The sequence below is a fragment of the Holophagales bacterium genome (assembly GCA_016719485.1).
In the GTDB taxonomy this organism is placed as follows: domain Bacteria; phylum Acidobacteriota; class Thermoanaerobaculia; order UBA5066; family UBA5066; genus UBA5066.
Map to the genome: position 1 here is coordinate 1 of JADJZB010000011.1, position 54825 is coordinate 54825.

Annotated in this window: 61 protein-coding genes, 1 tRNA gene and 2 pseudogenes (1 of these 64 only partly in view); 33 read left to right on the plus strand and 31 right to left on the minus strand. The window is 69.4% G+C overall.

Features of this window, described 5'->3' with window-relative positions:
- Window positions 1-218 precede the first annotated feature (218 nt).
- From IPN03_08775 to IPN03_08815, 9 genes and pseudogenes are all read right to left on the minus strand, one after another.
- Window positions 219-3199 (minus strand): annotated as a pseudogene (locus IPN03_08775) (DEAD/DEAH box helicase family protein).
- Window positions 3199-4260 carry a virulence RhuM family protein gene (locus IPN03_08780; GenBank protein ID MBK9373806.1) on the minus strand — a complete coding sequence of 354 codons (1062 nt, stop codon included), beginning with the start codon at window positions 4258-4260 and terminating at the stop codon, window positions 3199-3201. The pseudogene IPN03_08775 and the gene IPN03_08780 overlap by 1 nt, the downstream one beginning before the upstream one ends.
- A 21-nt stretch (window positions 4261-4281) precedes the next feature.
- A complete protein-coding gene (locus IPN03_08785) occupies window positions 4282-5568 on the minus strand; it encodes a hypothetical protein (protein ID MBK9373807.1) in 1287 nt (428 codons plus the stop codon).
- Window positions 5535-6290 (minus strand): site-specific DNA-methyltransferase, encoded by a 756-nt coding sequence (locus IPN03_08790; protein MBK9373808.1) that lies wholly within the window; start codon window positions 6288-6290, stop codon window positions 5535-5537. The genes IPN03_08785 and IPN03_08790 overlap by 34 nt, the downstream gene beginning before the upstream one ends.
- Before the next feature lie 11 nt (window positions 6291-6301).
- Entirely contained in the window at window positions 6302-7057 is a 756-nt protein-coding gene (locus IPN03_08795) for a DUF4391 domain-containing protein (protein MBK9373809.1), read from the minus strand.
- Window positions 7054-10269, minus strand: a pseudogene (locus tag IPN03_08800) (DEAD/DEAH box helicase family protein). Before IPN03_08800 ends, IPN03_08795 begins: the two are co-directional and overlap by 4 nt.
- 158 nt (window positions 10270-10427) lie before the next feature.
- Complete coding sequence (locus tag IPN03_08805; GenBank protein MBK9373810.1) at window positions 10428-10742, minus strand: hypothetical protein; 315 nt, start codon at window positions 10740-10742, stop codon at window positions 10428-10430.
- Between the two features lie 12 nt (window positions 10743-10754).
- A complete protein-coding gene (locus tag IPN03_08810) occupies window positions 10755-12077 on the minus strand; it encodes an AAA family ATPase (protein ID MBK9373811.1) in 1323 nt (440 codons plus the stop codon).
- Window positions 12040-12507, minus strand: a complete 468-nt coding sequence (locus tag IPN03_08815) for an AAA family ATPase (protein MBK9373812.1) — start codon at window positions 12505-12507, stop codon at window positions 12040-12042. Before IPN03_08815 ends, IPN03_08810 begins: the two co-directional genes overlap by 38 nt.
- Window positions 12508-13456: 949 nt before the next feature.
- Between IPN03_08815 and IPN03_08820 the strand changes: the two genes are divergently transcribed.
- From IPN03_08820 to IPN03_08865, 10 genes are all read left to right on the plus strand, one after another.
- Window positions 13457-13948 (plus strand): hypothetical protein, encoded by a 492-nt coding sequence (locus IPN03_08820; protein MBK9373813.1) that lies wholly within the window; start codon window positions 13457-13459, stop codon window positions 13946-13948.
- Between the two features lie 1031 nt (window positions 13949-14979).
- A complete protein-coding gene (locus IPN03_08825; protein MBK9373814.1) occupies window positions 14980-15210 on the plus strand; it encodes a hypothetical protein in 231 nt (76 codons plus the stop codon).
- On the plus strand, window positions 15171-16880 hold the full coding sequence (locus tag IPN03_08830) for an AAA family ATPase (protein MBK9373815.1): 1710 nt from the start codon (window positions 15171-15173) through the stop codon (window positions 16878-16880). The genes IPN03_08825 and IPN03_08830 overlap by 40 nt, the downstream gene beginning before the upstream one ends.
- Before the next feature lie 730 nt (window positions 16881-17610).
- Complete coding sequence (locus IPN03_08835; protein MBK9373816.1) at window positions 17611-19011, plus strand: AAA family ATPase; 1401 nt, start codon at window positions 17611-17613, stop codon at window positions 19009-19011.
- The gene (locus tag IPN03_08840; protein MBK9373817.1) at window positions 19008-19385 is read left to right on the plus strand and encodes a hypothetical protein; all 378 of its coding nucleotides are present in this window, start codon (window positions 19008-19010) and stop codon (window positions 19383-19385) included. Before IPN03_08835 ends, IPN03_08840 begins: the two co-directional genes overlap by 4 nt.
- Complete coding sequence (locus tag IPN03_08845; protein ID MBK9373818.1) at window positions 19382-21220, plus strand: hypothetical protein; 1839 nt, start codon at window positions 19382-19384, stop codon at window positions 21218-21220. Before IPN03_08840 ends, IPN03_08845 begins: the two co-directional genes overlap by 4 nt.
- Window positions 21217-21759, plus strand: a complete 543-nt coding sequence (locus IPN03_08850; GenBank protein ID MBK9373819.1) for a methionine adenosyltransferase domain-containing protein — start codon at window positions 21217-21219, stop codon at window positions 21757-21759. The genes IPN03_08845 and IPN03_08850 overlap by 4 nt, the downstream gene beginning before the upstream one ends.
- Window positions 21760-21959: 200 nt before the next feature.
- Entirely contained in the window at window positions 21960-22406 is a 447-nt protein-coding gene (locus tag IPN03_08855) for an ATP-binding domain-containing protein (GenBank protein ID MBK9373820.1), read from the plus strand.
- A gap of 11 nt (window positions 22407-22417) precedes the next feature.
- Entirely contained in the window at window positions 22418-23023 is a 606-nt protein-coding gene (locus IPN03_08860; GenBank protein MBK9373821.1) for a nucleotidyltransferase domain-containing protein, read from the plus strand.
- Entirely contained in the window at window positions 23010-23441 is a 432-nt protein-coding gene (locus IPN03_08865) for a hypothetical protein (GenBank protein ID MBK9373822.1), read from the plus strand. The genes IPN03_08860 and IPN03_08865 overlap by 14 nt, the downstream gene beginning before the upstream one ends.
- Here IPN03_08865 and IPN03_08870 read toward each other — a convergent pair.
- Window positions 23431-23610: a hypothetical protein gene (locus IPN03_08870; GenBank protein MBK9373823.1), complete on the minus strand. Its 180-nt coding sequence runs from the start codon at window positions 23608-23610 to the stop codon at window positions 23431-23433. The two genes, IPN03_08865 and IPN03_08870, sit on opposite strands and share 11 nt — an antisense overlap.
- 65 nt (window positions 23611-23675) lie before the next feature.
- Between IPN03_08870 and IPN03_08875 the strand changes: the two genes are divergently transcribed.
- Together IPN03_08875 and IPN03_08880 are read left to right on the plus strand one after the other, a co-directional pair.
- Window positions 23676-23933, plus strand: coding sequence for a hypothetical protein (locus tag IPN03_08875; protein ID MBK9373824.1), 258 nt, complete (start codon window positions 23676-23678; stop codon window positions 23931-23933).
- A gap of 14 nt (window positions 23934-23947) precedes the next feature.
- The gene (locus tag IPN03_08880; protein ID MBK9373825.1) at window positions 23948-24094 is read left to right on the plus strand and encodes a hypothetical protein; all 147 of its coding nucleotides are present in this window, start codon (window positions 23948-23950) and stop codon (window positions 24092-24094) included.
- Here the strand turns inward: IPN03_08880 and IPN03_08885 are convergent.
- The 10 genes from IPN03_08885 to IPN03_08930 all read right to left on the minus strand — a co-directional run bounded on the left by IPN03_08885 (window position 24079) and on the right by IPN03_08930 (window position 28743).
- Window positions 24079-24297, minus strand: a complete 219-nt coding sequence (locus IPN03_08885) for a type II toxin-antitoxin system HicB family antitoxin (protein ID MBK9373826.1) — start codon at window positions 24295-24297, stop codon at window positions 24079-24081. The two genes, IPN03_08880 and IPN03_08885, sit on opposite strands and share 16 nt — an antisense overlap.
- Window positions 24294-24548 carry a type II toxin-antitoxin system HicA family toxin gene (locus tag IPN03_08890; GenBank protein MBK9373827.1) on the minus strand — a complete coding sequence of 85 codons (255 nt, stop codon included), beginning with the start codon at window positions 24546-24548 and terminating at the stop codon, window positions 24294-24296. Before IPN03_08890 ends, IPN03_08885 begins: the two co-directional genes overlap by 4 nt.
- Window positions 24549-24595: 47 nt before the next feature.
- Window positions 24596-24823, minus strand: a complete 228-nt coding sequence (locus IPN03_08895) for a type II toxin-antitoxin system HicB family antitoxin (protein MBK9373828.1) — start codon at window positions 24821-24823, stop codon at window positions 24596-24598.
- Between the two features lie 43 nt (window positions 24824-24866).
- Window positions 24867-25109 carry a hypothetical protein gene (locus IPN03_08900; protein MBK9373829.1) on the minus strand — a complete coding sequence of 81 codons (243 nt, stop codon included), beginning with the start codon at window positions 25107-25109 and terminating at the stop codon, window positions 24867-24869.
- Between the two features lie 107 nt (window positions 25110-25216).
- Window positions 25217-25474, minus strand: coding sequence for a hypothetical protein (locus IPN03_08905; protein ID MBK9373830.1), 258 nt, complete (start codon window positions 25472-25474; stop codon window positions 25217-25219).
- A 348-nt stretch (window positions 25475-25822) separates the two neighbouring features.
- Entirely contained in the window at window positions 25823-26932 is a 1110-nt protein-coding gene (locus IPN03_08910) for a Fic family protein (GenBank protein MBK9373831.1), read from the minus strand.
- A gap of 139 nt (window positions 26933-27071) precedes the next feature.
- Window positions 27072-27434, minus strand: coding sequence for a type II toxin-antitoxin system PemK/MazF family toxin (locus IPN03_08915; GenBank protein MBK9373832.1), 363 nt, complete (start codon window positions 27432-27434; stop codon window positions 27072-27074).
- A gap of 2 nt (window positions 27435-27436) precedes the next feature.
- Window positions 27437-27736 (minus strand): hypothetical protein, encoded by a 300-nt coding sequence (locus tag IPN03_08920; GenBank protein ID MBK9373833.1) that lies wholly within the window; start codon window positions 27734-27736, stop codon window positions 27437-27439.
- A 134-nt stretch (window positions 27737-27870) separates the two neighbouring features.
- A complete protein-coding gene (locus tag IPN03_08925) occupies window positions 27871-28143 on the minus strand; it encodes a hypothetical protein (GenBank protein ID MBK9373834.1) in 273 nt (90 codons plus the stop codon).
- A 240-nt stretch (window positions 28144-28383) separates the two neighbouring features.
- Window positions 28384-28743, minus strand: a complete 360-nt coding sequence (locus IPN03_08930; protein MBK9373835.1) for an antibiotic biosynthesis monooxygenase — start codon at window positions 28741-28743, stop codon at window positions 28384-28386.
- A 180-nt stretch (window positions 28744-28923) separates the two neighbouring features.
- Here IPN03_08930 and IPN03_08935 point away from each other — a divergent pair, with 180 nt between their 5' ends.
- From IPN03_08935 to IPN03_08945, 3 genes are all read left to right on the plus strand, one after another.
- Window positions 28924-29145: a hypothetical protein gene (locus IPN03_08935; GenBank protein MBK9373836.1), complete on the plus strand. Its 222-nt coding sequence runs from the start codon at window positions 28924-28926 to the stop codon at window positions 29143-29145.
- Window positions 29142-29543 carry a type II toxin-antitoxin system VapC family toxin gene (locus IPN03_08940; GenBank protein MBK9373837.1) on the plus strand — a complete coding sequence of 134 codons (402 nt, stop codon included), beginning with the start codon at window positions 29142-29144 and terminating at the stop codon, window positions 29541-29543. The genes IPN03_08935 and IPN03_08940 overlap by 4 nt, the downstream gene beginning before the upstream one ends.
- Window positions 29544-29968: 425 nt before the next feature.
- On the plus strand, window positions 29969-30139 hold the full coding sequence (locus IPN03_08945; protein ID MBK9373838.1) for a hypothetical protein: 171 nt from the start codon (window positions 29969-29971) through the stop codon (window positions 30137-30139).
- A 58-nt stretch (window positions 30140-30197) separates the two neighbouring features.
- Here the strand turns inward: IPN03_08945 and IPN03_08950 are convergent, their stop codons facing one another.
- Together IPN03_08950 and IPN03_08955 are read right to left on the minus strand one after the other, a co-directional pair.
- Complete coding sequence (locus IPN03_08950; GenBank protein ID MBK9373839.1) at window positions 30198-30542, minus strand: type II toxin-antitoxin system PemK/MazF family toxin; 345 nt, start codon at window positions 30540-30542, stop codon at window positions 30198-30200.
- A complete protein-coding gene (locus IPN03_08955) occupies window positions 30542-30823 on the minus strand; it encodes a toxin-antitoxin system protein (GenBank protein ID MBK9373840.1) in 282 nt (93 codons plus the stop codon). Before IPN03_08955 ends, IPN03_08950 begins: the two co-directional genes overlap by 1 nt.
- A 75-nt stretch (window positions 30824-30898) precedes the next feature.
- Between IPN03_08955 and IPN03_08960 the strand changes: the two genes are divergently transcribed.
- The 3 genes from IPN03_08960 to IPN03_08970 all read left to right on the plus strand — a co-directional run bounded on the left by IPN03_08960 (window position 30899) and on the right by IPN03_08970 (window position 32641).
- Window positions 30899-31147 carry an AbrB/MazE/SpoVT family DNA-binding domain-containing protein gene (locus IPN03_08960; GenBank protein MBK9373841.1) on the plus strand — a complete coding sequence of 83 codons (249 nt, stop codon included), beginning with the start codon at window positions 30899-30901 and terminating at the stop codon, window positions 31145-31147.
- Window positions 31140-31523, plus strand: coding sequence for a type II toxin-antitoxin system VapC family toxin (locus IPN03_08965; GenBank protein ID MBK9373842.1), 384 nt, complete (start codon window positions 31140-31142; stop codon window positions 31521-31523). The genes IPN03_08960 and IPN03_08965 overlap by 8 nt, the downstream gene beginning before the upstream one ends.
- 128 nt (window positions 31524-31651) lie before the next feature.
- Entirely contained in the window at window positions 31652-32641 is a 990-nt protein-coding gene (locus IPN03_08970) for a hypothetical protein (protein ID MBK9373843.1), read from the plus strand.
- 24 nt (window positions 32642-32665) lie between these two features.
- On the opposite strand, the gene IPN03_08975 is transcribed toward IPN03_08970, so the two are convergent.
- Both IPN03_08975 and IPN03_08980 read right to left on the minus strand, forming a co-directional pair.
- Window positions 32666-33910: a type IV pilus twitching motility protein PilT gene (locus IPN03_08975; GenBank protein ID MBK9373844.1), complete on the minus strand. Its 1245-nt coding sequence runs from the start codon at window positions 33908-33910 to the stop codon at window positions 32666-32668.
- 301 nt (window positions 33911-34211) lie between these two features.
- The gene (locus IPN03_08980) at window positions 34212-34676 is read right to left on the minus strand and encodes a hypothetical protein (GenBank protein MBK9373845.1); all 465 of its coding nucleotides are present in this window, start codon (window positions 34674-34676) and stop codon (window positions 34212-34214) included.
- A gap of 108 nt (window positions 34677-34784) precedes the next feature.
- On the opposite strand from IPN03_08980, the gene IPN03_08985 reads away from it, so the two are divergent.
- Genes IPN03_08985 through rph form a run of 4 tightly spaced genes read left to right on the plus strand, consistent with a single transcriptional unit; the run spans window position 34785 to window position 38812 of the window.
- Complete coding sequence (locus IPN03_08985; GenBank protein ID MBK9373846.1) at window positions 34785-36347, plus strand: N-acetylmuramoyl-L-alanine amidase; 1563 nt, start codon at window positions 34785-34787, stop codon at window positions 36345-36347.
- Window positions 36348-36357: 10 nt separating this feature from the next.
- Entirely contained in the window at window positions 36358-37215 is an 858-nt protein-coding gene (locus tag IPN03_08990) for a GerMN domain-containing protein (GenBank protein ID MBK9373847.1), read from the plus strand.
- Complete coding sequence (locus IPN03_08995) at window positions 37212-38033, plus strand: glutamate racemase (protein MBK9373848.1); 822 nt, start codon at window positions 37212-37214, stop codon at window positions 38031-38033. Before IPN03_08990 ends, IPN03_08995 begins: the two co-directional genes overlap by 4 nt.
- Window positions 38034-38044: 11 nt before the next feature.
- Entirely contained in the window at window positions 38045-38812 is a 768-nt protein-coding gene (rph, locus tag IPN03_09000) for a ribonuclease PH (GenBank protein ID MBK9373849.1), read from the plus strand.
- An 8-nt stretch (window positions 38813-38820) separates the two neighbouring features.
- On the opposite strand, the gene IPN03_09005 is transcribed toward rph, so the two are convergent.
- The gene (locus tag IPN03_09005; GenBank protein ID MBK9373850.1) at window positions 38821-39576 is read right to left on the minus strand and encodes an alpha/beta fold hydrolase; all 756 of its coding nucleotides are present in this window, start codon (window positions 39574-39576) and stop codon (window positions 38821-38823) included.
- 70 nt (window positions 39577-39646) lie between these two features.
- On the opposite strand from IPN03_09005, the gene IPN03_09010 reads away from it, so the two are divergent.
- A tRNA-Pro gene (locus IPN03_09010) sits at window positions 39647-39721 on the plus strand.
- A gap of 169 nt (window positions 39722-39890) precedes the next feature.
- Here IPN03_09010 and IPN03_09015 read toward each other — a convergent pair.
- Window positions 39891-40493: a c-type cytochrome gene (locus IPN03_09015; GenBank protein ID MBK9373851.1), complete on the minus strand. Its 603-nt coding sequence runs from the start codon at window positions 40491-40493 to the stop codon at window positions 39891-39893.
- 126 nt (window positions 40494-40619) lie between these two features.
- Here IPN03_09015 and IPN03_09020 point away from each other — a divergent pair, with 126 nt between their 5' ends.
- Together IPN03_09020 and IPN03_09025 are read left to right on the plus strand one after the other, a co-directional pair.
- Window positions 40620-41096, plus strand: coding sequence for a pyridoxamine 5'-phosphate oxidase family protein (locus IPN03_09020; protein MBK9373852.1), 477 nt, complete (start codon window positions 40620-40622; stop codon window positions 41094-41096).
- Window positions 41096-42469, plus strand: coding sequence for a GAF domain-containing protein (locus tag IPN03_09025; GenBank protein MBK9373853.1), 1374 nt, complete (start codon window positions 41096-41098; stop codon window positions 42467-42469). Before IPN03_09020 ends, IPN03_09025 begins: the two co-directional genes overlap by 1 nt.
- A gap of 78 nt (window positions 42470-42547) precedes the next feature.
- On the opposite strand, the gene IPN03_09030 is transcribed toward IPN03_09025, so the two are convergent.
- The gene (locus tag IPN03_09030; GenBank protein ID MBK9373854.1) at window positions 42548-43321 is read right to left on the minus strand and encodes a glycerophosphodiester phosphodiesterase; all 774 of its coding nucleotides are present in this window, start codon (window positions 43319-43321) and stop codon (window positions 42548-42550) included.
- 159 nt (window positions 43322-43480) lie between these two features.
- Between IPN03_09030 and IPN03_09035 the strand changes: the two genes are divergently transcribed.
- The 6 genes from IPN03_09035 to IPN03_09060 all read left to right on the plus strand — a co-directional run bounded on the left by IPN03_09035 (window position 43481) and on the right by IPN03_09060 (window position 49963).
- The gene (locus IPN03_09035) at window positions 43481-44353 is read left to right on the plus strand and encodes a hypothetical protein (protein ID MBK9373855.1); all 873 of its coding nucleotides are present in this window, start codon (window positions 43481-43483) and stop codon (window positions 44351-44353) included.
- Window positions 44326-45285: a hypothetical protein gene (locus IPN03_09040; protein MBK9373856.1), complete on the plus strand. Its 960-nt coding sequence runs from the start codon at window positions 44326-44328 to the stop codon at window positions 45283-45285. The genes IPN03_09035 and IPN03_09040 overlap by 28 nt, the downstream gene beginning before the upstream one ends.
- Complete coding sequence (locus IPN03_09045; GenBank protein ID MBK9373857.1) at window positions 45282-45935, plus strand: hypothetical protein; 654 nt, start codon at window positions 45282-45284, stop codon at window positions 45933-45935. Before IPN03_09040 ends, IPN03_09045 begins: the two co-directional genes overlap by 4 nt.
- Window positions 45936-46037: 102 nt before the next feature.
- Window positions 46038-46922, plus strand: coding sequence for a hypothetical protein (locus IPN03_09050; GenBank protein MBK9373858.1), 885 nt, complete (start codon window positions 46038-46040; stop codon window positions 46920-46922).
- 52 nt (window positions 46923-46974) lie between these two features.
- Complete coding sequence (gene dusB / locus IPN03_09055) at window positions 46975-48039, plus strand: tRNA dihydrouridine synthase DusB (GenBank protein ID MBK9373859.1); 1065 nt, start codon at window positions 46975-46977, stop codon at window positions 48037-48039.
- Window positions 48032-49963, plus strand: a complete 1932-nt coding sequence (locus tag IPN03_09060; GenBank protein ID MBK9373860.1) for a VWA domain-containing protein — start codon at window positions 48032-48034, stop codon at window positions 49961-49963. Before dusB ends, IPN03_09060 begins: the two co-directional genes overlap by 8 nt.
- Here IPN03_09060 and IPN03_09065 read toward each other — a convergent pair.
- Both IPN03_09065 and IPN03_09070 read right to left on the minus strand, forming a co-directional pair.
- Window positions 49951-50871, minus strand: a complete 921-nt coding sequence (locus tag IPN03_09065) for a homocysteine S-methyltransferase family protein (GenBank protein MBK9373861.1) — start codon at window positions 50869-50871, stop codon at window positions 49951-49953. The genes IPN03_09060 and IPN03_09065 overlap by 13 nt on opposite strands.
- The gene (locus IPN03_09070) at window positions 50868-51620 is read right to left on the minus strand and encodes a hypothetical protein (protein MBK9373862.1); all 753 of its coding nucleotides are present in this window, start codon (window positions 51618-51620) and stop codon (window positions 50868-50870) included. The genes IPN03_09065 and IPN03_09070 overlap by 4 nt, the downstream gene beginning before the upstream one ends.
- 58 nt (window positions 51621-51678) lie before the next feature.
- On the opposite strand from IPN03_09070, the gene IPN03_09075 reads away from it, so the two are divergent.
- Both IPN03_09075 and IPN03_09080 read left to right on the plus strand, forming a co-directional pair.
- Window positions 51679-52479, plus strand: a complete 801-nt coding sequence (locus IPN03_09075) for an SDR family oxidoreductase (protein MBK9373863.1) — start codon at window positions 51679-51681, stop codon at window positions 52477-52479.
- Entirely contained in the window at window positions 52479-53285 is an 807-nt protein-coding gene (locus IPN03_09080) for an SDR family oxidoreductase (protein MBK9373864.1), read from the plus strand. Before IPN03_09075 ends, IPN03_09080 begins: the two co-directional genes overlap by 1 nt.
- Before the next feature lie 104 nt (window positions 53286-53389).
- Here IPN03_09080 and IPN03_09085 read toward each other — a convergent pair whose 3' ends face one another.
- Window positions 53390-54289 carry a hypothetical protein gene (locus IPN03_09085; protein MBK9373865.1) on the minus strand — a complete coding sequence of 300 codons (900 nt, stop codon included), beginning with the start codon at window positions 54287-54289 and terminating at the stop codon, window positions 53390-53392.
- A protein-coding gene (gene ftsE / locus IPN03_09090) for a cell division ATP-binding protein FtsE (protein ID MBK9373866.1) crosses the window boundary here: on the minus strand, window positions 54286-54825 show its 3' portion. The gene runs 198 nt beyond the window's last position; only the last 540 of its 738 coding nucleotides appear in the window; its start codon lies off the right edge, out of view; it ends in the stop codon at window positions 54286-54288. The genes IPN03_09085 and ftsE overlap by 4 nt, the downstream gene beginning before the upstream one ends.

The window sequence follows — 54825 nt, forward strand, 5'->3', positions numbered from 1 at the left end:
TCGCTCTTCGTCTGAAGCTCCAGCACACCACGGGCCTCCGCGGACTTGCCGGATCGCATCAGCTCTTCGGCCCGCCGCGATGCGCTCGGAGCACACGCCGTTACGACACATGGTCGAACACCGCGCACATCTGCGTGCTCTTCACCGCTTCTCTCCTCGTCCGTGGTCGCAAGAGGCGCCCCACGTCGGACTGCTCTACCGACGCCTCGTCCGTACGTTCACACCAGATTCATCAAGTCACTGAGCGATGTCACCACTTCATACCGCGCCGGGTTCTGGCCAACGGCCAGCGCCTCGAAGTGCGCCTTGCCGCACCGGATCTTGGCGTCTTCTTTCCCACGAAGGTCCCCCGCGAAGAGGCTCCCCTTCGTCTCGACGACGAAGTAGAGGCGCTCCGCGCCATCCTTCTCGACGAGAACGGCCCAGTCCGGGTTGTAGGTGCCGAGGGGCGTCGGCACCGTGAACTTTCCGGGCAGTTTCGCGTAGACCTTCACGGCCTCGTTTCGCTCCAGGTCCTCTGCGAAGCTCCGCTCAACGCCGGCCGAGTCGTAGACCACGTGCTCGAAGACCGACTTCTTCGCCTCGAGCATGTTTTTCAAGTAGCCGGTCAGCTCGTCGTTCGTGAAGAGCTCCTGCGCGTAGTAGAACTCGTCACCGAGCCGCTGGTACTTGATGCCGTCGACCAGTGCGAGCTGCTTGGCCCGGTTGATGGACTCGGCCGCCCGCTCGATGAACTGCTGGGGGTTCTGCACGAAGTCGTTCAGCCGCCCGCTGCTCGTCAGGATCCGCTGGATGCTTCGCCGGGTTAGCTGGGTCTTGTCTTGAAGATCCGTCAGGATGTCGGGGCAGTACGACGTCCCGCTCTTCCAAGTTGACCGAAAGGGACTCTGAGATCATCGATGCCTCGACTCCTGCCTGGCTTATCGAAATCCCGGCCTTACGAAAGATCAGCCGAGTTCGAGCGATGGCGGGCGCATCGCGAAGAGCCACGATGCACGTCTCGATGAGCTTCTCGTTGTCGAACTGAACCCTGTATGTCGTCTGGTGCTTGATTCGGTCCCAGAGCGCCTTGAACTCTTCGCTCTCGAGAACGGCCTGGCGCGTTCGGACCTGCTTCCGCTCGTCCGCGTTCTTGATGTCGAGGCGGCCGGCGAGTTTGCGAAGGATCTCCTTCACCTGCGCAGTCCGGCCCGCGAACGGCTCGGGGAGCGTGAAGGTGTCTGCCTTCAGCGCCCCGCGGAGGGAGTCCTGAATCGCTCCTCTCGGATCGACATAGCCGGCATCCCGCAGGACCTGCCACAGGGCCTTTGCCTTCTCCATGCCTAATGCGACCGGCGGGCCGTAGGCATCGGTCACGATGAGGCGGCGGTGACGAGGGCTCCACAATGCCGAAGCGAATGCCGGTGTCCTTCTCGATCTCCTTCTGGAGGTTCTCGGCGAACTGCTCGTAGCTCTCGGTCGCTACGACCGTGAGGGTATTCACCTCGAACCCGCGAAGACGTTCCCCCTGCTGGTTCACGCAGAGGCGTAGGCCACGGCCGATCGTCTGCCGACGCGCCCGCTCCGTACCCATCTCCCGCAACGCACAGATCTGGAAGACGTTCGGACTGTCCCAGCCCTCTCTGAGCGCCGAGTGGGAGAAGATGAACTTAAGCGGAGTCTCGAAGCTCAGCAGCCGCTCCTTGTCGCGCATGATGAGGTTATAGGCACGCCCTGCTGCCTCCCGACTCGTCTCGTTCTTGATCTCCCCTTTGGCATCGATGTCCGGCTCCGCCCAGCGCCCCTTCCGGTCGATTGAGAAGTACCCATCGTGGGCCTCCTCTGCTGCCGTCGTCAGATCCACTCCCTTGAAGAGGTTCTCGTAGTCCGGGTGCTTCGCGAGGCTGCGGTGCTCCTCCTCGAAGATCGTGGCGTCCTCCCCTTTGAGCGCCACGCCCTCATCGTCGTACTTCCGATAGTGCTCGACGCTATCGACGAAGAAGAGGCTGAGGATCTTGATCCCCTTGCGGCCGGAGGCGTTTCTCCTTGTCGAGGTGCTCCTTGATCGTGCGCCGGATCATCTGGCGCTGGAGGGCAGAGTGCCTCGAGATCGCCGTGAGCCTCCCCGATCTTCAGGTAGAGCTCCTCGCCAGGAACCCGTAGTTCCATGAACTGACGCCCGCTTTCGACGCGAATCTCGCCGACCCGGCAATCGTGGTAGACCGCCCGGCGGGTCTGCTGTTCGAGGTCGTCCCTATCGAACGTCGATCCCCTGCCGCCGTACGCCTGTCGCGGTCTCGACGTCGACCTCCACCTTGGCAGTGATGACACCTCGTCGGCCGCTTACCGAGATGAGGCGCACGAAGGGTTTGTTGTGGGCGCCTTCCACGGAGGCTCCGGCAACCTCGATCTGCTTCACGAGTTTCCGTTCATAGGCATCTACCGCGTCGAGCCGATAGACCATGTGGTATTCGTTCAAGTGAGTGGCGGAATAGCGGAGCGTGCAGAGCGGGTTCATCGCCCCGAGGGCTTCCTTCCCCCGGCCCTCGAGGCCGCCGTCGACGCTCTGAGGCTCGTCGACGATCAGGATCGGCCGCGTCGCCTTGATCAGGTCGATGGGCTTCTCGCCGCCCGTCTTCTCGCTGTCCTTGTAGAGGTTGTTGACGTCCTTCTTGTTGATGGCGCCGACGGTGACCACCATGATCTGGATGTTTGAGCTGGTGGCGAAGTTGCGCACCTGGCCGAGCTTCGCCGAGTCGTAGAGGAAGGACTCGAACGGCGTATTCGCGTAGAGGCCCCGGAAGTGCCCCTCCGTGATCTGGATCGTCTTGTAGACGCCTTCCTTGATGGCGACGGACGGAACGACGATCACGAACTTCGTGAAGCCGTACCGCCGGTTCAGCTCGAAGATCGTCCGGAGGTAGACGTAGGTCTTCCCCGTCCCCGTCTCCATCTCGACCGTGAAGTCGCCAGACGCGAGGGCTTCCGTCGGGGCGAGGCCATTCCGGAGCTGGATGTCGTTCAGGTTCGCGAGGAGCTCCTCGTCCAGAAGCTGAAGACGGTTCCCGATACCTAGATCCTCCATCCCGAAGAGGTTTCCTCGAGGGGCGAACGTGACCGTGAACTCCGTTCGGCAGGTCTCCTGCCCGCGGAAGAGGTCGCAGACCGCCTCGATGGCCTGGAGCTGGTAGTCAAGATTCGGTTCGAAGTGGAGTTTCATCACTTCTTGGGGCTCCGGGCTCTCGGCTTCTTCGGGCCGGGGAGCGCCTTGGCGGCTTCCTCGAGCGAGTCGATGGCAGCACGCTGGCCCTCGGCTTCGAGGAGTGCCCGCCTCTGCGACGCGAACTTGGCGTATTCGGCCTCCGCCTGCTCGTGGGCGGTAGCGGCGCTGACCGAACCGGCGTTCGTCAGAACCGAGCGGTCGTTGAACCGCAGGAAGTCGTTGAGACGCGTCTCCCAGTCCTTGAGGAAGACCTGCTTCCGGCGCCGAGCCTGGTCCTCTGCGAAGTCGAGCCACATCGTCACGATGCGGTTCAGGTCGGAGATCTCGAGCTCGCGAAGGTAGTTCTTCGCCACGGTCACGTCCGTCTTCCGGACGCCGTCCCCCTTCCAGCTCGTGAGGCCCATGGTCGGGAGGGTATGGTCGGCTCGCTCGGCGATCAGCTCCGGGGCGGTCTTTCCGGTGGCGGCGAAGTGGAGCTTGTTCTGGATCACCTTGAAGAACTCGACCGTGTCCTTCCGGGCGGCGTCGTAGTCGGCAGCCAGGGCGAAGATCTCCCGGACCCGGAGGTACATTCGGCGTTCGCTGGCCCGGATGTCCCGGATCCGTTCGAGGAGTTCGTCGAAGTAGTCCGGGACGCCGGAGCCATTGACGGGCGGGTTCTTCAGCCGCTCGTCGTCCATCGTGAAGCCCTTCACGAGGTACTCGCGGAGCCGATCCGTCGCCCAGCGCCGGAACTGAACCCCGCGGCGAGAACGCACGCGGTAGCCGACAGCGAGGATTGCATCCAGGCTGTAGTGCTCGACCTCCCGCGCGACTTCTCTGGCCCCCTCGCGGCGAACTATCCGGAATTTCCGGATAGTTGCCGTCGACTCGAGCTCCCCCTCCGCAAAGAGATTCTGGAGGTGTTCGTTGATCGTCCGGACGTCCTTCTGAAAGAGCTCCGCCATCAGGGCCTGGCTTAGCCAGACGGTCTCCCCGGCGAAACGGCATTCCACGCGCGTCTGGCCGTCATCGGTCCGGTACAGGATGATCTCGCCCGTCGGGGGCTGCTGCTCCAGGTGACATGGCGTGGCCGGGTCCTACAGGCTTCGCACGTTCTCGAGGCCGTGCTGCTGGAGAATGGCGGTCAGGTTCGACTTCGCGACGTCGTCGGCAAAGGCGCTGTCGCGGAAGACGACCGTACTCTCGCCAGCGGGGCGCTGGGCCTTGTGCCACTCGGCGATCCCGAGGGCAAGGGGTTCGACATCCTTCGCGGCGACGCTCTCGGCGAGGCAGACGACGAGGGTCCCGGCGCCGACGCTGTGGACGTCCTTCCCGGCGATCGTCTTCTTCTCGATCGGGACGGTGAGGTCCAGACCGAGCTTAAGAAGCACTTCGAAGAGAATGTCCTGTTCCGTCCGATCCGTCTTCAGATGGTCGACTGCTTCTTCGAGCGGCTTCGCCAGGTTCTCGCGATCAGGCTCCCACGCCTGGATGTTGCTGGAGGCCAGCCTGAAGACCCGGAAGCCGAGGGCGCCCGGGAACATCGGTGACTGGCCCGCAATCTCTTTCCCACAAAGGCGAAGGCGCTCCTTTGTGATCTCTGCGATAGTGCGAGGTCTCCTCAGGGCATCGCAGACCCCCGCCGCCACCTTCTGATCTCTGACTTCTGGGTCGAGTTGTTCCGGCAATTGAACCATGATGAACCGTCGAGGCGTGGCGACGGTGCGATTCGCGAGCCACACCGCGTGCGCCGTAGTCCCAGACCCTGCGAAGAAGTCGAGAACTATCTCGCCAGGCCCGGAGAGATATGCCACCAGTCTTTCCATATCGAGATAGCTCTTCGGATTGTCGAATACCTTCTTCCCACCAAAGATGCGGGTGAAGTCCTGACTCGCTTTCTGTGCATAGCTGAAGGTCACGCTACGCATTAGTTGCTCATCTTTTTCGAAGAGGTTCCGACGTACCGACGGGATCGTCGTCTCATCCGATCCAAAGACGATATTCCCCTTCTCGATCTCCTCCTTCATTCGCTCAGCCGTCGGCCAGCGCCATCCTCCTCCGGGCTTCTTGCATACTTTCCCTGTCAGAGGATGAAGAACATCGTACTCGGGCCCGCCGCCTCCCGGCCAGCTCGGGTCCCCGTCCGTCCGAAACGGTCCGCGCTCGTCCACCTTGGTATATCGAGCGAGGGGAGCCCGGGGGTCATCCTCGCCGAATGCTGAATAGAATTCGCGCAGGCCCCTGCCCACGGCAGCCCAGTCATTCTCATGAAGCTTGCTGAGCCGCTCGAACTCCACTCGTACGTCTTCGACGCCCTCTTTCGGCGAACGAAGTCGGGTATTCAGTTCAGTCAGCAGGGCCTTATCGCGCGCGTAGACGACCACGTACTCGTGCCCGACAGAGAAGAACCGCGCATGGTTCTTTCTGTTTGTGCCGACACCAAGACCGCGATGAAGTTCTCCTCGCCCATCACTTCGTTCAGAGCCGTACGAAGGTTGCTAAGTTCGCTATCGTCAATACTGACGAGGAGAAAGCCATCCAGGGCAAGCAACGTCCTCGCCAGTTTCAGGCGCGGGAACATCATGTTCAGCCAGTCGGTGTGGAAGCGCCCGGAAGCCTCTGTATTCGAAGAGAGCTTCTTCCCCTCGCCGTCCACCTGACCGGTCAGCTCGAGGTAGTTCTTGATGTTGTCCTGGAAGTTGTCCGGATAGACGAAGTCCTTACCCGTGTTGTAAGGCGGGTCGATATAGATGAGCTTCACCTTGCCGGCGTAGCTCTTCTGGAGGAGCTTCAGGACCTCGAGGTTGTCCCCCTCGATCATCAGGTTCTGCGTCGTGTCCCAGTCAACGCTCTCCTCCGGGCACGGGCGAAGGGTCCCGGTCGACGGGGTCAGGGCGATCTGCCGGGCCCGTCGCTTGCCGTGCCAGTTCAGGCCGTACTTCTCCTCCCGCTCTTCGACGGTGCCGCCGAGGAGCTGCTTGAGGACCTCGAAGTCGATCTTTCCCTCGATGAAGGCCTCGGGGAGGAGCGCCTGAAGCGCAGCAACGTTCTCCGCGAGGACGTCGGCGCTCTTGGTCTCTGGATCACTCGGCGTCAGTGGCTTCATATTCCCTCAGGTTAGAGCGTTCTCAGCAGTTCGGCGAGGGCGGCATCGATTCGCTTCAGCTCGAGATTGAGGTCGACCCGGCGACTGATCTGTTTCTCGACAACTGCCTGCGCCCGGAGGGAGGCGGCTTCGCGCTGGAGGCGCGCGTACTCATCGAGCGCTGTCCGCCGCTGGGCGGCCCGGGCCGAAGAATCAGGGAGTGCAAAGACTCCGGTGATGCGAGCGGCTTCCAACGCCGCGACCCGGTCGAGCCAGCCCTGATACACCGTTAGAAGGTCCCGGGCAGGCTGATGGGCTATCGCGAGGCTCGCCAGAAACGACGCTTCTTCGCTCGTGGGAATCGAAGAGACAGGTCCGTTCGTGACGACACCATCCACGACAACCTGGCTGCGGTCGGTCTGAGAGAACCTCTTTTGCGCCAGGGTGAACGCCGTGGTCCCTGCCTGCGTCGCCACGAGAACGAGCGGGTAGGGGATGGCGCGATGGATGAGCTCCACGAGACGGGGTGCCTTCGCCTCGGGTCGAAGGACCACCGTCAGGACGGCGATCTCCAGATACTCCCGGACGGCATCCCGGTAGGCAGGCACGCCCACGTTCGAGGGCTTGAGCGCGGCCACCCAGAGGAGCTCATCGATGCCAGCCTGGATGTGGCGCTTGTCGGCGGCGGTCGGCGCTCCCTGTTCGAGGAGAACCTTTTTCGGAACCCGGTGGCCCACCCGCGCGTCCGCGGGAATGGCCAGCGCCTCGACAAAGGCCGTGGCGCTCATGCGGGCGACGCGGACTCCCCGCCGGGAAGGACGACGAGGAATGCGACGACCTCGAAGTCGTTGATTCCCTGGAACTCCCCCTTCAGGGCGTGAGTGCCTCCGGTCGAGAAGAGGCTTGCGACGGCGCGCTCCTCCTTCTTCCCGACGATTGAGGCCACAGCCTTCGCGAGGAGCTTCTGGACTGTGGACATCTCCTGGCCACCCCGCGTCGTCTTTTCGAAGCAGGAAGAGGCCTCAGCGTCGGGCAGGTCGCGTCCAAGAGCGAGTCTCTTGAGACGGTCGAGGGCCTGCTTCGCTTGGGTGAACGGCAGGAGGACCGCGCCGTCGTCGCCGACGTGGACGAGATAGTGGGGTGCGAGAGGGTATCCAGGTTCGATCCCTTTGAGGGCCGCTTCCCCGGCAGCGCGGAGACAGAAGATGACCCCTGGCGGGAGAGCCGATTCGCCCGTAATCGGCGCCGTCGTGACGGCAGCCGTTCCAAGGGGAGTCGCTCGAGGTGGCCGGGGTGCTCCCGGAGATATCCCGCGAGATCGATCCGGAAGTCGTTCAGGGTCAGGTCCGCGATCGAGACGCCGCTGGAGAGGTCCTCGAGGTCGATGACGGCGTTCTGGAGCTGCTCGAGCTGCTTGCGCCGGTACTCCAGGTCGTTCATCTGGTTGCCGGACTGGTACTCGATGATGTTCTCCTCGCCCGTGGCAGAGATGTCGAGGAGGACCATCCGCCCGCTGACCCGCTGCTCGAGGTTGATGTACTCCTCCAGCTCGATGTTCGGCCAGAAGTTGACGAGCTGGACGCAGCTGTTCGGCGACCCGATCCGGTCGATCCGGCCGAAGCGCTGGATGATCCGGACCGGGTTCCAGTGGATGTCGTAGTTGACGAGGTAGTCGCAGTCCTGGAGGTTCTGCCCCTCGGAGATGCAGTCCGTCGCGATGAGGAGGTCGATCTCCCCCTCGGTCGCGAACTCCTCGCCCCGCTCCTTCGAGCGCGGCGAGAAGGTCGTGAGGATGCTGCCGAGGTCGAGGCGGAGATCCGGGAGGGTCGTCTTGTTCCGACCGGCACCGGTGACGAGCGCGGAGTGGACGCCGAGGGTCTTCTTCGCCCACGGGGCGAGCTGCTCGTAGAGGTACTGAGCCGTATCGGCGAACGCGGTGAAGACGAGGACCTTCCTGTTCCCTGGGTTGAGGGGCTCACGGCACTTGCCCTCGATGATGCCGCGGAGAGCCTCGAGCTTGGCGTCCCGAGGGGCCTCGATCTGGCGCGCCGCGGAGAGGAGCGTCGCGAGGCGGTTCCGGTCCTCGGTCAGATCCTGGAGCCAGCGGACGCGGTCGACGTCTTGCAGGAGGACCTTCACCTTGCGCCCGACGAGGAGTGGCTCGAAGGCGGGGTCGTCGACATCGACGTCCTCGATCGAGAGTTCTTCCACCGCCTCCTCGTGCGCTTCGATTCGGGCGAGGAGCCCTTCGACGTCGGCCAGCTGCCGCTCGAGGGTCAGCGCGAACGAGGTGACGGAGCTTTCCATGCGCTTGAGGACGTTGACTCGGAGAAGGTGGACGAGGCTCTCCTCACGATCGACCTGTCGGAAGAAGCTCTCGCCTCCTCGAATCCGGGTGCTGTACTTCTCGTCGTAGGACCGCTGCTTGTGCGCGAGAACGTAGCGGAGAGGCGCGTAGGCCGCCAGGTTCAAACGGCGGATCTCGTTGTTGATCTCGCGGATGGGCCGGAACTCCGCGGCGAGGTCGACATCGGACTTGATGTTGATGGGCTTGAGACGTTCGGGGAACTTCCCGGTCTCACTCGTGCCGTAGTACTTCTCGATGTGTTTACGCGACCGCGCGATGGTCAGGAGGTCGAGCAGCTTGAAGTAGTCGAACCCGAGCATGTCCATGAGCCGCGCCGGGCGGCGATCGGCTTCCTCGAGCGTTAGCCAGCGATTGAACTGGGTCTGGGCCTGACGGACCGTCGCCTCGACGCTGGGAATGCCGGAGGTGGCGAGTGCGTCGTCCTTCCTTCGGTCACGAAGGCGATCTGGTTCTTGAGGTCGGCAAGCCGGTTGTTGACCGGCGTGGCGGAGAGCATCAGCACGCGGGTCTTGACGCCCTCCTGGATGATCCGCTTCATCAGCCGGTCGTAGCGGGTATCGCGATCCTTGTGCGTCGCCTTGTTCCGGAAGTTGTGGGACTCGTCGATCACGACGAGGTCGTAGTTTCCCCAGTTCACGTGCGAGAGGTCGATATCGCCCGAGAGGCCGCCATCACGGGAGAGGTCGGTGTGGTTCAGGACGTCGTAGTTGAGGCGATCGGGCGCGAGGATGTTCCGGCGGTCGTTCGCCCTGTAGAGCGTCCAGTTGTCGCGGAGGCGCTTCGGGACGAGCACGAGGACCCGGTCGTTCCTCAGCTCGTAGTACTTGATGATCGCCAGCGCCTCGAACGTCTTCCCGAGGCCGACGCTGTCCGCAATGATGCAGCCGCCGTGGCGCTCGAGCTTGTCGATGGCGCCGATGACGCCGTCGCGCTGGAACTTGAAGAGCTTCTTCCAGACGATTGTGTTGCGGATGCCCGTCGCCGACTTGACGATCCGCTCCTCGTCCAGCTCGTCTCCGAGGTCCTTGAAGAGGTGGTAGAGGGTCAGGAAGTAGATGAGCGACGGGGCCTTCGGTTCTGCCAGCTCCAGGAGGCGCGCGACGAAGGCGGCCTTGTGGGAGTCGGTCGCGGACAGGGAGTTCCAGAGTCCCGTAAACCACGTGCTCAGGAGCGCGGACTCATCGGGCTTCTCCGAGCACTGGATCAGGCTGAACTGGTTCCCTGGGGTCGTCCCGAGGCCCTCGGTCGTGAACGGGCAGTTGCCGGTGATGACCCTGTGACGCTCCGTGCCCGGCTGACCGGCGCTGAGAATCGACTGCGGAAGAGTGGACGGCGCACCGCGCAGCTCGACCTTCGTCTGAATCCATTTGGCGCACTCGCGGGCGAGCCACGGGACCTGGAGGGTGTTGCGGGAGGCGCGGTCGGCTTCCGTGCCGGTCAGGCCGAGGTCGATCCCGGTCGCCGAGGGGAGGACGAGGCGGCAGGCGTCGAGTTTCGAGAGGAGGTCCCGCAGGTCGGCGAAGGCGAACAGGGAGAAGGCCGGGAAGCGACGTCGAGGGATGCCGGCGGCGCGAGCGCCTGCCGAAGCTCGTCGACGACCCGGTCAGCACCCGTGTTCTTGATGAGCTTCATACGGGCGCTAGGAAGAACGCCGGGCCGGGAAGGGTGGGTCGGGCCGCGGCGTCAGACGCGGACTTGGAACGAAAAGCGCTTCCAAACGGCTTCGTGAATGAGAATCCGCAGTCGCCAGAAGTGCTTTCACTGCTTTAGGTTAGCACTTGCCGGAACCCCTATGGGGCGAGCGGCGCTGGCGACGCAATGGGCCCAGGCGGGTGGGCATTCACGGCCTTGGCGAATCCCGAGATCCGTTCGACGAGCTTCTCGATGTTAGGGAGCGTCTTGCCAGCGCTGTAAACCTCGTGAACGAAACACTCCCCACCCCTACCGCTCTTCAGGAGCTCGCCGACCGGCCATCCGATGTCCTTGGCAACCAGCGCCGCGAACCGGTCGTAGTCCTCATCTCCGAGAGCAAGACGGCACGAGTCCTCGAGTCGACCTGCAAAGCACGCGAAAGCATCGGTCGCTGTCTCTCTCGGGGAAGCCATCGAAGGAATCACCTACCGAAACGCCACCGAGTCGGAGAAGCCCTTCTGTGTTGCCTTCGCCTGGTGCTCGTTACAGCTCTTTCCTTTGCCCTTCAGGTGCTGGTCACCGTCGAAAATGAAGTACGTCGGGATGCCCAGGGCGCGAAAGATCAGGATTGGCGCCGCCAGATTCTCCTTCCCGTCGACGGCGAGAACCGTTACGCCCTGAGCGACCCACTCCGCCTTTTTCTCCTCTGCGACCGCCGTCAGGACGCCGACGTCCCCGATTCCCTCGACGAGCACAACGACATCGGCGAAGAAGCCCTCGCTCACGGAATCGGTCATCGTCCTGAGCAGACGAGCGAGAAGGCTTCCGACCGTGACATCCTGCGGATCTCGCCCACAGATGTCGGCCCAGGCGACTCGGAACTCCTCGACCGTATGAGATGAGAGGCTCGTGCACGTTAGGCCGAACGCGTCCCTCGCATCCTTCCGAACAAGGCGGACGTTCTCGAAATGCTCGAGGGAGACGAAGTAGGGAGAGTGCGTCGTGAAGAGAATCTGCGTGTTCGACCCGTCCTCTCCTTGTTCAGCCGCGAGGTGCCGGAGGACCGAGGCGAAGTGACGGCAGCGGTTCGGATGCTGGTAGAGCTCGGGCTCCTCGATCCCGATGATGTAGTCAGGCCCCCTTCTGACCGCAGGAGGCAGATCACGGGCCGGCCCCCCGAGCACATCACTCTGCGGTGCCATTTCTCCGGGCTCCGTTCGTGCGGTACGAACGCGCGCCAGGTGGGAGAGGAGGGCGAGAATCAGCGCCCGCTGGAGGCCGTGCCCTTTCCGCGAAATCTCCCCGGAAAAGGCGTCTTCCGTGAGAGAGGGAAGGATCTTCGGAGCCTCGTAGGTGACACTCGGCTCGCCGCTCCATCGAAGGGAGAGGGATTCGGTGGGGACGAAAGGCTGGAGGACGGCGTTGATGTCCTTCTCGAGCGTTGTGAGGCTTCCTCGTACCTCCTCGGGTTCAAAGGTCTCCGTCACGATCTTCCGGAGTTGCTGAAGAAGACCTGCGACTTGTGGCAAGGCGTTCACCCGCCGCAAAACCGCCAGATCGAGAAGTTGGGAGAAGCTCGTCCCCTTACTACCGGTTTCCTGCTGTGCGTCTCGTACCGCCGGCACATAGACGAACTGCGTGAAGGTATCGAGCTTGCCACCCCCGACGTTCCTTTCGCCGAAGAACTGATAGGTGTCCTCCTGAAGCTCAAGCAAGGCCTGATGGCTTTCTTCGAATGCCGCCATGAAGGTATCGGCGTCGGCCTCCGATCTAATGGACGGGACCTCCGTGATCAGGCCCTCCGCCAAGAGGAGCCTCGCTAGCTCGGAGGATTTCGTTGATCTTCTTCCTCGCTGACTGGGCCCTGGCGGAACTGAACCTGCCGTAGACGCGGCGCGCCGCGAAATACTGCCCTCCAGCGGTACTGCCTTGGCTGGTCGGCTGAAAGCGCTTCGTTACGGACAGCACGTTGCCGTGAACGTATGCGCGGAATGCCTCTGTCTCGTCGGGGTGAAGATCCTCGAAGGTCACCCGAATTGCTATCGGAGCATCTGTCCTACGGTGAAAGAAGTCCTCGGAGGTCACTGTCGCGTTCGGCCGATAGAAGAGGTCGAGGGCATGCAGAAATGTGCTCTTCCCAGCTCCGTTTCGCCCCACAAGCGCCGTCAGAGCGCCGCAGTGGAGCGTGGCGCACTGCACGCCCCGGAAGTTCTCGACGTGTACCTCAGTGATTCGCATCGCCGAGAATGGTAAACGTGAGCGTTCGATCCGGGGGGGCTGGTTTCCAGCTGTGGCGGCGACGCGGGCCTTCTGGAACGAGACGTTGGGCGTCCTCCTCCTCGAGGCCGCGCAGAAGCCGGGAGAGCGGTTCGACGCGCTGGTGGACGAGGTGCAGGACTTTCTGACCGAGTGGTGAGCCGTCCTCGAGGCGCCGCTGAGGAAGGGCGACCGGGCGCCGGTGCGGGACGCTCGTCACCGACCCCGGCCAGGACCTCTTGCGGCGCGGGTCGGAGTTTCCCGAGGGGCTCCCCCCAACTTCCGCTCCGGTCGAGCTGGCGGATCACGCCGGCTGCGGCTCACCCCGTTTTTAGTCCAGTTGTTCTGCGACTTTTCGGGCTTCTGCGGCTCACCCCGTTTTTAGTCCAGTTGTTCTGCGACTTTTTCGGGAGGAGGAAAGCCCACACCCCACCACACCACACACCCCAACCCCAAACCCCCAACCCACCCCCCCCCCCCCCCCCCACCACCACCACCCCACAACCCCCCCCCCACCCCCACCCTTCCACCCCAACCCCAACCCCCCCCCCCACCCCCCCCCCCCCCCACCCCACCCCCACCCACCCCCCCCCCCCCCCCCCCCCCCCCCAACCTTTCCTTTATACCCCTCCCCCCCACAACCACCCCCACCCACGCGCCCCCCGCGGGGTCCCTCGGCGCGCAGACTGGGGGCCTGAGCCGCGGGTAGTGCCGCAGGGCACCTGCGGCACCCTGACATTTCGCCACCTCGAGACCTATCTTTCTTGGCCCTAGTCGGGTCGCCCCGGACAACGCCCTGAGGGAACCAATACGGAAAGGAGCCAGATAATGGCCAACATTTTGACGACCCACATTGCGCCGGAGAACCTCAGAGTTCCCGGCGTTCCTGTTTCTACCTCCATTTCTCCGATACCCGTAAGGGGGCCGTGCCATGGCTGACCTCGCCGAATCCCTGAAGAAGCTTGCTCTACCGCGCCGCGCGCTCAACCAGACCACCGACGCCGTCAACGCGCCCTTTCGCAAGGCCGAAGAGTACCTGGAAGGCACCTGCATCGGCCTTGAAGCGCGGGTGCCCGTCTGCGAACTCATGTCATACGACTCGACGGTGAAGAACGGATCCGCGGACGATCACATCGTGCAGGTCGGGGAACACCTTAGCCTCTCATACACTCGGATTGCGGGCAGGTTCCGGCTCGCTCTCGAGCAGTGGAACACCACCCTCGGAGGAGAGGAAGGGGACACGCAAGTTCTCAGCGAAGGGAAGGCTTGGGACCAGGCGAGGGCCTGGAAACTGGCCGGCATCGTTGCGCTCCCCCGCCTGGTCGAGGAAATTGTCCGGAAGGCCGAGAAGTTGGTCAACGAAGCCGATGCTGCGCAGAGCGCCCTGACAGCGGTCCTCGCCGATCTCTCGAAGATCAAGTAGAGCCGACACGCCTCAGCTGCACGGCTACGGGAGGGCCCCGGCCCATACCGGGGTCCCTCTTCTTCGCCGCGACACACCGGTGGCGCGGCGAAAGTAGCCGAGCGATCGAAACGGGCGGTAGTACAGGTGAGTGACATCGGGGCGCGTTCGCCCGTCCGCGTCTTGGATCGGCCGGCTGGCATGCGTCCTTCGTCATACGAATGCCTCGCGGCACTTGGCCCAGGTGTACTCACGGGCCTCGTCCGAGTCTGTCCGCACGAAGACATCCCGACCATAGTAGGAGGGCGAATCAATGTCTAGATTCATGGGGCACGTTTGGTGGCGTTTCGAGAACACCTACGTGGAGAAATGTGCTGCCTGTGGCGCCGAACGCCACCGCATCGCCATAGGGCAGCGCATCTGGCACTACATGATCGTTGATGGACGGCGCGCTCAGCCCTTCCCCTGTGCCGAGACTGCAGAGGGGCGAGCGACCGCAGCGAAGCTTGACAGGAGGTCTCCCCTTCGAGCCAAGCAGCGAGGCTGCCAGTGCGTCCGGAAGCGCCGCTACGCAACCCTGGAGCAAGCGATCATCGTGAAGAGCGCTGCAGAGCAGGAGCGAGGCATCACATTGCGTACCTACAGTTGCGAGTACTGCGGTGGATTCCACCTGACACACCACAGTGAACCCCATGGCTCCCTACGCCTGACAGGGAGTTCAATCAATCGGATCACGCTTACATCAGCGACCATGTCGGGCGCGCCAAGCGGGGGTTCGGCCATGGCGACGCCGTGAAGATCCTTCCAGGGTCGGGCGGTACCGGCCCACGCTCGGCAACTCAGCCACCCGGTTAGTCAACCGCCTGGCTCCCGACCATCGCGCCGTTTCCAGGCATGCAGTTCTTCAGGATGAGAATCCACCGCCGGATGGCGGGCCGCATCCGCCTGCCTGTGGTCATAGACCAAGCGAATTCGCACTTCAGACACCCCTCGAACTTGGACTTCATCGAACTTCGGACTCGCTCTTGCCCGAGAATGCCCGCGAGCCCCCCATGCCCACCCTAATCCCCTCCCTCCCCATCCCCCCCACCCCCGCCGCCTCCGCGGCCGGCGAGGCGAAGGTCCTCCTCGCGTTCCAGTCCCTCCGCGACGACTTCCGCATCTACCACCGCAAGAGCTGGTACTCGTTCGACGGCCCCGACGGCTCGCGCGAGGAGTCTGCGAGGGCGAGGCGGACTTCCTGGTGCTGCACCCCGACCTGGGGATGCTGGTGCTGGAGATGAAAGGGGGCCGGATCGCGTTCGACGGGCGGACGGGGGCGTGGACGTCGACGGCGCGCGACGGGAGGGTGCACTCGATCAAGGACCCGTTCATCCAGGCGCAGCGGAGCGTCAAGGCGATCGTCGCGAAGGCGGCGGCGCTGAGCTTCGAGGGGCAGGCGATGCCGGAGGTCGTCCACGGGCACGCGGTCGTCTTCCCCGACTGCGACTGCACGAGCGGGGGCGGCGGGGTGAGCGCGCCGCGCGAGCGGGTGATCGACGCGGCGCACCTCGCGCGGGACGCGGCGGGGCGGCTGATGGAGATCTTCCGGCTGTGGGGCGTGCGGCGCGCGGCGGCACCCCTGACGAAGAAGTGGGTCAAGAGGCTGGGGCAGCACGTCCTGGCGCCGCACTTCTCGCTGGGGCTGGCGCTCGGGTCGGCGCTCGGGTGGGAGGAGAAGGCGCTGGCGCTGCTCCACGAGGAGCAGGACATCTGCCTCGACTTCCTTCACCTGAACCCGCGCGCCGTGGTGCGCGGCGGGGCGGGGACGGGAAAGACGGTGGTGGCGGTGGAACGCGCGCGGCGGCTGGCCGCGGACGGGAAGGACGTCCTGCTGCTCTGCTTCAACCGGCCGCTCGCGTTCTACCTGCGGGGAATCTGCGCGTCGTGGGACGCGCTGCCGGGGCGGGTGTGGGCCGGCTCGTACCACGAGCTGGGCCGTGAGCTGTGCGGGCGGGCCGGGGTGGCGTGGAACGAGCCGCCCGAGGACGACGTGGCGGCGACGCAGGCCTTCTGGAACGAGACGTCGGGCGTCCTCCTCCTCGAGGCCGCGCAGAAGCTGGGAGAGCGGTTCGACGCGCTGGTGGTGGACGAGGCGCAGGACTTCCTGACCGAGTGGTGGGCCGTCCTCGAGGCGCTGCTGAAGGAGGGCGACCGGGCGCCGGTGACGCTCGTCGCCGACCCCGACCAGGACCTCTGGCAGCGCGAGTCGCGGTTCCCCGCGGGGCTCCCCGTCTTCCCGCTCCGGACGAACTGCCGGAACACGTCGGCCATCGCGGAGTACCTCGGCGAGCTGACGGGGTCACACCCGCGCGTGTCGCCGTGGACGGTGCGGGGGGAGGAGCCGAAGGTCCACCGCTGGCGCAACGCGGCCGACGAACGCGAGAAGGCGGGGGCGCTGGTCGCGCAGCTCCTCCTGAAGGACGGGGTCGGTCTCGAGAGGGTGGCGATCGTCGGGATGCGGCGCCTCGCGAACTCGTGCCTGGCGGGGGTGGCCGAGCTGGCGGGCTTCCCGGTGGTGCCGATCGGCGACGACGGGACGGCCGGCGTGCCCGGCGCGCTGCGCTACGCGACGCCGCACCGGTTCAAGGGGCTGGAGGCCGACGTGGTGCTCCTCCTCGACGTGGACGGCAGCCGCTGGTCGCTCGAGCCGCGCAACCTCTACGTCGCGGCGTCGCGCGCGCGGCTGCGGCTGCACGTGTTCGTGAAGGAGGGGGTGGTGGTGCCGGGGGGAGCCTCCGGCGCTCAGACCTCCGGGAGGCGCGACCAGGCCGGGTCGGGCGGAAGGCCGTCGAGCATCCAGGAGTACTTCGCGATGGTCCCGAGCGGGGTGCCGGCCAGACGCTCGGCCTCGAGATCGACTCCGATCTCCATCGAGAGCTGCCACTGGTTCTCGAGCCAGCGGAGCATGTAGACGGAGAAGGCCTCCGGGGAAAAGTGAACGCCGGAGAGGAAATCGTCGAAGCCGCAGCGAATCTCGCCCAGGCTCAGTTCCGTGCCGCGGCGGGAGTCCCAGTAGAGGATGCGGCCGACGAGCATCTCGGGCCGCTCCGACCAGGCGCGGATACGGACGACGTCGAGGTCGTCGGGGCGCATGACCTCCCAGAGGCAGTCCGCGGGAGGGGCCTGCGGGAGCGAGAAGTTCCGCCGGCCCCCGATCTTGGCGAGCTCCGCCTCCCCGACGATGAGCGGGCCGTCGAGGTCACCCTCCTCGAGGGCGGCCAGGATGCGCCTGGCCTTCCGCGCGTCGAGGACGGGCGGCGCCTTTGGCGGGGCAGCCGGGGCGTTCGTTCCTTCCGGGTGTGCCTTCACGTTCGGGACTCCCTTCCGGCTCGCAGCCAAAGAGCAAGATAGGCAGGGACACGGACAGACAGTGTCCTCGAGCTCAGGAACTGGACGATGGGGTTTTCCGCACCGGGAAGTGAGATAATGACCGTCGCGCCGGGTCCCCCGTTCCGGCGCCGTTCTTTGAACCAAGGCAGCCCTCCGCTTCGGGCTGCCGGCATGAAGAGATGCGGAGAGAGCACCGGCTCGACGACCCGCACGCCACCCGTAGTCCTACACGGTGGCAAAGCCGGCCCGGCCGAAAGGCAAGGGACCCATGTGCGATCGAGGCGGGAACGCTTTTCGTCGAAAGGGCTCCCATGACCGCATCTCCCCCTCGAACGTTCTTCCTTCGCGCGCTCGGCCTCGCCGGGTGGGACGCGCTCGACCCGGTGGTCCTCGCCGCCGTGGCCTCCGAGGCGCCGCTCCTCCTGATCGGGCCGCACGGCTCGGCCAAGACGATGGTGCTCAACCGCCTCGCCGAGGCGCTGGGGCTCGAGCACCGCCACTACAACGCGTCGCTCCTCTCGTTCGACGACCTCGTCGGCTTCCCGGTGCCGCAGGAGGGGCGCGTCGTCTACCTGCAGACGCCGGCGACGGTGTGGGACGCCGAGTCGGTGCTCATCGACGAGGTGTCGCGCTGCCGGCCCGAGGTGCAGAACAAGCTCTTCCCGCTGGTGCACGAGCGGGTGCTGCAGGGGATGCCGCTGCCGAGGCTGCGTCACCGCTGGGGCGCCATGAACCCGCCCGCCTCGCTCGAGGGGGACGACGCGGGGTACGCGGGCGCCGAGCCGCTCGACGTGGCGCTGGCCGACCGGTTCGCGTTCGTGGTGACGGTGCCCGCGCTCGCGGAGCTTGCGGTGGAGGAGCAGCGGCGCGTCCTGCGACCCGCGCGGTGGAGCGCGAAGGAAGCTCGGGCGGAGGCGGTGCGGCTCGTGGAGGAGGCGCGTGCCGGGTTGCCCGACGCCGAGCGGAACGACGCGGCCGCGGCGACGGAGTACGCGATCCTCCTCGCGGCGCAGCTCGCCCGGGCCGGGCACCCGCTCTCGACGCGGCGGGCCGCGCAGCTCGTGCGAAACGTGATCGCGGTGCGCGCCGCCGCGCGGGCGCTCGGCGACGGGGACGACCCCGAGGCGGCGTTCCTCGTCGCCTCCCGCAGCTCGGTGCCCGACGCGGCGTGGGGCCGCCCCGTCCCGTACGAGAAGCTCCTCGCGGCGCACCGGTCGGCCTGGGCCGCGGCCGGGATGGCCGAGGGCTCGGCGCGGCGGCGGCTCCTCTCGGAAAGGGAGCCGTTCGGGCGGCTCGCCATCGCGCTCGAGGGGACGCTTCCTGCGCACGAGGCGGCCGAGGTGCTTTCCGACGCCTACTCGGCGCTGCCTCTGCCGGAGAGGCTCATCGCGGCGGCGCTCGTGATGCCGAGGCTGACGAAGCGGCGCGACCTGCCGGCCGCCGCGCTGGAGCCGATCTGCAACGACTGGGCGGAGGTGGGAAAGCCCGGCGCGGCCTCCGTCACCTCTGGGCCGGGGACGCGCTGGGTGCGCCCGCTCCTGACGACCGAGCTGCCGAAGCTCGACAGGAAGACGGAGAAGGGGCGCGTCCTGAGTGCCGTGGCCGCGCGCCTTCTCTTCCAGAAGCACGAGTTCCGGCTGGAGGAGCTTCTCGCTGCGTGGGAGCGGGCCGTCGCGGCCCTGCGGCCGGCCGGCCGGAAGGTGGCGGCGTGAGCGGGCCCGCCCTCCTCCACAACATGTCCGTCCCGCCCGTCTCGACGATCCTCGTGAGCACCCCGGGGCTCGCGGGGCGGACCTTCTGCACGACGTGGCCCCGGCAGTGGAAGGGATACGACGCGAAGAACCTGCCCGCGCCCGAAGAGCTGGAGGCCGCGTTCGCCGGGCTCGGAATCCCCGACCTCGTCGGTGTCTTCACGCTGACCGGCGGCGACCGCGAGCCCGAGGCGCGCTTCGACTACCCGCTCGCTCTCGCGATCCTGGCGCGGCGCTCGGGGCACCTCTACCTGCCGTGGCGGCCGGTCTACCCGGCCCTCGTCCCGAAGGACCCGCTCTTTCTCGTCTTTCCGGAAGAAGGAGAGTGCGCGTGAACGAGACCCTCGCCCTGCGCCTCCTGAACGCGCTCCCCGCAGGGGCCTACGAGGTGACGGCGCTCCTCGGCCTCCTGCGGATCGAGGAGAGTCGCGACGTGCCGACGGCCGCCGTCACCTGCGAGCGCCGCCCGGTGCTGAAGCTGAACCCCGACTTCCTCGGGGAGCACTGCGCGAGCGACGAGCACCTCTTCATGCTCGTGATGCATGAGCTTCACCACGTGCTTCTCGGGCACACGCGCCTCTTCCCGCGGGCGACGCCCCTCCACAATTTGGCGTTCGACGCGGTGATCAACGCCCTCCTCTGCGCCCGCTTTCCACAGCCTGCCCACACGTCCTTCTTTCTCGGCTACTACGGCGGGCAGGAGGGCGCGCTGCGGCTCCTGGCGCCCCCGGCCGGCAGCCCGCTGAAGGACGCGGCGCTCAGGCAGCTGCACGAGACGCTCTACTCGGCCTCGGGCGACGTGACGTGCCTGGAGGTGTTCGAGAGGCTCGTCTCCGCACTCGGGGAAAGGGGGCTCGCCCCCGGCGAGGCGGAGGGTCTCCTCGGCGACCACTGCAGGGAGGGAGACGACGACTACGGAACGAGCGGGCCGCTCCCCGCCGAGGTGGTGGCGGCGATCCGGCGGATCGTCGAGAAGTGGCCGCCGCCACCGGATGCGATGCGGGGCCGGAGCCTCGCCGACGTCCTGGAGGAGCATGTGAATCGGCCTGCGAGGCCCGGCGAGCGCGTGCTGGCCGCGCTGCGCCGCGCGCTGGACGACTCGGCGGCGGGCAGGCCGCGCCCGTGCGGCGTCCGGCGGTCGGGCCTCGTCCCGGCGCTCGTCCCGCTCCCCTCTCCGCGCGACCGGCGGGCCGCGGTGGCGCGCATGGCGGGAACGCCGCCGCTCCTCTACGCGGGCGAGGTCGAGTGGCCGCGGGCCCGCGCCTCCGGCCGGGCCCACGTCTACCTCGACGTGAGCGGGAGCATGGATCCGTACCTGCCGTTTCTCTACGGCGCGCTCGTTCGCCTCGGCGAGCGGATCGACCCGCGCGTGCGGCTCTTCTCGACCGAGGTCGTCACCGTGCGGCTCGAGGCGCTCGCCCGCGGGAAGGTGCCGACGACCGGCGGGACCGAGGGAGCGTGCGTCTTCGAGCACGCCCTCGCCGAGGGGGTGCGGAGGATTCTCGTGATCACCGACGGCTACGTGGGCGAGACGAAGGCGCGGCTCGCGGAGAGAGTCCGAAAGTCCCGGCTCGACGTCCGCGTCGCCCCTGACGCCGGGAGGCTGGAAGACCGACCTCGCGCGCGTCGCCTCCCGAATCGTTCCGCTCCCCGAGCTGACTGCAGCCAGGAGGTCCGCATGACGACGACGAGCAACTGGTTTCCTCTGCGCTTCGCCGAGGCCGTCTGCGCCGGGCACCCCGACCGGCTTTCCGATTCCATCGCCGACGGGATCGTCGCGCTCGCGACGGGCCGCGACCCGGAGGCGCTGGTCGGCGTGGAGGTCGCGCTCCACCGGAAGGTCGTCTTCGTCGACGGGCGGATCGCCGCCGGTCCGGGGCCGGAGTGCGCCGTGACGGAGGAGGAGGTCGCCGGCGTCGTGCGCGCGGCGTATGCCGCCGCCGGCTACGGCGACTCGTTCGACGGCCCGGAGAAGTACCGGCACTACTTCTTCGAGCCCGCGCCGCATCACGTCGAGGTCCGCTTCGACCTCTGCCTCGGGCCGCTCGAGGCGGAGGAGAGGGCTTTCCGGTGCGTGGCCGACGACCAGGTAATCGGCGTGGGTTACGCCTGCCGGGGCGAACGCGCGGGGCTGATCCCCTCGAGCAGGCGCTCGCGCGCGACTTCGTGAAGGCGATCGAGGGGCTGCGCGAGGAGAGACGGAAGAGGTGGATCGGGCCGGACGGTAAGGTCTTCGTCGCCGTGCGTGGCCGGCGGCTCGAGGCGGTGTCGCTCTCGCTCCACCACTTCGTCCACGCCGACTGGCTGGCGCTCTGCGCGCTCGCGAAGGAGGCGTGCCTCGCGGTAGCGGCCGAGTACGTCGCGGCGGGCGAGCTGGAGGCGCCGGGCGAATCCGTCGACTGGCTCTTCAACGGCGCGGGTTCCTTCGCGGTGGGCGGGCCGCTGGGCGACAACGGCCTCTCGGGGAAGAAGCTCGTCGCCGAGGCGTACGGCACGGCGGTGCCGATCGGCGGCGGGACGGTGCACGGAAAGGACCCGCTCAAGCCCGACGTGCGGGCGCAGCGGATAGCGCGGGAATGGGCCGTGAAGCGCGTCCGAGAGGGGGCCGCAGAGGCGACGGTGTGGGTCGTCTTCCGCCCCGGGGACGAGGAGCCGCGCTGGGTGGAGGAAAGCGAGGAGCGGATCAGATCCTCGATTCTGGCGCGCTGATCCGAACGAAGGCTCTCCCGGGCGGCGTGCGTGGCGTGGAACGAGACGTCGGGCGTCCTCCTCCTCGAGGCCGCGCAGAAGCTGGGAGAGCGGTTCGACGCGCCGGTGGTGGACGAGGCGCAGGAAGAGGAGAGACGAACTGCCGGAACACGTCGGCGATCGCGGAGTTCCTCGGCGAGCTTACGGGGTCGCACCCGCGCGTGTCGCCGTGGACGGTGCGGGGGGAGGAACCGAAGGTCCACCGCTGGCGGAGCGCGGCCGACGAACGCGAGAAGGCGGCGGCGCTGATCGCGCAGCTCCTCCTGAAGGAGGAGATCGGGCTCGAGAGGGTGGCGATTGTCGGGATGCGGCGCCTCGCGAACTCGTGCCTGGCGGGGGTGGCCGAGCTGGCGGGCTTCCCGGTGGTGCCGATCGGCGACGACGGAACGGCCGGCGTGCCCGGCGCGCTGCGCTACGCGACGCCGCACCGTTTCAAGGGTCTGGAGGCCGACGTGGTCCTCCTCCTCGACGTGGACGGCAGCCGCTGGTCGCTCGATCCGCGAAACCTCTACGTCGCGGCGTCGCGCGCGCGGCTGCGGCTGCACGTGTTCGTGAAGGAGGGGGTGGTGGTGCCGGGTGACGGGGAATCGTTCCCGATTCGGGTATGATTCTTCCCGATATGGGAACGATTTCGACACCCCGAAAGGGCCTCGCGGATGCGCTCTTCACTTCGGTCCAGCAGCGCGTCCTCGGCCTCCTGTTCGGCCAGCCGGAGCGCCGCTTCCAGAGCGGTGAGCTGATCCGCCTCGCGGACAGCGGAACCGGGGCCGTCCACCGGCAGCTCGCCCGCCTCGCCGATGCGGGCCTCGTGACCGTGACGCGAACGGGGAACCAGAAGCACTACCAGGCCCGAGGGGACAGTCCGGTCTTCGCCGAGTTGCACGGGCTCGTCGTCAAGACCGTCGGGCTCGTCGAGCCGATTCGTAGGGCGCTCGCACCCTTGGAGCCGCGCATCCGCGCCGCCTTCGTCTTCGGCTCCATCGCGAAAAGGACCGAGACGGCTTCGAGCGACGTCGATCTCCTCGTTCTCTCGGAGACCCTCGCCTACTCCGACCTCTTCGACGCGCTTCAGACTGCCGAGGCCGTCCTCGCCCGCTCGGTCAACCCGACGGTCATGACACCTGCCGACTGGCGGCTCCGGCGCGCCGAGCCCGACTCCTTTGCTTCCCGCATCGCCACCCAGCCCCGTATCTTCGTGATCGGAGGCGACGATGACCTCCGCTGAGCTGGAGAACCTCGCGAGGATCGGGAAGCTGAAGAAGGAGCCGCCCCCTCTCCGGGAGTACGAGGGTCTTCTTCGGTCAGCGGACTCGCGACTCGCCGATGCCGAGAACGAGAGCAATTCCCTCGAGAGTCGGTTCGACCTCGCCTACGGCGCGTCGCACGCCCTCGCCCTCGCCGCGCTCCGACGAGCGGGCTATCGTTCGGAAAACCGAGCGTTGGTGTTCCAGACGCTTCCCGTGACTCTGGGGGTCCCGAACGCAGTCTGGCGCGTACTCGCGACGGCGCACGAGAAGCGAAACCTCTCCGAGTACGAAGGTTGGTACGGGATGGACGAGCGGCCCGTGACCGATGTCGTCGAGGCCGCGAAGAAGGTGCGGGACGCCCTGCGGGCGCTCGGGCCCCTACCCCCTACCGGCTGAACCCCGCCGCGGGCGCCATGAAGCGGCCCGCCTGGATCCAGGCGTCCGGGAAACGGGTCAGGCGAGCCCGGCCGAAGAGGAGCAGGCCGCCGAACGTAGGCACGCTGTGCCGCTGGTGGGTCACCACGAGCCGCAGGGTCTCGAGGTCGCGCCGCGAGAGGGTTCGCACGGGGGCGAACGACTCGGAAGCAACTCGGAAGTCGAGGGCTTCCGAGTCGCGGGTCGCCGTGGACGGTGCGGGGCGAGGAGCCGAAGGTCCACCGCTGGCGCAACGCGGCCGACGAGCTCGAGAAGGCCGGGGCGCTGATCGCGCAGCTCCTCCTGAAGGAGGAGATCGGGCTCGAGAGGGTGGCGATCGTCGGGATGTGGCATCGCGAACTCGTGCCTGGCGGGGGTGGCCGAGCTGGCGGGCTTCCCGGTGGTGCCGATCGGCGACGACGGGACGGCCGGCGTGCCCGGCGCGCTGCGAATGCAGTCGAGGCACAGGTATAGGTCTGGAGGCCGACGTGGTTCTCCTCCTCGACGTGGACGGGAGCCGCTGGTCGCTCGAGCCGCGCAACCTCTACGTGGCGGCGTCGCGCGCGCGGCTGCGGCTGCACGTGTTCGTGAAGGAGGGGGTGGTGCTGCCGGGGCGGGCCTACGCGACCTTGTAGATCGCCGGCCGGAACAGGGGCGGGGGAACCGGCTTCCCCTCGGCCCTCGCCGCCTCGAGCCAGAGAGCCTTGGCCTTGAGGACCTCGGCAAGGGCGGACTCCGGGGTGTCGCCGAACGCGGAGCAGTGCGCGAGGTCAGGGATGTCGGCGATGTAGCCGGCGTCCTCGTCACTCGGGAAGATGTTGATGTGGTAGTCGGTCATTCCGCGTCACCGATCTCGAGGTTATGCCGCTCCACGAGCCGGAGCAACTGCCTCACCTGGTAGGCCTTGGCCTGTCCCTGGACCTCCTGGAGATTCAGCAGCTCCGGAATCGCCGGGTGGACGTAGATGTGGTGGCTTCCGCCGGTCCGGGAGAGCCGGAACCCGAAGGCCTCCGCCAGGCTGCAGACTTCCGCGAATCGGAGGTTGTGTGGAGACTGGAGCGCCTTCAGGAGGAGCTTTCGCGGGTTCACCGGTCGAGGACCCTTTCCTGAGACGCGTCGGCGGGGAACTTCGCCATTCAGACGGCCACTCGAGTCTCGGCGACGAAGGCCTCCACCACAGGATCGTCCTGCTCGAACTCCGATGAGCCGAACGCCTCGATGTGAAAGGCGATCGCCGAGCGAACATCATCGAGGGCCTCTTCGTAAGTTGCGCCCTGCCCGACGACAACCCCTTTGAAGCCTATGGGGTAGGCCACGTACGTGTCGGGGTGCTTCTCCACCATGATCTTCACGTTCGCTGTCATGACCTTCTCATGATGCCAATGGCGGAGGTGCCGGGGCGGGGAGTTACCTGCCGCCAAGGGCGAAGGTGCGTTCGACGTCTTCCCAGCCCTCAGCGTCCCAGGCCAGCGGGTCCTCGCTGCCGACGAATTCGTGGTTCTGGATCTGGGAGTTCCGATAGGCATCGGCAGCCGCTTCTTCCCTCTTTTCCGGGCCCGTGACCTGGAGGGCGAGCTGCGAGAGGCGAATCCTCTCCTCCCGCGTGAGCTCCGCCACGAGGGGCAGCAGGTCTTCGACTGTCACGTGCATGGCGAGGCCGAGTCTAGCAACGGCGGGAGCGGTCGTAGGTGCCTCGATCGAGCCCCTTGCGCGTCAGGAAGTGGAGCCGAGATGGGCTCGGGGTAGGAGCGCCGGCCTTAGCGGGCGAGGCGGCCGAGGGCGACGTGAGCTGGCTGGGGAAGTTCGAGGGGGATGAAGCAGCTCGCCGGGTAGAGGTAGTCCTCTCCGGAGTCGTCCACGACGCGCACGTAGTCGCTACGGGCGGCGGCGGGGTCCGGGATGACGCGATAGAGACGCCGCACCTGAAGGTCGTCGCTGGCCCCCGAATCGACGCAGAGCAGGTAGGCGGGCGAGGTGCTCCGGCTAGTCGAGTTAACGCCAGTGGCCTTCGCCATATGTCTCTCGCAGCCCGGCGAGTTGTCGGATCCCGAGCCCGTCGCAATGACGGTGACCGCAGTGATCTTGCCGACGATCTCAAACGCCACGCGGGCAGATCGTATGCGCGCCTCGTCGGCGGTTCAAGCTTCGGAGGAAGCTGCACCGCGGGCGCGGAGTTAACTGACGCGACGCCGTACAGGTTCAAGGGGCTGGAGGCCGAAGTGGTCCTCCTCCTCGACGTGGACGGGAGCGAGTGGGCGATGAAGCCCAGCAACCTCTACGTCGCGGCGTCGCGCGCGCGGCTGCGGCTGCACGTGTTCGCGAGGAACGGGGTGGAGCTGCCGGGGCGGGGGTGGGGGCGCGGCTCAGGAACCGTCGGCCAGCGGAGCATCTGTCCCTTCGTTGAGAAGGGCGAGGTAGCGGTCGTAGGCGAAGACTCGGTTGCGGCGGCGGCCCGTCAGCTCCCGCGCAATTCCCAGGTCGATCAGGAGGTTCATCGCGGCGGACGCTGCCGGGAACGAGAGCGCCGTTCGCGCCCGCAGCTCCTTCACCGTGGTCACGGGGCGCGTCTTGAGCGCGTCGTGCACGCGCAGCGCCGAGCCGGCGAGACGTCCTCGCGGCACGATCTTCGCCCGGTCCTCGCTGAAGAGAGCCGCGAGACGCCGTGCCGTCGAGGTCGCCCCGTCTGCCGTCTGGCTCACGCCCTCGAGAAAGAAGTCGAGCCACGCCTCCCAGTCGCCGTCCTTTCGCACGGCATCGAGGTGGCCGTAGTAGTCGGTCCGGTGCTGCTTGAGGTAGAGGCTGAGGTACAGGAGGGGCTCCCGCAGGACACCGGAGTGACACAGGAGGAGGGTGATCAGGAGCCGCCCAACGCGGCCGTTCCCGTCGAGGAAGGGGTGGATCGTCTCGAACTGCACGTGAGCGAGGCCGGCCCGAACGACTGCGGGAAGGCGCAGGGTGTCGTCGTGGAGGAAGCGCTCGAGGTCGATCCAGTTCTGGGAACGACGGAACTCGCCCGGCTCCTTCCCCGAACCGCGTCCCTTCGAGAGCAGGACGGCGTGTATCTCCCGGATCAGCCGATTCGAGAGCGGGAACCCCTCTCGGAGGCGGGCGAGGCCGTGATCCAGCGCCGCGACGGTGTTCGACACCTCGACGACGTCGTCCAGGGGAACGCCCGGAAGCTCGTTGAGCTCGAAGAGCAGGAGGTCAGACAGCGACGACTGCGTGCCTTCGATCTGAGAGGAGAGAACGGCCTCCTTGCGCACGTACGCGTAGAGGAAGAGCGCGGTGTCGGGCAGGAGGGTCGAGACGCTGTCGAGGCGACCCAGCGCGAGGTGCGCCCGTTCGAGGGCGAGCTGGAGCTCGCCCTCGAGGAGCGGGAGCGGGGCAGGCGGCAGCGGGGACGGAACGAAGGCTCTCACCGCCTCGCCCCCGGAGGTCGCTCTCTCGTATCGCCCGGTCGTCCCTCGCTTCATCGGCGGCTTCGCTCTTTCAGGAGAGCTGAATAGCGGGTTTCGTTATTCAGTGTTTCCGTATGAAGTCTAAACAACGAGAGAGGAAGGCGCCAGGGGTGGGCAGGTTCCCGAAACCTGATCCTCGCAGTCCAGCCGGGCGTCAGGGCTCCCGAGGCTCCGTGCCCAGGCCGAGGAACAGCCGGAGCCCTTCGTCGATCGCTTCCATCACGGCGGCGTCGAGCGGACGATAGGCCGCGACGATGCGGCGCTTGTCGATGGACCGAACCTGGTCGGTCAACGCCCACGAGTCCTTCCGCAGACCGCCGGAGCCGGCCGACACCTTCGGATAGAGCGCACCACGTCCTTCCGTCCCGGTGAGGGGAACGACGCCGACGAGGGCGTAGCGCTGGTCGGCGGCAATGACGGGGTCGCTGACGATGACGCAGGGTCGCGCGTTCTTCTGTTCGTGCCCGATGGTCGGGTCGAGGTCAACGAGGACGACGGTGCCGCGTTCGAGCCGCACGACTAGACCTCGCGCCATCCCTTTCCTTCCACCCACCGGACGCGACGGCCCTGCTCGGGCTCGAGGAGACCCTCGGCGTCCTCGGCGGGCAGGGTCCGTCCCCACTCTCCGACTCCGGCCTCGGCAATCACGCCGCTCTCGGGGTGCGGAGAGGAAAGGGAGACACGAAGTGCAGCCCGTCGCCGGCGGGCCAGTTCCCGCGTGACGGCGTCCAGAACGAACCGGCTCCTGTTGGAGGCCAGCCGGTCCATCTCGGCGAGGACGCCTTCCGGGAGCGTGACGGTGACCCTGGAGAGGTTCATCCGGGGCTCCTTCGTGTGATCATATCAATGCTCATACTCACTTGTCGGCGAAGGAGGCCTCCCTCGCGACCGCGGAGGACCTGATGTTCTGGTGAGACGGCAGGAATGGGGGGCGGAGCGCGAGCGTGGAGGACCTAGCGCCGCTGCCTCGCCTTCTCGAGCCACTCGGCGTCGAGGAGGTCCTGCGGGCGCCCGCAGGCCCGCTTGGAATCGAGGAGGTCGTCCACCTCGACCCCTTCGAGCGGCGCCCCGAAACGCGCGAGCGCTTCCCAGGCCCGCTTCGCGTTCTCGAGCGTCGGCTCGACCCAGAGGTCGATGTCCTTCTTGTACCGGGGGACGGCGTGGAACGTGACCGCGTGGGCCCCGACGACGAGGAAACGGACCTCAGCCGCGGAAAACGCGGACAGCAGATCTCTGAAGTCGGGGTTCAGGCCCCACCTCTCCCCGGAATGCCCGGGCTTCGCCCACCATCTGCCAGACGGCGGCAAGCCGCCCCTCGGCACCCACCTCGCGCCAGAAATCGAGGTCGAAAGACCCGTCGTCGTTCGAAGCGTCTCGCAGCACGCGGACCATTCGGACGGGTTCCCTCTCGCCTTCCGCAGCCTCGCTCTTCACTTCGCCATTATCCCGCGCTCCTGCCGTCCTCGCTACCTGCTGAACCCCGCCGCGGGCGCCATGACGACCGGGTTGAAAGGGGCGAGCGCGGCCTTCACCTCGTCGCTCGGGGAGCCGTAGAGGACGAGGCGGACGGGGGTGAGGACGTCGAAGAAGCGGGCGGCGTAACGGCCGCCGAATGTGGCGGCGTGACCCATCGCCGCGGCGGAGTCGGCGTAGCGCTCCCAGAGGTGGCACTGCCGGCCGTCGGCGCTCAGGCTCCACTCGTAGTCGAGCGTGCCGGGCTCGTTCGCCTCGGTGGCGGCGGCCATCTCGGCCATCAGCGCGCGGAACTCCTCGTCGCGGCCCTCGCGGACCTGCAGCTCAAGCATCCAGCAGACGCGGGTGTTCATGTTCGCCCCTTTCCCGGAAGGCTACCCTCGCCTGCGCCTCCTCGGCAAAGGGGAGTCAGGCGCACTTGCTGCAGGCACTGGGCCTCGCGCCGGCACCTCCCCTTGCCCGAGTGTTATGCCACTCCTATTATGTCGGTCATGTCGAGCCGCCCCACGCCCCCGATGAAGCGCACCACCGTGATGCTGCCGGCCGACCTCCGTCGCCGGGCCTTCGTCCGTGCCCGCGAGCGGGGGGTTTCGCTCGGGGAGCTGATTCGCGAGTCACTCGACTCGGCTCTCCCGACGGCTGCACCGGTTCGGGCCGACGACCCTCTCTTTGCCGACGCCGCCGTCTTTTCGGGGAAGGCACCGAAGGACCTTTCGGCCGCACACGACCGCTACCTGTACGGTGAGGACGCGTGATCTTCGTCGACACGGGAGCCTTCCTCGCCCGGCACGTCTCACACGACCAGTTTCACGCGAAGGCCCGGCGGGCGTGGAAGGAGCTCGAGAAGGCGAAGTCGCCGCTCTTCACGAGCAGCTTCGTCCTGGACGAGACGTTCACGCTGCTCGCGCGGCGCACTTCCTACCCCTTCGCCGCCGATCGGGCCGAGGCGGCTTACGCGTCCCGGGTCCTGACCATCCTCCGTCCCGACGCCGCGGACGAACAGTCCGCCCTGGCACTATTCCGGAAGCTGGCAGACCAGGAGGTGAGCTTCACCGACTGCGTGTCGTTCTCCCTGATGCGCCGGCACAGGCTCACTCGCGTCTTCACCTTCGACCGCCATTTCGCGGCGGCCGGGTTCACCGTCTGGCCGTGACCCTCCGGACGCCATCTGTCCACCCCCGCGCCGTAGCTTTCCCTCTGGCCCGGCGAGATAATCCTCGTGGTGCCGGGGCCCTTCCCGGCACGGTTCTTTGAGCAACAGGCAGCCCTGCGCCCGGGCGCCGGCTGAAGAGGGCAGGAGCCGGCTCCGACCTGGCCCGCCGGTCGAGCCCGCGACCCGAGGTGGTGCAGAGCCGGGGCCGGGTCCCGTTCTCGGCATCCCCGGAGGGACCGCGGGGCCGAAGAGATCGCGCCCTTCACAGGCGATCACCGGCCTGGGGGCGCGTTCCAGGCCGCGATGCCGCCCGAGGAGTACGAGCGGATCGGAATGCGTTCGACAGGCGGGCCAGAGCCCTGGCCGACGGCCGTTGATCCAGCGTTCCCGGCCGCGACGGGACATCCCCGTGGCTCCAGAAGGAGATGGCGGACGTGCTGCCCGCCGAGGTCGTCTCCCGCTTCTGCCGCTGGGAGGCGACGTGCATCAACGGCCACGTGCTGCGCCTCGAGGAGAAGTACCGGCCCAGGGTGATCGCGATGCTCCTCAGGGCCGGCTACGAGGTCGTGCGACGGGAGGACCTGATGTTCTGGTGAGGGGACGGGCAGGGCCGCGGTTCGTGTACTGACGCGAGAGGGAGAGGCCTGTGCCGGATCAGAGCCCGAGCAGGAACCGGACGACCTCCTCGACCCGTTGCAGCGTGGTCCTGGAGACGGCGCCCGAGCGCCGGACGAGCCGCTCCCGCGCGATCGTCCGCACCTGGTCGGCCAGGATGGCGGAGCGGCTCTCGAGCCCGCCCTCCGGCGCCTGCACTTCGACGTGCGAAGGAATGGGGCGGACGGTCGAGGTGACGGGAAGCACCGTCACGAGCTCGGCCGGACCGCCGTTGAAACTGTCGACCGAGAGCACGAGCACCGGGCGCGTGCCGCGCTGCTCGTGTCCGCGGGTCGGGTTGAGGTCTGCGAACCAGACCTCCCCTCGGCGAGGGAAGGACGTGATCACCGCTTCTTCCTGCGGGGCGGCTTCGTCTTCTTTGGAACGCCATCTTCGAGCGTCGAATCCCAGGCCTCCCGCTCGGCGAGGTGGCCCTTCCACGCGGCCGTCTCCTCCCGCAGGAGGGAGTAACCGGCGTTCACCCGGGCCACGAACCGCTCGCGCCGGTAGAGCTCGAGCGCTTCGACGAGGATCCCCGTCAGCGTCGAGTGCTCTTGCTCCGCGAAGCCTCGAAGCTCCTCGTGCATCCCGGCCGGAATCCGGATGGTGGTCGAGGCCGACTTCATGTCTACAGATTAGTAGACATCAGCGTCCGGGGCAAGCTCCGAGGTCCAACGGGTAAACTTGCGCCGAGGTGGCAGATGAACGAGATTACGGCACATATCGACGTATCTGGCAGACTCGTCATTCCTGCCGCACTCCGGCGGAACCTCGGCCTGATGCCCGGGGCGAGCGTCACCCTCCGCGTGGCCGGCGGGGAGCTGCGCGTCGTGGCGAGGAGCGAGGCCGTCAAGGCCGCGCAGGCGCGCGTTCGACGCTACGTGAAGCCCGGACGAAGCCTGGCGGGCGAGCTGATCGCCGAACGGCGGGCGGAGTGGCGGCGTGGCTAGGGTCGTCCTCGACGCCTCCGCGATCCTCGTCCTGCTGAACGACGAGCCGGGGGCGGCCGCCGTGGCCCAGGCACTGGAGGACGCGGCCGTGAGCGCCGTGAACCTCTCCGAGGTCGTCGCGAAGCTCCTCGAATCCGGAATGCCTCGCGAGGAGGCGGAGGATGCCCTCGGCGGGCTCGGGCTCGACGTGCGCGCCTTCGACGAGCGGGCGGCCTGGGCGGCGGGCGCGCTTCGAGCGGGGACGAGGAAGGCCGGCCTCTCTCTCGGCGACAGGGCCTGCCTGGCGCTCGCGAGAGATCTCGGCGTTCCGGCCGTGACTTCTGATTCTGCGTGGACGAAGGTCTCTGCGGGCGTGGAGATCCGGCTGCTCAGATGAGGCCAGGAGAAACACCCTCGCCCGGATCGGCCTCGACGAACTCGCGGATCGCGGCCCCCTCGGACGCCATCCGTCCGAGAGTGGGGGCCACCCTTCCCATCGTGACGGAAGAAAGGCGGGAACAGGGAATGACGGAGCTCGGGCAGCCCCTGGAGCGTCGGACCTTCGAGGCACGGAGCCTCTATGCCGCTCACCCTCCTCTGCTTCACGACCCGAACAAGCGGGTCGTCCTCGAGGTCGCCTGCCCGCCGGGGTCGTCGCACGGAGGGCGGATCGTCGCCTCGAGGTGGGCCGCGATGCCACTGCCCGGGACGCTCGCCGTCGCATCGGCGATCGGGCGCGTGGTGCGTCACGACGGCTTCTACGACTACCGGCCGGTCCTCACGGCGGCAGGGGCGGTCGAGTGGCACGTGAACTTCGCCGATCCCCATCTCTTCTTCGCCTACGGGAGCTCCCTCTTCGCGCAGGACGAGATCCAGGTCGCGGAGCACCCGATCCTCGGCTCTCTCAGGGAAGCGCTGCTGGCGGAGGGGGCGGCCGCGCTGACCGTCGAGCGGGGCCGGCCGACGCCGGTGCTGGTGGCGGGCGCCCAGCGCCGCTGCCACGTCGCCACGGACCCCGACCCGGCAGAGGGACGCCCGAGGGGCCTTTACGGGAACGAGTTCGGGAGGGCCGCAGCCGAGGTTGTCCGGCGTGCCACGAGGCGCATCGACCCGCCGACGGTGACGAACATCATCGCGATGGCCGCGCCGGCGGGGGGGCACGGCCCGTACTCGGACGGGCAGATCACGCACGTCCTGACGACGGCCTTCACCGGCTTTCGGGCCGCCGTCCTCGAGAGCGGCGCCGGCCCGGTCGCGGTCCACACCGGCTTCTGGGGGTGCGGGGCGTTCGGCGGAAACCGGGTCCTGATGGCGATGCTGCAGGTGATCGCGGCCGGCGCCGCGGGCGTCGCCCGGCTCGTCTTCCATGCGCCGGGTACGTCGGGAGCCGCTTCACTCGACGCTGCGCTGCGGCTGACCCGGGGGAACCTCGGAGGCGCGCCATCGAGCGCCGCCGACCTGGTCCGCCGGATCGCCGCGCTGGCGCTCGCGTGGGGCGAGAGCGACGGCAACTGACCGCTGCCGCACTCCTCCCTTCGCCTAGGCTGCCGGGGCCTCGGGCAGGGCGATGTCGTTGGTCCGGAAGGCTCCCAGGAGGCCGGCCTTGTCGACCGCCTTCATGTACGCCTCCCGGGGCTCGACGAGCCCGCGCTTCACGAGGTCGACGAGCGAGTCGTTCAGGAGGCGCATTCCCTGCGCCTTCGACGTCTGGAGGATCGACGGGAGCTGGAACGTCTTTCCGTCGCGGATGAGGTTCGCGACGGCGTTGTTCGTGAGGAGGATCTCGAGCGCCGCGACGCGCCCCCCGCCGATCTTCTTGCAGAGCGTCTGCGCGACGACCCCCTTGAGAGAGTCGGCGAGCATCGTCCGGATCTGCTGCTGCCGGTCCGCCGGGAACTGGTCGACGATCCGGTCGACGGTGGAGGTCGCGGTCGTCGTGTGCAGGGTCCCGAAGACGAGGTGGCCGGTCTCGGCCGTCTCGATGGCGATGGCGATCGTCTCGAGGTCGCGCATCTCGCCGACCATGACGATGTCGGGGTCCTCGCGCAGCGCGGCCCGGAGGGCGTCCTTGAAGGAGCGGGTGTGGCTGCGCACCTCGCGCTGGTTCACGAGGCACTTCTTGTTGCGGTGGACGAACTCGACCGGGTCCTCGATGGTGATGATGTGGTCGGTCCGCGTCTCGTTGACGTAGTCGATGATCGCGGCGAGCGTCGTCGACTTGCCGGAGCCGGTCGGGCCGGTCACGAGGACGAGCCCCTTCGAGAGGTCTCCGAGCTTCACGACCGCCTCGGGGAGGCCGAGCTGCTGCACGGTGAGGATCTCGATCGGGATCTGGCGGAGGACGGCTCCGACGCCGTGCCGGTCGCGGAAGACGTTGACGCGGAACCGCGCGACGCCGGGGATCTCGTAGGCGAAGTCGGTGTCGTTGCGCTCCAGGAACTCCGTCCGGTTCTTCTCGGGAAAGATGGGGGCGAGGGCCTTCTCGACCTCGTCCGACTCGAGGCGGGGGTGGTCGAGCTGCTCGGCCATGTCTCCGTGGATGCGGAAGACGGGCCGGGTTCCCGAGGAGAGGTGGACGTCCGAAGCCTTCAGCTCGAGCATCCGGAGGAGGATCGCGTCGAGCGGCCGTTCGGTCCGGGACGGCGCGATCGGCGCGATCGCCGGGGCGGCCGGCGAAGGCGTGTACGCGAGCCCGTCGACCGGGGTCGGGACCGGAGCGGGCGCGGGCGGGGGCTCGGGCTCGGCGTAGAAGCTCGGGGCCTTGCGCGCCGGGCGGCAGATCATGATGCCCGCCCTCCCCCCGAGGAGGCCGAAGCGGATCTCGACGGATTCCCTCCCGGGGCCGAGGTCGAGGGGGATGCCGTGGCGGCTCCGGGCGAGCTCCTCGGCGTCCCGGCCCGGGGCCACTTCGGCGACGACCGCGCGGAACGACTCGAGGCTGACGGGCTCGCGCCCGACGAAGGCGCGGGTGGTGCCGCGGGTCATGAAGAGCCGCTCGCCGGGAATGATGTAGAGGGCCTCGCCCTCGGTCTGGAGGAGGTTGGCGACGAGGAGGTCGATGCGAGAGGCCATGTCCCGTCCCCCTTCAGAACGACACGCGCGCGATGTGCGCCGTCGCGACGAAGACGAGACGCGTGCCCAGCCCGATCACGACGAAACGTCCGACGGAATTGAAGACGTCGGACATCCGCGCGTGGCCCTCGATCGCCGTGGACCGCAGGATCCCGGAGACGTCCTGGCCGGAGACGAGGTGGAGCGTCACGAGGTCGAGGGTCGTCCCCTCCACCAGGCCCGGCTCGGCGCCCGGCCCGTCGGCGTCGATCTCGATCGTGACGAGCGCGTCGCGCGAGAGGAGCCCGCTCGAGCCGTCCGCGAGACCGACGGGCAAGAACCGGCGGTCCTCTTCGAGGAGGACGCGAAGGGGCGTGAAGCCGGGATCCCGCTGGGCATCGGGGAGGAGCCAGAAGGTCACGTCGAGGCGGGCGCCACCGCTCAGCTGCACCGAGGCCGCGCACGGCGTCGTCGTCCGTCGGGGGATCGAGTCAGGCATGGCGTCCTCCGGTCGCGCAGTGGGAATTCTAGGCGCGCGGGGCGCGCGGGACGGCCGTTTTCGGCGTTCGCACCGCGGGCGGGCCCCGCGCGTCCATAATCCCGGCGAGTGTCCCGGCCCGCCCTCCTTCCGCGTCTGGCCCTCATGGCCGCCCTGGCCGCTGCGTGGCCCGGCCTCGCCGTCCCCGCACCGCCGGCCACGTTCGTCCAGCCGGCGGGCTCTTCGCTCCTCGTCCGGGCGACGGACGCCGACGGAAAGACGTTCGTCTCGGTGGGCGACGTCGCGACGGCGCTCGGCGGGACGCTGTCGTACGAGGCGGCCACCGCCTCCTACGAGCTGAAGGTCGGGCCGCACACCGCGGTCTTCGGGACGGAGACGGCCATCGCCGTCGTCGACACGAAGCTCGTCCAGCTCGCGTCCCCCGTGCGCGGCGAGGGCTCCACGGCCTTCGCCGACGCCGACTTCTTCAGCCGCGTCCTCTCGCCCCTGTTCGGCGTCACGTTCTCGTGGGACCGGGTCGGGCGCACGCTCGCCGCGCGGCGGGTGGAGACGCCGGAGATCGGCGTCGAGGCGACGGTGTCGGCCTTCGAGGGGACGACAAAGGTCGTCTTCCGCTTCACGAAGCCGCCGTCGTTCCGGGTGGAGAAGGGGGACGAGCAGGTCGTCCTGAGGTTCCCGGGAGTCAAGCTCGTGCCGGCCCTCCCCGAGATGGCGGTGGACGACACCCGGGTCGCGCGCCTGTTCCTGCGCCCGTCGGAGCTGGCGGTCGTCCTGAAGGGGAAGGACCTCTCCACGAACGTCTACCCGCTCGCGGGCCCGCCGCGCCTCGTCGTCGACGTGACGCGCGGGGCGCCGCCGCCGCCGGTCGGCTTCGTGCCCGCACCCGCCGCGAGCCCGGTCCCGGGCGCCCTCGTCGTGCCCACCCCCACGCCGCGGCCCGCGCCGCGCGTCGTCGTGATCGACCCGGGTCACGGCGGGACGGAAGAAGGGGCCAGGGGGCCGGGCGGACTGCTGGAGAAGGACGTGGTCCTCGCCCTGTCGAAAACGGTGCGCGAGGTCCTCACGGCCCGCGGCTACCGCGTCGTGACGACCCGCGACAGCGACGCCTCCGTGGGCCTGCAGGACCGGACGGCGATCTCCAACGCGGCAAAGGCCGACGTCTTCCTGTCGCTCCACATGAACGCGTCGCGGGCCGCGTCGGCGCACGGGACGGAGGTCTACTACCTCTCGCTCGACGCGTCCGACCGTGCCGCGGCCGCGCTCGCCGAGGCCGAGAACGAGGCGGAGCCGACGGCGACGCCCTCCGCCGAGACGAACGCGGCGCTGCGCGACCTCGACCTGATCCTCTGGGACCTCGCCCAGAACCAGCACATCACGGCGTCGAGCCGCCTCGCCGAGATCATCCAGGGCGACTTCAACCGCCTCCTCGGCATCACGACCCGCGGCGTCAAGCAGGCGCCGTTCCGCGTCCTGATCGGCGTCAACGCGCCGGCCGTCCTCGTGGAGGTCGCCTTCATCTCCAACCTCGAGGAGGAGCAGAAGATCGCCTCCGAGGAGTTCCGGAGAGCGGTGGCCGAGACCCTCGCGGGCTCCCTCGACACATTCTTCCGGGCTGCGGCCGACGCCGTCGCGCCGGTTCCGTTCGTCCCGCCGCCGAACGGGCGGCGCTGACGCCGTCGCGATGCCGCGCCGCTTCGCCCTCGCGCTCCTCGCGCTCCTCGTACTCCTCCTGCTGGGGCTCTTCGTCGGGAGGCGCGTCCACGAGGCACGGCAAAAACGGCAGGTGGCCGCGCGGCCGACGCCGACCCGCACGATTCCGCCGCCCCCGACACCGATCCCGGCGCGGCTCGTGTCGATCTGGTTCGAGTCGGCCGAGGATGAGCGCTTTCATCCCGAAGCGCGGGAGGTCCCGGCGGCGGTCGACGACGTCGCGTTCCTGCGGAGCCTCGGCGCGGCCGTCCTGGAGGGGCCCCGCCACCCGGACCTGCTGAAGCCCTTCCCCGACGGATGGACGCTGCGCGCCGCGTTCCGGCTCGCCGACGGCCTCGCGGTTCTCGACCTCGCCCCGCCCGGGCTCCTCCCTGCGGCCCCGCTCTCGCCCGAGGCCACGCCCACCGGGCCCGCGGGAAAGGACGCGGCGAAAGGGCCGGAGGCCACCCCGACGCAGGCGCCGCCAGCCGCGGTCGCCGAGCCGCCGAAGCGCTGGGAGACGGGTTCCTCGGAGGAGATCGGCGCCGCGCAGTCGCTCGTCCTGACCGTCACGAAGAACCTCCCGTCCGTGTCCCGCGTCATCCTCCTCGTCGGCGGCGAGCCGGTGGAGACGCTCGCCGGGCATGTCGACCTGACCCACCCGCTCCTTCCCGACCTCTCCCGTGCGGCCGACGAGACGCCGCTCGTGGCGCCGATGCCCGAGCCGCCGGCGTCACCGGTGCCCGCGGCGACGCCGGTTCCACCGTCCCCGAAGCTTCCTCCCGTCGCCGCGCCGCGTCCCGCGGTGCGCCCCACCCCGCAACCCGCCAGAAGCAGCTACCGCGCATGACCGACGAACGTCCCATCGGCCTCTTCGACTCCGGCGTCGGCGGGCTCACCGTCCTCGACGCCGTCGCCCGCCGCCTGCCTTCGGAGAACCTCCTCTACCTCGGAGACACGGCGCGCCTGCCCTACGGCACGAAGTCGGTCGAGACCGTGCGCCGGTACGCCCGCCGTGCCGTCTCGCTCCTCCTCTCGCGCGGGGTCAAGGCGCTCGTCGTGGCGTGCAACACGGCCTCGGCCCTCGCGCTCGACGCCATCGTCGAGGAGGCCGGGGACGTTCCCGTCGTGGGCGTCGTCGGGCCGGGAGCCCGCGCGGCGCTGGCGCGGGCGGGCGGCCTGAGCGGCCCCGCCGCCGAGGCGCCGATCGCCGTCCTGGCCACGGAGGCGACGGTCGCCTCCGACGCCTACGGCCGTGCCATCCGCTCGCTCGACCCGTTCCGCACGGTGATGAACGTCGCCTGCCCGCTGTTCGTCCCGCTCGCGGAAGAAGGATGGACGGAGAACGACGTCGCGCGCGCCGCCGCGCGGCTCTACCTCGCCCCCGTCGTCGAGGCGAGGGCCCGCGTCGTCGTCCTCGGCTGCACGCACTACCCGCTCCTCTCCACGACGATCGCCGCCGCCCTCCCCGAGGGGACGCTCCTCGTCGACTCGGCGGCCTCCACGGCGGTCGAGCTCGACACGCTCCTCGGCGCCAGCGCGCGCCGCGAGGGCGGGCCTGGCGAGACGCACCTGCTCGTCACCGACGCCTCCGAGCGCCTGCGCCGCGTGGCCGGGCGCTTCCTCGGCCGCGAGGCGGCGGTCCTGGAGCTCGTCGACCTGCCGTAAGCTCCGCCCTGATGGCTCGCCTCGACGGTCGCTCCCCGCTCCAGCTCCGCCCCATGTCCCTCGAGTGCGGCGTCGTGCCGCACGCCGAGGGCTCGTGCCTCATCGTCCAGGGAAAGACGAAGGTCCTCGTCGTCGCGACGCTCGAGCAGAAGATCCCGCCGTTCCTGCGCGATGCGGGCGAGGGATGGGTCACCGCCGAGTACGGGATGCTCCCCCGCGCGACCCTCGAGCGGTCGCCGAGGGAAGGCGCCAAGGGAAAGCAGACGGGGCGCACGCTCGAGATCCAGCGGCTCATCGGGCGCGCGCTGCGCGGCGTGGCCGACCGGACGACGTTCCCGGACTGGACCGTGACGCTCGACTGCGACGTCCTCGTCGCCGACGCCGGCACGCGCTGCGCCTCGGTGACGGGCGGGTGGGTCGCCCTCGCGCTCGCCCTCGAGACGCTTCGCAAGAGGGGCGGGCTGAAGAAGCGCCCCTTCCGCGAGGCGGTCGCGGCGATCTCGGTCGGCGTCCTGCCCGACCGCGAGCGTCCCGAGGGCCTCGTCGCGCTCGACCTCGACTACTCCGAGGACTCCACCGCGCACGTCGACCTGAACGTCGTCGGCACGTCCACCGGGCGCTACGTCGAGGTGCAGGGGACGGCCGAGCGCGAGCCGTTCGACGACAAGCGCCTCCGCGAGATGCTCACGGTGGCCAAGCGGGGCTGCCGGCGCCTCTTCCGCGCGCAGCGCAAGGCGCTCGAAGGGCGCGTCCCGGACGACTGGCTGCCGCCCGCCTGACGCGGCCCTCAGGCCTTCTTCGCCAGCTCCGCGATCAGCTTCGCGACGTCCTTCGGCGCCTCGATCGGGGCGTAGTGGCCGACGCCGGCGAGGCGGGTGATTTTCGCGTCGGCCCGGGCATCGAGGATCGTCTCGACGTCCTTCGGAGGCGCGAGCGGGTCTTCCGCGCCGGTCACGAGGAGGAGCGGGACCTTCGTCCCGGCGAGCCGTTTCGAGAGGGGCGGCGCGGCGAGGAGCCCGTCCACCGAGCGTTCGAGCGCCCGGAGCGCAGCCGGGGCGCGAGGGCCGGTCCGCGCCGCCATCCCGCGCGTCACGAAACCCTTCTTCCCGGCGCCGTCGACGGCGAAGCCGTAGCCGAGGGCGTTCCTCATGGACGTGTCCGGCGCCGAGCTGACGAGCGCGGCGCGCGACATCGCCTTCCACTTGAGAGTGGCGGTGAAGCCGTAGGTCACCGCGCCGAGAGGCGAGACGAGCCCGAGGGCCAGGATTCTCTTCGGCGCCAGGACCGCGAGCTCGCCCGCGACGCGGCCCCCGAGCGAGTGGCCGACGACGACCGCCGTTTCCACGCCGCGATCGTCCATCTCGCCGAGGACCCAGCGCGCGAGAGAGGCGGGGTCGTAGCTGTCGTGCGGGCGCGTGGACCCGCCGAAGCCGGGGAAGTCGAGGGCCAGGGGCGAAAGACCCTTCGGAAGCGCCGCCGCCGCCGCGGCCCAGTCCTGGGCCGAGCCGCCGAGACCGTGCAGGAGCAGGACGGTACGGCTCACGACGCCGCTCCGGGACCGGCGCCGGCCGCGAGTGGACATCCCCCCGCCGCGGGCTGAAAATCCGCCGCGCCGGGGCGTAGCGCAGTGGTAGCGCAGTTGCTTTGGGAGCAACAGGTCGGCGGTTCAAACCCGCCCGCCCCGACCACACTTTCCGGGCTCCGCTCGATTCCGCTCATGCCGTCGGCCCCTTCCGCCCCGCCCCGGGCGTCCGCGCGTTTGGCGCGGGATCTTGGCAGAGCGGACCGGGGGCGTCGAGACGGAAAGGCCCGGCGCGGGGAGCTCACCGCGCCGGGGCGTTCCGCGTCACGACCGGGTCACTTCTTCGCCATCTGCGGCGGCTGGTACTCGGGGGCGGCGTTCTTCACGGGCGGCACGGTCTTCAGGTAGGCGTAGACGGCCTTGAGGTCGTCCTCGGTCGCCTGGCGGTAGGCGGGCCAGGGCATCGGCGGGTTGATCGGCCGCCCCACGCCGAGGTGCTTGCCTTCCTTGATCGCGCGGACGAAGTTCGCTTCCGTCCACGCGCCGATGCCGGTGGCGTCGGAGGTGAGGTTCACGGCGTAGGTGACGCCCCAGGGGCCCGCGAAGGCCGTGTTCGTGGCGTTTCCGGCCCAGACCCAGCCCTTCCCGTCGACGGGAGGACCGCCCGGGACCTTCAGCTCCCGCGGGTGGCCGGAGAGGCGGCGGGTCATGTCGGGCTCGGGGCCGCGGGCGCCCATCTTCATCGGCGTGTGGCAGTCGTCGCACCCCATGACGGCGACGAGGTACTTGCCGCGCGAGACTTCGGGCGAGGCGCCGAAGGTGAGGGGCTTCTTCGGCGTCTCGCCGGCGAGGGCGGCGGCCGACGCGGCGAGGGTGGCTGCTGCGGCGGCGAGGGCGATGCGGCGGACGACGTCGGCGGCGTTGAGGGTGGCGGTCATGAGCGATCTCCTTTGTGTTTGTGACCCGAAAGATGTAGCGCGCCTCCGGGGCCGGCCACCTAAGAACTGACTAACGCTCCCTAAGAATTCACTAACCGACGGGGGCTGCGGTAACCTCCGGCCACCGTGAAAGCTCCGGAAAACCTGGCGGCCCTGGTCGAGGGGCTCGTCGCGGTGCACGTGGCCACGCGCGACGACGCGTTCGTCCCCGACGAGGTGATGGCCGCCGCCGCCCTGCCCTCGGCCGACGGCCGAAGCCTGACCGTGTACCTTCCCGTCGCGACGTCGGAAACGAGCCTCGCGAACCTGCGCGCCAACGGGGCGATCGCGGTCGTCCTCTCGCAGCCCCTGACGCACCGCACGGTCCAGCTGAAGGGACGGGTCGAGACGCTCCGGACCGCCCGCGAGGAGGAGCGGACCGGAGTCGAGCGGATGGCGGCGGCATTCGACACCGAGGTGGAGGTGATCGGACTCCCTCCCGCCGTCGTCAGGCGCCGGACGAGGTGGCCCTGCCACGCGGCGACGTTCGTCGTCAGCGAGGCCTACGAGCAGACACCGGGTCCGCGCGCGGGAGAGCCGATCGTGGGAGGGGAAGCCTCGTGATCGGGAAGCTCCCCGCCCTCGGGCGCTGCTTCCAGGGAATCATCCCCGGGTCGCTCGCCACGTGCGGCCTCGACGGGACGCCGAACGTCACCTACCTGAGCCAGATTCGCCAGGTCGACGACCGGCATGTCGCCATCTCGAGGCAGTTCTTCAACAAGACGAGCCGCAACCTCGAGGAGAACCCGCGCGCGACGGCCACCGTCATCGACCCGATCACGTTCGAGGAGTGGAAGCTCGGTCTCCGGTACGTGCGGTCGGAGACGGACACGCCCCTCTTCGTGGAGATGGCCCTGCGGATCGAGGCGATCGCCTCGCACACGGGGATGAAAGGGATCTTCAGGCTCCTGTCGGCCGACGTCTGCGAGGTGGAGTGGATCCGGCCGGTCGACGGGTTCCTGGAGCCCGCGACGAAGGAGAAATGCGACGCGCCGGCGCTGGTCGATGGTCCGATGACCGAGATCCGCGCGCTCTCCGTCGTCTCCTGCCGCATCAACCGGGCGGTCGACCTCGAGTCGCTCTTCTTCGACGCCCTCGCCGCGCTCGACGAGGTCCTCGGCTTTCGCCACTCGATGCTCCTGCTGCTCGACGAGAAGGGGCGGACGCTCGTGACGATCTCGAGCCACGGATACGGCGGGAGCGGCGTCGGAGCGGAAGTGTCGGTGGCGCAGGGACTCATCGGGACGGTCGCGGCGACGGGTGCGCCGCTGCGCCTCTCGGGGATGGAGTCGCTGCTGCGTTACTCGCGCGCCGTGCGCGGGACGATCGAGGCGGCGGGAGGAGGCCCCCAGCTTCGCCGCGAGATCCCGCTTCCCGGCTTGCCCGACGCCGAGAGTCAGCTCGCGCTGCCGCTCCTCGTCGAGGACCGGCTCATCGGGGTCCTCGCGCTCGAGAGCCGCGACCCGCTCGCCTTCGAGGAGTGGCACGAGGAGTTCCTCCTCGTCCTGGCGAACCAGATCGCCATCGGCATCGACCGGCTCTCCGAGCCGGCGGAGGATGAGGCGGCACCGGTGCCGAAGCCGGCGGCGATCCCGCGGGCCGACAAGCCGCGCCGGACCTTCCTCTACTACCCGGCCGACGACTGCGTCTTCGTGGACGGCGAGTACCTGATCCGCAACGTTCCCGGGAAGATCCTCTGGAAGCTTCTCCGCGCCCGCACGGACGAGGGACGGCGGGAGTTCACGAACCGCGAGCTGAGGCTCGACCCCTCGCTGGGACTGCCGGCCGTCAAGGACAACCTCGAGACGCGGCTCATCCTGCTGCGCAAGAGGCTGGAGACGAAGTGCCCCGACGTCCGGCTCGTTCCCGTGATGCGCGGCCGCTTCGCCCTCGAGGTGGACGGCGAGATCCAGCTCGAGGAGCGCGCTGCCGGCTGAGCGCGACGCCAGCCGGCGCGGAGGGGGTTCGGGGGAACCGGCCGCAGGCCCGAAGGGCCCGGGTTCCCCCGAATACACTCAGGCCGGGGCGAGCGCGTTCGGGCGGGTGAGGCCGGCTGCGCGGAGGGCGGCCACGACGGCCGGTACGTCGTCGGTGACGAGGGAGGCGGCGCCGAGGCGCGCGAAGCGGACGGCCTCCTCGGGGTCGTTCACCGTCGCGACGTGGACGGCGATCTCCTCGGCCTTCGCCTCGGCGAACAGGCGCTCGGAGGCGAGCGCGACGGCCGGCGCGATGCCGCGGCAGCCGTTCGGCAGGTTCGGCCAGAGGCGCCCCTCGGGCCGGTAGACCGTGCCGTCGTAGCAGAACGCCGTTTCCATGGCCGGCTGCGTCTCGCGCGTCCGCCGCAGAGGCTCCGGGGCGGAGCTCGCGACGATGCTCCTCTCGAGGGCGTTGAACTGCGTCAGGAGCGCGGCGACACGGAACTCGAGGAGGCCGGGACGCGGCGCGGGGCCGGGCTTGAGCTCGACGAGGAAGCGGCCGTCGTGGCCGTAGCGCGTGAGGACGTCGCGCAGCAGCGGGACCGCACCGCTCTTCTCGCCCTTCGTCAGCGTGACGGAGAGGAGCTCGGGAAGGTAGAGGGAGGCGATAGGGAGCCGCCGGTTGCCGAGAACGACTTCCGCCTCGGCGGATACGACGACCTCACCGTCAGCCGTGAGGCGGACGTCGAGGTGGAGGGCGTCGGCACCGTCGGCCTCGGCCTGGTCGAAGGCCTCGATCGTGTTCTCGACGGCGTCGCGGGTCGAACCGCGGCGGGCGACGACGAGGGGCGCTTGGCTTCGGAAGACGTTCATCCCGCGAGGGATTATCCTCGCGCACGATGAAACCGCGAGGGGGCTCACGCTCCGGGCCGCCCAGGCGGCCCACCGGACGTCCGCCGGCACGGCCCGGCGTTCGTCCTCCGTTCAGGCCCGACGACCGTCCCGCACCGCGCGCCGAGGGCGGCGCGCCCGGTGGCCACTACGACCGTCCCGCGGGGCCGCGGCCGGATCGCCCGCCGTTTCGGCGGGATGGCAGTCCTTCGGCGCCACGCCCGGATCGTCCGCCGTTTCGCCGGGACGACCGTCCCGCGGGGCCGCGCCCGGACCGCCCGCCGTTTCGGCGGGATGGCAGTCCCTCGGCGCCACGCCCGGATCGCCCGCCGTTTCGCCGGGACGACCGGCCCGCGGGGCCGCGCCCGGATCGCCCGCCGTTTCGCCGGGACGACCGGCCCGCGGGGCCGCGTCCGGATCGCCCGCCGTTTCGCCGGGACGACCGGCCCGCGGGGCCGCGTCCGGATCGCCCGCCGTTCCGTCGGGACGACAGGCCCGCGGGGCCGCGTCCGGATCGCCCGCCGTTCCGCCGGGACGACCGAACCTCAGGGCCTCGGCCGGATCGTCCGGCCTACCGCCCGGACGACCGGCCTGGTGGGCCGCGCCCGGATCGTCCGCCGTTCCGCCGGGACGACCGGCCCGCCGGGCCGCGTCCGGATCGTCCGCCGTTCCGCCGCGACGATCGAACCTCAGGGCCTCGGCCGGATCGTCCGGCTTACCGCCCGGACGACCGGCCTGGTGGGCCGCGCCCGGATCGCCCGCCGTTCCGGCGGGACGACAGGCCTGCGGGGCCACGCCCGGACCGTCCGCCGTTCCGCCGGGACGATCGGCCTGGGGGGCCTCGGCCGGATCGTCCGGCCTACCGCCCGGCCGACCGGCCGTCCGGCCCGCCCTCGGTGTCGAGGCATCCGGCGCGCGAGGGGGCCCCGCCTGTCCGGCGCGAGAGGCCGCCCGCCGCGCTGCGGACAGCAGTCGTCGCGGACGCGATGCCCGCGACGGTACGCCGCGAGCTGACGCCGCGTGCCACGCGAAGTCTCCCCGTTGGCGCGTTCCCCGTGCCGCTCTCGACTCTCGACTGGCTCCTCTCCCGCGAGTGCCCCGCCGCGCGCTACGTCGCGCTGCGCGACCTCCTCCACCGCCCGGCGAAGGACATCGAGCGAAGGAAGGCACGGCAGGTGCTCGTGCGCGACGCTTTCGTGAAGGATGCCCTCCCGCAGCTGCGCGGGATGCTCCCGACCGGCGGCCCGTCCGACTCCGCCGAGGCGACGGACCCCGGGACGTCCTATGTCCTCCTTCTCCTCGAGCTCGGGTGTGACGCCGACGTGCCGGAGCTCAGGCACGCCGCCGACCTCCTCCTCGCCCGCTGGGAGCGGGTGATCGTCGACATCGAGCGGGGTGAGTCCCCCGCCGTGGGCAGCGGCTTCGTCTCCGCGTGCCGTGCGCTCTTCCTCCTGGGCTACGGCGACGACACGCGGCTCCTCGGCGCGGTCGATCACCTCGCGCGGCGCCGGGTCACCTCGGACCACGTCGGCCCGAGCGTGGCCGCGGACCTCCTCGTCCTGGCGTCCGTGGCCGAGCCGAAGCGCTCGGCGGCCGTCAACAACGCGATCTCGTTCTGTATCGAGCGGGCGAGGAGCGTCGAGCTCGCGGCGATGACGGGCGACGCGGAGCGGACCGGGATCCCCGTCGGAGACCCGCCGGATCTCCTCGAGCTCCTCCGTGGCATGGCCGCGGCGGGTGCGCCGCGCTCTCCCGAGGTCGACGCCGCCCTCTCGCGCCTGGTGGCCCGCGCCGACCACCGCGCGCGCTGGAAGCTGGAGCGTCCCGTCGGCGTGCGGCTTCCCGTCCCCCTCGAGAGGGAGGGGGACCTCTCGCGCTGGGTGACGATCCGCGCGCTCGGCGTGATGCAGCACTTCCTGAGCCTGACGATCACGGGAGCGCCGTGAAGACGCGGCTGCCGCTCGTCCTCCTTCTCGTGGCGGCGCCGGTTCTTTCGGCCGCGTGCGGAAAGCTGATGGGGCCGCCCCCGCGGCCGAGGACGGACGGCTACTCGGCTCTCGTCACCGTTCGCGGAGGCGGCACCGAGCTCGCGAAGTTCCGGCTGGCGGTCCGCGGCGAGGCGGTCCGCCGGTCGACCAGCGACGCCGAGAACGCGACGTACTTCATTCGCGAGACGGCCGGAGGCGAGGTCTTCGAGGTAGACCCGGCCACGAAGAGCTACCGGGTGGGAACCCCCGAGGCGCTCCTGGCCCACCTCGAGGACTTCCCGCTCGGCGCCGACTTCAACCACGCCGCCGAAGCGAACCGCCGGGGGATCAAGGACTACCACCGCGAGTCGGACGCGGTCTTCGCAGGGAACGCCTGCAACATCTGGCGCTTCGCCGACCGCCCCGACGCGTTCAACTCCCCGACGACGACGTACTGGACGACGCCGGCCCTCGACGGTGTGGTCGTGCGCAAGGTGCGCGCCGTGCCGAGAGCGGACGGCAAGGAGGACAAGACGTTCGTCGAGCTGACGTACGTCCGGGTCGGAATCGACCCGGAGCTCTTCCGCGCTCCGGAAGGGTACCGGCGGGAGGATGCTCCGGCGCGGTAACGCAGGGCCCCTGCTCGCGCCTCGCCGGCGTTGACACCTCTGGTACATTTGCGCCCCTCCGGTCGAAGCGCAGCCGGGTCGCCCAGCAAGGAGCCAAAGCCGATGAAGCCGTTCGCCGCACTCTTCGCCTCCGCCCTCATCGCAACGCTGCCTCTCCTGGGCCAGACCCCGGTCGATCCGAAATCGCCGATCGCCGGGTACCCGGACGGGCGCGGGCCCAAGGGCCCCGTGGTCGTGAAGATCGTCTCGCCCACGGCGGACGAGGTCATCCCGTGGCCCGCGGCGGACGCAGGCCAGCCCGCGCCGAAGGGGGCCCGCGTCGAGGTGAAGGTCACGGTCGAGAACTTCGAGACCTTCAAGGACGAGGCGACGGGGAAGGGACAGCACGTTCAGCTGGTCCTCGACGGGCGGATCCTGCCGGAGTGGTACCAGACCGACAAGCCGTGGATCTTCCCCGCGATGCCCAGGGGCACGCACACGCTCCTCGCCTTCGTCCAGCGGCCCTGGGAAGAGGCGATCCGCGAGAGCGGAGCCTTCGCGGCCGTCACGTTCCACGTCGGCGAGAAGAACGGGAAGCCGGCGTTCGACATGGCCCAGCCCGCCATCACCGTGGGCGGCCCGCGCGGAAAATTCAAGAAGTCGGAAGCGGCGAGGATCCTCTTCGACGTCTACGTCACGGGCTGCAAGGTGGGTCCGGCGACCGACGCCAACGCCTGCCAGATCGTCTACCGCCTGAACCAGGACCCGCAGAAGACCCTCACGACCTGGGCGCCCGCCATCTGGGAGAACGTCCCGGTGGGCAAGCACAGCTACATCGTCGCCCTCTACCGGGCCGAAAAGCGGATCGAGGCTCCCTTCGCGCTCTCGCAGGGGTTCTTCGAGGTCGTCGACGGTCCGGAAGCGCCCGCCGCGCCCGGTGCTCCAGCAGCTCCCGCCGCTCCGGCTGCTCCCGCCGCTCCGGCTGCACAGGCCCCCCCGGCCGGCTGACGCAAGTCCTCGGCTTCGGGCGCGGGACCCTTCGTCCCGCGCCCGTCCTCCGATGCCGCTCATCTACCAGAGCCCCGGGACGCGCACCTGTGTCGTCGACCCTCCGCTGGTCCTCGCGCCGATGGCGGGAATCACGGACGGGACGTACCGCCTGCTCCTGCGGCGGATGGGGGGCGTCGGCCTCGTCACGATGGAGTTCGTCTCCTCCGAGGGCCTGACCCGCGGCAACCGCCGCACCGAGCGGCTCCTCCGGTGGGAGCCCGAGGAACGCCCCCTCTCCATCCAGATCTACGGTGCCGACGCCACGCGCATGGCCGAGGCCGCCCGGCGGGTCGAGGAGGAAGGGGTCGACGTCTGCGACATCAACATGGGCTGCCCGGCGAACAAGATCCTGAAGGGATGCGCCGGAGCGGGGCTGATGCGGGACCTCGAGCGTGCGAAGGGGATCATCGCGGCGTGCCGCAAGGCGCTGCCGACGACGCCGCTCACGGTGAAGTTCCGGGCCGGGATCACGGAGGAGACGCTCAACTTCGCCGAGCTCGGGAGGATCTGCGAGGGGGAAGGGGTCGCCGCCGTCGCCCTGCACCCGCGGACGGCGAAGCAGATGTACTCGGGACGCGCCGACTGGAGCCGGATCGCCCGGCTGAAGGAGGCGGTGCGGATCCCGGTCGTCGGCAACGGCGACGTGGAGACGCCCGAGGACGTTCCGAGGATGCTCCGCGAGACGGGGTGCGACGCGGTGATGATCGGGCGGGCGACGATGAAGAATCCCTGGATCTTCCGGCAGGCGGCCGACCTCCTCGCCGGCAGGACTTACCGCGTGGCGACGCTGGAGGAGAGGCGCGACGTCATCCTTCAGCACTTCCGGCTGATCCGGGAGGCGGAGGAGGACATCCCGAAGCGGATGATGGGAAAGCTGAAGACGTTCACCGGCTGGTACACGCACGGCGTCCCCCGGGGGACGGAGCTGCGCCGCCAGATTCAGTCGCTCCCGAGCCCCGAGGCGTTCCTGGAGGCCGTGGAGTCGTTCTTCGGCCTGCGGATCGACGAGCGGGAGGGCCGGGCGTCCGCTCCGGAGGTCTACGATGCGCCATCGGGAAGCCCGGTTCTTGCGTAAGACCGGGCGGGAGGTCCTCTCCGTGCGACGTGTCGTCTCTTCGCTCCTCGTCGTCCTCGCCGCCGTCCTGGCGCTTCCGGCCAGCGGGCAGCCCGCTGTGGCCGGCCAGCCCGTCCAGCAGACCTCCGGGGAGGCGCTCGGCGTCTCCATCCCGCTCGAGCTGCGCGAGCAGTTCCTCGGAGCCAGCGCCGGGAAGACGGTGGTCCGCTTCACCCTTTCCTTCTCCCGGTCCGACCTGCGCGAGAAAGCGAGGCTCGCCCCGCGGGTCTACGCTTTCTTCGTCGCGGGAGAGGCGAAGAGCGCGGCGGGCGAGGTCGTCGACACGTTTCGCGAACCGGTCGACGTCGACCTCGGCGACACGGACGTCACCCGGCCCCTGACCGCCTCGTTCCTGAGGTCGCTTCCTCCCGGCGAGGTCTCGCTGAACCTGCGGCTCGAAGCCGCCACCGGGAAGGCGCTGGCATTGAGGGCCGTCACGCTGACGGTGCCGAAGATGACCTCGGAGTTCCGCGCCGAGGACGCCGGGCCGGTCACGGCCTCGGCGATCCTCCTCGAAGAGGGCAACCGCGACGAGGTGCCCGCCGGGGCCCGGGACCTCCTGCGCTTCCTGCCGCCGACGCGCGAGGTCCCGGTGGGGCTCCTCCGGATCGAGTGCGAGGCGAAGGCCCCGATCACGCGGGTCGAGTTCCACCTCGGAGAGAAGCTGATCCTCGTCAGGAACCGTCCTCCGTTCACCGTCGAGATCGACCTCGGGACGGTCCCGAGGAAACAGACGCTGCGCGCCCTCGGCTTCGACAAGCTCGGCAACTTCGTCGACGCCGACGCGTGGGCCCTGAACGAGAAGGAAGCGAAGCTCGCGGTGAGGGTCCTCGACCTTCCGAAGGCGAAGGGCAAGACCGACGCCGAGGTGAAGGTCTCGGTCCAGTCGGTCGCCGGGGCGACCGCGAAGAAGGTCGAGCTGTGGCTGGACGACCGCAAGGTCGCGGAGTGGACGGCGCCCCCCTACCGGGCGACGGTGCCGGCCGCCGAGGTCGCGAAGGCGACGCTGATGCGCGCGTCGGCGTTCGACCTCGAGGGGAAGGAGTACTCCGACTTCCGGATGCTGCGCGGGGACAACCGGCTCGTGGCGAGCGTGGAGGTGAACCTCGTCGAGCTGAACGTCTCCGTCTTCGACGAGGCCGGGCGCTTCGTGAAGGGGCTCTCGAGAGGGGACTTCACCGTCCTGGAGGACGGCGAAAAGAAGGAGCTCTCGGCTTTCGAGTTCGCCGAGTCGCTCCCGATGGCCCTCGGCCTGGTGATCGACGGCTCCGGCTCGATGGACAAGTCGATGCCCCTCGTGAAGCAGGCGGCGACCGAGTTCGTCACGAACCTGATCGGCGAGAAGGACAAGGGCTTCGTCATCGAGTTCCGCGAGCGGCCGTCGCTCCTCGCCCCGATGACGTCGCGCCGGACCGACCTGATCCGGGCGATCGGCGAGACGCGCGCGGGGGGCGCGACGGCGTTCCACGACTCCATCGTCCTCGGCCTCTACCAGTTCCGTCCGCTCGCGGGCAAGAAGGCGCTCGTCGTCCTGACGGACGGCAAGGACAACCACTCTTCCACCGACTGGCCGACGCTGAAGCGCTACGCGCGGACCGCGGGGGTGCCGATCTACTTCATCGGCCTCGACCTCGGGATGTTCGACATGGGGCTGAAGTCCCGCCTGAAGGAGCTCGCCGAGGACACGGGCGGGGAGACGTTCTTCATCGGCAAGGCGGCGGAGCTGCCCGATATCTACCGGAAGATCGAGACCGAGGTCCGCTCCCAGTACTTCCTGAGCTATCTCAACGAGTCGAAGAAGAAGGACGACGTGTACCGGCTCGTCGAGGTCCGGTTGGGGAAGCCCGGACTGAGGGCGAAGACGATCCGCGGCTACTTCCCGTAAGGGGTGGTGCCGTCCGGCCGGGGTGCGCGGCGGGCGGAGTGGAGCCTGGCCGCGAGGGCGGCCACGTGCTCCGCCCGCGTTCCGCAGCAGCCGCCGGCGACGCGGGCGCCGAGGGCGATCCAGGAGAGCGCCAGCTGGGCGTAGTCGGCGGGCGCGATCGGCTCGGCGAAGACGCCGAGCGCCTCGTCGATCGCGATCCCCGGGTTTCCGTACGCGGCGAGCGGAACCCCGGGCGCGGCGGCGGCGAGGAGGGCGAGGCTCGCGCCGAGCCGCCGGGCAGGGACGCAGTTGACACCGAGCGCCACGGGAGGAGAGGCGAGATCGAGTAGGGCGCGTGCGGCGCCTCCGAGCGGCTCGCCCGAGAGCAGCGCGCCATCCTCGCGCGTCGTGGCGCTGGCGACGACCGCGAGACCGGTGGCCGTGGCCGCACGCGCCGCGGCGAGCCACTCGCGCGCCGTTCCGAACGTCTCGAGGAGCAGGAGGTCGACACCGGCCTCGGCGAGCGCCGCGGCGTGGAGCGCGTGGAGACGGGCGAGCTCGGCTTCGGCCGGGACGAGGTCGGGACGCCAGCAGTCTTCGACCGGAGCGACGGAGCCGGCCACGAGGAGGCCGGGGCGGACGGAGGCCGCCTCCCGCGCGAGGGCGACGGCGTGCCGGGTGGCGTCGCGCGCCGCCTCGCCGAGGAGCCTGGGCTGCGTCCGGAACGTGCAGGCGGTGAGGATGTCGGCCCCGGCGGCGACGTTCTCGCGGTGCACGGCCAGGACGAGGCCGGGCGTCTCGAGCACGGCGCGGGCGCTCCAGAGCGGAGGGGCGGACGGGGCGCCTCGCCGTGACAGCTCGGTCCCGAGGGCGGCGTCGAGGAGGAGCGGCCGCTCCCGCAGGAGGGCGCGAAGCGACGCGGCGTTCACTCCTCGACGGGCGGGTAGGCGCCGGAGATCGGCCCCTGCCCGAAGCGGGCGCCGTAGGCGAGGGCGGCGAGGCCGGCGCGGTTGCGGGCGCCCGTCTTGCGGAAGGCGCTGGCCAGGTGCGTCCGCACGGTCTCGATCGAAAGGCCCATCTTTTCGCCCGCCTCCCTGTTCGACAGACCGTGCGCGACGAGAGACACGACGGACGCTTCCGCCCGCGTGAGGTCGAACCGGGCGACGAGATCCGCCTCGTCGACGGGTGGGGGAGAGTCGTTCGAGACGACGAAGACGACGGAGGGCTTGCCGGTGGCTCCTCCCGTCGACTCCTCCGCCACGTCGGCCGCCACCAGCCGCAGGGTGCCTCCGGTACGGCGCGGGTCGTCGACGGTCGAGGCCGACTCCTCGTCCCCGTGGAGGGCGCGCCGCGCCGCTCGAAGGACGGCCGAGGTGATCGCGGGACCTCCGAACTGCTTCTTGGCGACGGTGTTCATCGCGAGCAGGTTTCCCTCGGCGTCGAGAACGAGAGCGGCCACGGGAAGACGGTCGAGGACGAACTGCATCGCGCGGGCACGGCGCGAGAGGTCCTCGAGGAGCTTCTTCATGGTGTCCATGTCCTCGAGCAGGGGAAGGACGAGCCGTCCGAAGGCCATCTCGCTGTCGGTGAAATTGCCGGCAGATTCCTCGTAGTCGAGGGTCTTCTTGCCGCTCTTCTGGAGTTTCTCGAGGAGCCTGCGAACGGCCTCGAAGCGCATCCCTACCGCCCTCGGAGCCGACTATACAGGGGAGAAGGGGGTGCCGATAATCCGCGCCATGTCTGACGTGAAGCGGAACTGGGCCCTCGTCCTCGGTGCGTCCTCCGGTTTCGGCGAGGCGGCGTCGATCGCCCTCGCGAAAGCCGGCCGGAACGTCTTCGGCGTTCACCTCGACCGCCGCGCCACCCTTCCGAACGTGGAGCGGATCGCCGGGGAGATCGAGGCCGCAGGCGGCCGGTCGATCTTCTGGAACGTGAACGCCGCCGACGCCGAGAAGCGGGCGGAGGTGATCGCCGGCATGAAGGAGGCGATCGCCGCGGCCGCGGACGCGCCCGCGGTCGACGTCGTCCTCCACTCGCTCGCCTTCGGGACGCTGAAGCCGTTCCTGGGCGAGGAGAAGGAACGGATGACGAAGGCGCAGATGGAGATGACGCTGGACGTCATGGCCCACTCGCTCGTCTACTGGACGCAGGATCTCGTCGCGGCCGGCCTCCTCGGCGCGGGCGCGCACGTGTTCGCGATGACCTCGGCCGGCGGGCACCGGATCTGGCAGTCGTACGGCGCGGTCTCGGCCGCCAAGGCCGCCCTCGAGAGCCACTGCCGCCAGCTCGCCGTGGAGCTCGTGGGCAAGGGGATCGCGGTGAACGCGATCCGCGCCGGCGTCACCGACACGCCCGCCCTCCGGAAGATCCCGGGCAACGCGCAGATGATCGAACGGGTCCTGGCCGTCCACCCGGCGGGCCGGCTCACGACGCCCGAGGACGTGGCGAACGTGATCGTCGCGGTGGCGCGCCCGGAGACGGCCTGGCTCACGGGCAACGTCCTCGGCGTCGACGGGACCGAGGACCTGATCGGGTGATCGCGCTTGGGCCGGGCTCCTTCGCCCTCGTCACCGGCGCCTCCGCCGGCATCGGCGAGGCGATCGCGAGGGGGCTCGCGCGGAGGAAGGTCCCGCAGCTACTCGTCGCGCGCTCGGGTGACACGCTCGCCGCGCTCGCCGGCGAGCTGCGCTCCCTCTCGGGCGTCGCCGTCGAGCCGATCGTCCTGGACCTCGCGTCCGAAGGCGCCGCCGGACGGCTCGCCGCCGCCACGGAGGGCGCCGGGAAGCCGGTGGGCCTCCTCGTCAACAACGCCGCCTTCGGCTACTACGGGCCGCAGGAGGATCAGGACCTCGAGCGGACGCTCCGCATGCTGCAGCTGAACGTCGCGGCACTCGTCGACCTGACGCATCGGCTTCTGGCGCCGATGCGTGCGCGGGGAGGCGGATACGTCCTCAACGTCGCCTCGACCGCGGCGTTTCTTCCGGTGCCCTACATGGCGGTCTATGCCGCGACGAAGGCGTTCGTCCTGTCGTACTCGCAGGCGCTCCACGAGGAGCTGAGGGGCCGGGGCGTCGTGGTCACGGCGCTCTGCCCCGGGACGACCCGGACCGACTTCCACCGCGTCGCGGGGCTGGCGCCCGGGGCGAGCGTCCGCTTCCCGTCGCTCTCGGCCGAGACCGTCGCCGAAGCAGGATTGCGCGGCCTCGATCGCGGCCGGGCGATCGTCGTCCCGAACCTCCTCGACTCCGCCTGGATCCTCACGGGGCGCCTCGTCCCGAGGACCGTTCCTCCGAAGATCGCCGCGGCGGTCTTCTCCAGGCTGAAGAGAACCTCCCCGGTCTGAACCGCTCGTCAGACGTGGCCGCGGCGCGAGTCCTCACCGCGCGGAGGGGGAGGCGCCGAAGGCGCCGCGGGGGGACTCGGCGGTCCGGGTCCCCCCGATCGATTTCAGACGTGGCCGCGGCGCGAGGCGATCGTGCCGCCGAAGAGGCCCGCCAGGACCCCTCCCAGAACGAGGACTCCGCAGGTTGCGGGAGAGAGGAACCGGACGACGAAGACCCCGAGGAGGACGTTCTCCGTCGAGGCGACGAAGAAGAGGAGCCCCCGGAAGGCGACGGCGAGGAGGCCGAGCGCCACGAGCCCTCCGAGGACCCCCTGCAGGACGCCCCCGAGGAGAAACGGACCGCGGATCAGGACCTCCGGCGCGCCGACGAGCCGGAGGATGTCGATCTCGTCGCGGTGGAGGAGGATCGTCAGCCTCACGACGTTGGCGATCGTGAAGGCCGCGCCGAGCGCGAGCAGGACTCCGGTGGCCAGGCCCGCCGCGGCGACGAGACGGACGACGCCGCGAAGGCGGCGGATCCAGTCGACGTCGAACTGGACCTCCTCGACCGCGGGGTGGGCGGCGAGGTTCGCGAGGAAGGGACGCAGGGCGGCGGAGGAGATCGCGCCCGGGAGGAGGTCCAGCTCGACGGACGCCGGGAAGGGGTTTCCGGAGAGTGTTCCCGCCGCGCCGGCGAGGCTGCCGAACGAGCGGGCGAACCGGCTCCGCGCCTCCTCGGGCGAGACGCGCCGGACCGCGGCGACGAGCTTCGACTCCATCGCCCTGGTCTCGAGAGCCGCCTTCGACGCCTCGTCGGCGCCGGGGCGCAGGAAGAGGGTCACGGCGGTCTCCTCGCGGAGCGTGTCGACGACGCCGCCGAGGTTCTCCGCCGCGAGGAGGAAGAGGCCGACGAGAAAGAGGGAGAAGGAGATCTGGAGAATGGAGACGACCGTCACGCGACGCGCCCGCCAGAGACCGGAAAGAGCCTCGTCGAGGAGCGAGACGAACGCGGCTCCCCGCCTCACCGTGCGTCCTCGTCGCGAGGCGGGAGCTTGATGCCGCCCTCGCGCCGCCAGGCCGCCTGTGGCGGGAGAGCGGCCTCCACGAGCCCCTCGAGGACGCCGCCGCGGTCGAGCGTGAGGCACCGGCGGCCCGTTTCCCGGATGAGGTTCACGTCGTGGGTGGCGACGAGGACGGTCGTCCCGCGGACGTTGATCTGCGAGAAGAGCCGCATCACCTCCTGGGCGAGGCGGTGGTCGAGGTTGCCGGTCGGCTCGTCGGCCACGAGGAGCTCGGGCTCGTTGACGAGGGCGCGCGCGAGAGCCACCCGCTGCTGCTCGCCCCCCGAGAGCTCTTCGGGAAAGGCGTTCACGCGGTGGTGGAGCTCGACGAGGCGGAGCACCTGGTAGGCGCGCCGGCGGCGCTCGGCGAGCGGGACGCCGAGGAACTTCAGGACGAACGAGACGTTCTCGAAGACGGTCCTCGAGGGGAGGAGCTTGTAGTCCTGGAAGACGATCCCCATCGTCCGTCTCAGCTCGGGGACGCGCCCCGGGGGCATCGC

Coding starts and splice junctions, on each gene's coding strand:
- IPN03_08790 (MBK9373808.1), bottom strand. CDS start 6,290: ATGAAGCCACTGACGCCGAGTGATCCAGAGACCAAGAGCGCCGACGTC.
- IPN03_08795 (MBK9373809.1), bottom strand. CDS start 7,057: ATGAGCGCCACGGCCTTTGTCGAGGCGCTGGCCATTCCCGCGGACGCG.
- IPN03_08805 (MBK9373810.1), bottom strand. CDS start 10,742: ATGGCTTCCCCGAGAGAGACAGCGACCGATGCTTTCGCGTGCTTTGCA.
- IPN03_08815 (MBK9373812.1), bottom strand. CDS start 12,507: ATGCGAATCACTGAGGTACACGTCGAGAACTTCCGGGGCGTGCAGTGC.
- IPN03_08820 (MBK9373813.1), top strand. CDS start 13,457: ATGGCTGACCTCGCCGAATCCCTGAAGAAGCTTGCTCTACCGCGCCGC.
- IPN03_08825 (MBK9373814.1), top strand. CDS start 14,980: ATGCCCACCCTAATCCCCTCCCTCCCCATCCCCCCCACCCCCGCCGCC.
- IPN03_08835 (MBK9373816.1), top strand. CDS start 17,611: ATGACCGCATCTCCCCCTCGAACGTTCTTCCTTCGCGCGCTCGGCCTC.
- IPN03_08860 (MBK9373821.1), top strand. CDS start 22,418: ATGGGAACGATTTCGACACCCCGAAAGGGCCTCGCGGATGCGCTCTTC.
- IPN03_08865 (MBK9373822.1), top strand. CDS start 23,010: ATGACCTCCGCTGAGCTGGAGAACCTCGCGAGGATCGGGAAGCTGAAG.
- IPN03_08885 (MBK9373826.1), bottom strand. CDS start 24,297: ATGACCGACTACCACATCAACATCTTCCCGAGTGACGAGGACGCCGGC.
- IPN03_08895 (MBK9373828.1), bottom strand. CDS start 24,823: ATGACAGCGAACGTGAAGATCATGGTGGAGAAGCACCCCGACACGTAC.
- IPN03_08900 (MBK9373829.1), bottom strand. CDS start 25,109: ATGCACGTGACAGTCGAAGACCTGCTGCCCCTCGTGGCGGAGCTCACG.
- IPN03_08905 (MBK9373830.1), bottom strand. CDS start 25,474: ATGGCGAAGGCCACTGGCGTTAACTCGACTAGCCGGAGCACCTCGCCC.
- IPN03_08910 (MBK9373831.1), bottom strand. CDS start 26,932: ATGAAGCGAGGGACGACCGGGCGATACGAGAGAGCGACCTCCGGGGGC.
- IPN03_08920 (MBK9373833.1), bottom strand. CDS start 27,736: ATGAACCTCTCCAGGGTCACCGTCACGCTCCCGGAAGGCGTCCTCGCC.
- IPN03_08930 (MBK9373835.1), bottom strand. CDS start 28,743: ATGAACACCCGCGTCTGCTGGATGCTTGAGCTGCAGGTCCGCGAGGGC.
- IPN03_08935 (MBK9373836.1), top strand. CDS start 28,924: ATGCTGCCGGCCGACCTCCGTCGCCGGGCCTTCGTCCGTGCCCGCGAG.
- IPN03_08945 (MBK9373838.1), top strand. CDS start 29,969: ATGGCGGACGTGCTGCCCGCCGAGGTCGTCTCCCGCTTCTGCCGCTGG.
- IPN03_08955 (MBK9373840.1), bottom strand. CDS start 30,823: ATGAAGTCGGCCTCGACCACCATCCGGATTCCGGCCGGGATGCACGAG.
- IPN03_08960 (MBK9373841.1), top strand. CDS start 30,899: ATGAACGAGATTACGGCACATATCGACGTATCTGGCAGACTCGTCATT.
- IPN03_08970 (MBK9373843.1), top strand. CDS start 31,652: ATGACGGAGCTCGGGCAGCCCCTGGAGCGTCGGACCTTCGAGGCACGG.
- IPN03_08975 (MBK9373844.1), bottom strand. CDS start 33,910: ATGATCTGCCGCCCGGCGCGCAAGGCCCCGAGCTTCTACGCCGAGCCC.
- IPN03_08980 (MBK9373845.1), bottom strand. CDS start 34,676: ATGCCTGACTCGATCCCCCGACGGACGACGACGCCGTGCGCGGCCTCG.
- IPN03_08990 (MBK9373847.1), top strand. CDS start 36,358: ATGCCGCGCCGCTTCGCCCTCGCGCTCCTCGCGCTCCTCGTACTCCTC.
- IPN03_08995 (MBK9373848.1), top strand. CDS start 37,212: ATGACCGACGAACGTCCCATCGGCCTCTTCGACTCCGGCGTCGGCGGG.
- rph (MBK9373849.1), top strand. CDS start 38,045: ATGGCTCGCCTCGACGGTCGCTCCCCGCTCCAGCTCCGCCCCATGTCC.
- IPN03_09015 (MBK9373851.1), bottom strand. CDS start 40,493: ATGACCGCCACCCTCAACGCCGCCGACGTCGTCCGCCGCATCGCCCTC.
- IPN03_09030 (MBK9373854.1), bottom strand. CDS start 43,321: ATGAACGTCTTCCGAAGCCAAGCGCCCCTCGTCGTCGCCCGCCGCGGT.
- IPN03_09040 (MBK9373856.1), top strand. CDS start 44,326: ATGCCCGCGACGGTACGCCGCGAGCTGACGCCGCGTGCCACGCGAAGT.
- IPN03_09050 (MBK9373858.1), top strand. CDS start 46,038: ATGAAGCCGTTCGCCGCACTCTTCGCCTCCGCCCTCATCGCAACGCTG.
- dusB (MBK9373859.1), top strand. CDS start 46,975: ATGCCGCTCATCTACCAGAGCCCCGGGACGCGCACCTGTGTCGTCGAC.
- IPN03_09070 (MBK9373862.1), bottom strand. CDS start 51,620: ATGCGCTTCGAGGCCGTTCGCAGGCTCCTCGAGAAACTCCAGAAGAGC.
- IPN03_09075 (MBK9373863.1), top strand. CDS start 51,679: ATGTCTGACGTGAAGCGGAACTGGGCCCTCGTCCTCGGTGCGTCCTCC.